Source organism: Pyrinomonadaceae bacterium, assembly GCA_036277115.1.
Classification (GTDB): domain Bacteria; phylum Acidobacteriota; class Blastocatellia; order Pyrinomonadales; family Pyrinomonadaceae; genus UBA11740.
The window spans coordinates 633,597-691,267 of the sequence record DASUNM010000023.1; the positions used below are offsets into that span (position 1 = coordinate 633,597).

The window sequence follows — 57,671 nt, forward strand, 5'->3', positions numbered from 1 at the left end:
GTTGATGATCGCGTCCTTAATCTCCTGGCTCTTTACCGAAACAATGGTCACGCCCCGGTATTCCTCGATGCCGTGAAGCAGGAAATCAATCGTCCGCGAAGCCGCGGCGTACGTCAGGATTGAATACATAGCTGAGTCGAGGCCGAGAAAGAAGGCAGCCGTCAGGAATATGAAGATGTTGAGGATGAGGATGACATCGCCAACATTCAGCAAGTTGCTGGTGCGGCTGACGAGGAGTGCGGCAATCTCAGTTCCATCCAAAACCGCTCCGCCACGGATGGCCATCCCGATGCCCGCGCCGATAAAGAAACCTCCGAAGACCGCCGTCAAAAGTTTGTCCGGCGTCACGTCGGGAAACTTTACGAATGCCAGCACCAGCGACAGCCCGGCGATCGACAGGACGCTCTTGATGGCGAACACGCGCCCGATTTGGCGATAGCCGATAGCGATGAAGGGAAGATTAATGACCAGGATCAGAATCGACAGGGGCAGATGAAAAATGTCCGACAGCAACATCGAAACACCCGTCACCCCACCGTCGATGAAACGGCTCGACAAAAGAAAGCCCTTCAGCCCGAACGCGGCCGAAAAGACGCCCCCGATGATCAGCGCAAAGTTCAGGACGCTCCTGCCAAACTTCTTCATTAGGCTTGAGAATAACGGGGTCAGCGCGAGGGCTCAAGCGTCGAACTGGCGGGCGGCTCTGCCGGCACCGGAACTTCGGTTGGAGAGCGCCACACCCAGACGGGTAACCCGCGGGAAAGGAAGGTTGACGCGCGCGGGAATTTTATTACAATACACGGCACTTGGAGTGAGGCTGAATGCTTTGCTCCCGCGCGATTACGCGCGAGAGAGCGGCGATGAGTGGGAGCATCGCCGCTTTCGTTTTAAATGGTCCTTTAGTTTGCAGGTTCCTTCTCGATCGTCGCATCCACCACCCACGCGGGCTGCCCGGTCCGCTCCCGGAACTGACTCACTTCGCCACCGTTAACGTCGAGTTAACTTCCGCTTCAAACACTTGTAACGCGAAATCAATAACCTGTAAGGTGCAATTCGAAAATCTTGCCTCGCTCGGAAGAAATGGAGTAACAAACCATGTTTAGAATGCGGCCTCTTTCTATCCCCGGCATGCTCGCGCTGCTGGTTCTTTTAGTTGTGCCGGTTTCGCATTACGCGCAAGCGGAAGTCGCGCGCGCCGGCAACGACCCGAATGTCCCGCCCACGGCAAAGCCCGACGCGGATATCGCGCACAAGCTCGAGCTGCTGGAAGAACAATTGCGAGCGCAAAACGGCCGCATCGATCAACTGACTGCTCTGATCGCTGAGCAGCAGCGACTGATTAATCAATTGGTCGCCGCGCGAGTCGCGAACACCACCACCGGCGCCGTCGATTCAGCGCCGGGCACAGTCGCCTCGGCGACGGAACCCACCATCTCGACGACCACCGATACGGCGGCCCAAAATCCGTCGGAAGATCGAATCAAGAAACTCGAAGAGCGCGTGTTGAAGTTTGGTCCGTTCCGATTCAGTGGTGATTTCCGATTGCGCTTTGACGGAACGTTCCGGCCAGCGGAACCGAACCCTCCCGCCGGATTCGCGCCGCTCACACACGTGCAAAACGTGCGCATGAGGTATCGTTTCCGCTTCAACTTCGATACTGACATCAATTCGAAACTCAGTTTTCACGGACAACTCTCGACCGGTGCGATCACCGATCCCCTTTCGGCGGATCAGGATTTCGCGCAGACCACGGTCAAGCATCCGTTCTTTATCAGTGAGGCCTGGATTGACTATCACCCGAACAAGTCGCTCCAGCTTCAGGCGGGACGCGTGCAGGAAATCTTTGCCGACAATTCGAAGTTCATGTTTGACGACGACGTGCGATTTAATGGGTTCAACGAGAAGTACATCTTCTTTTTCAAAAACAACAGCCTGAGAGTTTCAAGTTTGGAATTGCGTGCGGGCCAATACTTCCTGACGAACCCGAACGTGGCCATCGTGACCCCGGGAAGTCCTCTGGCGCAGGCGGGCGCCGTCATCGGTTCAACCGGTCGCGCCGCGCAACTGTTTCACCAGGGTTTATTGCTGAATCAGAAATACAACGATCGTTGGAGCTCGCAGTTCGGCGGCGACGTGCAGGTGTATCGAAATCCGAATCAGATCCAACTCCCATCGACCGCCAATGGCGTGGCCATCATTGTGCAAAACGGTCTGGGCATCGCGCTTTCCGGTCCCATATCGGGCACCGGCAATGCCACTACGAGCCCGGGCGGAGCGATCTACACGGCCCGCAATTTTCATATCGCGCGCCTCACGTACCGTTTGAACTGGGCTGGATTTTCAAAGGGCGGCCACGACTATCCCGTAACTTTCTATCTTCAGGGGTCGCGAAATGTCGGTATTGGCATGCCTGAACGCGATGCGATGCTGGCCGCGCTACAAGTCGGCCCCAGCCGCGCGACCAAGCGCGGCGACATGGCTTTCCTTTACTTGTTTTCAATCAAAGGCGCGAACGCTTTGATCTCCCAATTTACTGACAACGATTTGGGCACTGGAAGCGGAGTGAACATCCGCACGCATCACTTCCGTTTTGACTATGCAATCAATCGTAAAGTGTCCTGGCAAAGTCTGTTCTACATTCAGAACGAGCTGCGCAACAGCGGCCAGTTCCCGAACTTCTTCGTGCCGCTGAACGCTTTCACACCGCGACAATATCGCTGGCAGGAGCAACTAGTGTTTACTTTCTGATGGCGGTTGAAGTTGAACCGCGTCGGTGATATAAGGCGCAACAGCGAACGGCCCGACGCGTTCGCGAGCACGCTTCAGTCTCAAAATTTGAAGCTGTGCCTTGCGCTAAATCTTCGAGGATCAGGCGCGAGACTCGACGGCGGCGCGGAGTTTGTGGGGACTTCGCGCCGCTTTCGACTTTTCAGGCCAATTCTCCCGGCACAAAAGTGCAGAGTCACATGGGCAATCGTAATTGGCGAGCCAGGGTTCTACCGACTCTCATGATGGCGGGCGTACTCTCGCTGCTGCTCAGCCTGCTGCTCGGTGGATTTATCTTTTACCAGTGGGTGCTTGCTGTTGAAGCCAGCGCAGCGTCTTTGATGCTGCTTGTTTTTTACTTCCGAAATTATCACCACAGCACGCGCCGGTCTCAGTGGCCGCCGCTTCTGCCGCTGGCGCTAATCTTCGCGTCAGGCGGCGCGAAGAGCTTCTACGTCGCCACCGGCAAAGAAACGCCCTGGTTAGTCATCGGCATATTGTTGGCGGGGGTGTTCTGGCTCGCTCTCTCCTCGTGGCTAATATTACGCAGGCGACAACGCCTCAATCATCCGACGGACCTGGGCGACGGGCCGAAGCGACAAGGATGAGAACTCCGCGCGATTGAATCCGACGAGTCCTTACGCAGACTGGCGGTTACCAGAGTCGATTCGAATTAGATTATTGAAGTGATAATGGTGCACCCGGCACGACTCGAACGTGCGACCCCCTGATTCGTAGTCAGGTACTCTATCCAGCTGAGCTACGGGTGCGTGAAGGAATGAATGGAGTTTAAAGTCTCAGGTTTGAAGTTTCAAGTTAGTGCGTAAGACCACCCGGTCGCTACCGCTCCCGGTACTGACCAGCACGCCGATTACTTCGCGTAATACCCGGTCTTTGTCTTCGCAATTAGATCAGGTCGCGTGACGTCCACGCGGATCGCGCGCCACAGGCCGTCACGTTTGTCCGGGTTTGGTGCCTGATAAGCAATGCTGTAGAGCGTACGCAAGTGCGCCGCAAGCTCGGCATAGACTCTGGCCATTTGATCGAGACGCCGAATATCGCTGACCTGCCCGCCGGTGCGATCCGCCATCATCTGCAGACGCGTGCGCGCGGCCGAGTACTGCGCGATGATTCGCGGATCCGGAAGCGGCAGCCGTCTCGCATCGCCCGATGGCAGCGCTAAAGGAAAAATTGTGACACCCTGGCGATCGGCATCAGCCAAAACGGAAACCAAAGCCGAAGCGGCCTCTGGTTTGATCACGGTGCTTACTTCCACTTCGGTTGCTTTCGCGACCGCCGCGCGATCAGACTTGCGGACTTCCGTGTCCAGACCGTCTGTCAACGCCACGATCGCCTTGCGGCGCTTTCCCTCAGCGGCCAATTTCCTTAACGCCTCTTTTAATCCATCGAAGAGCAACGTATCGCCGGAGCCGCTGGCCAGCGTAATTGAGTACGCAGTTTTCTGACGATCGGTCGTGAAGCCCGACAACTCGCGCACGCCTTTGCCATTGAACACAATCACCGCGACGCGATCTTCGGGTGCGAGTGCATCCAGAAATCTGATCGCTGCCTGGTGAATCTGTTGGCGAAAGTTCACCGTCGAACCCGACATGTCCAGGAGCATCACCAGACTGAATGGTGACTGCGTCGGTTCGAACGCGACTATTGGCCGCTTAACATCGTCTTCGTAGATCGCAAAATCGCCCTGAGACAGCGAAGTGATCGCGCGGCCCTGCCGATCTACCACGCCGACGTTAAGTTGCACGACCGACGTATCGGTCTTGAGAATGTCATCCTGCGCCGAGACTGCCGTGGAAAAACCGAGGAAAACAGCCGCGCAAAATAAGGCGGTCAGGCCGAACCTGGCGCTGGCTTTGACTAAGTATGATCCCGAAAACACGAACATTTAGTTGAGTTTCACCCGATTTGAGTTCGCTGGGGTTTGCAGTATCCGATCTCGCGAGCGAAGTTTGCAACTGCGGTTGATCGGGCTACTGCCCGTTCAACGTTTTCGTTCCTGCGGAACTCAACCCACTTTTTTCACGAGCAGCTATAAACATTTGACGGCTCTGCGGCTAAGGCTAGCCACTTGTATTACCCCAACGCCCTGCGTCCACTCGCAATATAATCGCGTGCTCACTTCCAGAGGCTCCCACGATGAGCAACTCCAACTTCTGCAGAAACTGTGGTGCGCGGCTCATACGTAAAGGTTGGCGACTGTGGATACGCGGCGCACTCTGCGACGATTGCGCCCGCCGGCCAGGAGTTAACACGCGCAGCCGAGCAATCATCGTCATCGGTCTACTGGCCGCCGCCGCCTTTGCTTTCGGACGCTATCTGCGACCCTCGGCCCCGCCTTTGATCATTCAACGAGCCGCGAACTCGCCGCTGTCGGATGCGCCGCTCGATCTCAACTCACTCACAAAACGAGGCCCAGGCCCTTCAAACTCAAACGGGCCACCAACGTCTGCCGACGACGAGGCGACTTACATCTGCGGGGCGCGAACTAAAAAAGGCGCACCGTGTCGCCGCCGCGTGCATGTCGCCGGCGAGCGGTGCTACCAACATAAAGGCCGCACCGCAATGGTCGCACTGGAGAAACTAGTCATCGGCCCCGACGCCCCAAAAAAGTAGCCCGCGCGAAATGCATCACGCGGGCTATTAAGTGAGCCTTCACTGCTATCGAATCGTCTTGACCGGCGGCGCTTGTCTTGTCGGCAGCTTCACCGGGTTCTTCAGCTTCACCATTACTTCAGCGATGCCGCGTTCGAGTTGTGGATCGCGACCGGCAATCTCTGACGCCGGGTCATTGTCGACTTCGATGTCAGGATCGACGCCATAGCCTTCGATGATGTACTCGCCTTTCGTGTTTGCGAGCGCCGAGCCCGGCACAAAGATGTTGCCGCCGTCGATCAGAACGCCACGGTTTTGAATGCCGACAACACCGCCCCATGAACGCTTGCCGATTAGCGGTCCAAGGCCCGCTTCACGGAACATCCACGGAAAGATGTCGCCGTCCGAAGCCGAGTTCTGATCCAGCAACGCGACCATCGGTCCGATGAAGACTCCGTCAGGATACGTGTTGCCGATATCGTCGGTCCGCGCATAGTTGACGGCGAGCATCTTGCGCCGCAAACGCTCGATCAGCATGCGCGAAACGTTGCCGCCGCCATTGGCGCGCACATCGACGACCAGACCTTCTTTGTCGATCTGCGGGTAATACCACTTGATGAACTCGCGGATGCCCGCAGCGCCCATGTCGGGAATGTGAATGTAGCCAACGCGGCCGTTGCTCGCTTCTTCAACCTGCTTGCGGTTCTTCGTAATCCAATCGAGATAGATCAAATTACTCTCGTCGGTGATCGGACGATACGAAATCGTCCGCGCGCCGTCCATCACCGGGCGGCTGTTCACCGTCAGCGAAACCGGGTTGTCGGCTTTGTTGCGCAGCAGACGATAAATGTCGTCGTTAGCCTTAACTTCTTCCCCGTCGATCGCCAGCACATAATCGCCGACGTTGGCATTTATGCCGACTTCCGTCAGCGGGGAACGGTAAATGTCTTCTTCGTTTTGCCCCTGAAAGATTCTCGAAATGCGATAGCGTCCCGCCGCCTGATCAACGTCGAAGCGCGCTCCGGCCAGACCGACGCGCGGCCGCGGCGGAATCAAGAAGTCGCCGCCTTCGATATACGCGTGCTGCACGGTCAGCTCGGCAATCATTTCGCCGATGACGTAGTTCAGATCCGAGCGGTGGCCGACGTACTGGAGCAGAGGCTTGTACTGCTCGCGCAGCGCGACCCAGTCATAGCCGTGCATGTTCGGCACGTAGAAAAAGTCACGGTAGCGCCGCCAGACTTCGTTAAAAATCTGGTTCCACTCTTCAACCGGAACACGATCCACGACCAGCCCGGCAGTCGAAACCGGTTTACGCGTGCGGTCGCCCACAGGCGTCGCTTCGTAGATAGAAAAGCCCGGGCCTTGACGCGCCAGGACCTTCGAGCCGTCACGCGACATGGTGGCACCCCCGACGTCATCGATCAGGGTCGTCTCTCTGCGGTCTTTCAACGAATAGAGTTTGAGCTGCGCGGGACGATCACCCGGACGGCCGATGTAGCCGGCCGAACCCACGGCGTAAAGCAGAAAACCCGGTTTGGTGCCGAGCCCCCCGTAATTGTCAGCCCCGATCGGCGCCCGCACCACGCGATTCATGATGCCGTCGAAATCGATCGTCATCGCCTTTGGCTGGGGCGGCGCGGCGGGTTTCGGCGCATCGGCTTTCGGAGCTTCGGCTTCGCCTTCTTTCTTCGGCTCCGCCGGCGCGGCGCCTTCTTCTCGCGCCCTGGTCACTGCAACTTCATCGCTCTCCGGTGGAAACGGATGCTTCACGTCTTTACGCAAAGCCATTGCGTAAATATAGCTGGTGCGGTTCGTCGCGAAGTTGAATTCGATCTGCGAAACTTGCGGCGCGAATTCGTGGTCGCTCAGGAAGAAGAGATAGCTGCCGGTGCTGTCCCAAGCCGGACTGCCGGCGTTGAACATCTGGCTGGTCACGCGCGTGACTTTGTTGTCGGCCCCGTTCCAAATGTGCAGCTGCGCGAAGCCATTGCCATTCGTTGCCATGCTGAACGCGAGGTAGTTACCGCTCGGGGACCATGTGTAATCGCGAATCTGTCCACGCGGCGCGTCGATGATCTCGGTGATCTTCTTGTCAGCGAGGGTAACGACATAAAGCTTGCCGTCTTTGTCGCTGAAAGCGAGACGCTTTCCGTCGGCCGACCACTCCGGTTGATAACGCATCGCTTTGCCGCCGGTCGTGATCTGCTGTGGCGGTTTCAAGCCATCCTGCGCGATGACGTAAACCTCTTCTTCGCCGGTCATGTCGGATATGAAAGCTATCTGCGATCCGTCGGGCGACCAGCTGGGCCATTTGTCGTGCGCACCCGATGAATGCGTGAGATTACGCGTCGGGCCTTTCTCAATCGGCACCGTGAAAATGTCGCCGCGCGCAGACATCAGGGCGCGTTCGCCTTTCGGGCTCAATTCATAAGATTCAATGTTGCCTGCGGCTGAGACGCGACTGGGCCGGCGCGCTAAGCCATCATCGGGAACGGTGATCGAGATTGGCGCAGCTTTTCCGCTGCGCGTGTCGAGCACTTGCAGCTCGCCATTCATCTCGTAAACGATGCGATTCTGATCGTCCGCGCTGGGCCAGCGCACGTCCCAGAGCTTGCTGTGGGTAACCTGCGTCGTTTTGCCATTGCCGGTGTTGTAGGCGTACAGGTTGAAATGGCCGTCACGATCCGAATCGTAATAAATCGTGTCGCCAATCCACATCGGATCGCGCGTCGCGCGCGGGCCATCAGCGATCGACTTGGTGGCATGCGTCTTCAAATCGTAGATGTAGAGACGGTTCGCCTGACCGCCGCCGTAACGCTTCTCAGGACGAAAGTCGCGCGATTGCGGCGAGTAAACCATGCGCGTTCCATCCGGCGAGTAATCGCCGGAACCCGCTTGCGGCATCGGCAGAGCTTCCGCGGCGCCACCTTCAACTGAAACCGTGTAGAGCTTTGCAATCGGCAGCGACCATGAATCACGTTGCGACTTGAAAACGATGCGCTTGCCGTCGCGTGTCCAGCCGTAAACCTGATTGTCCCAGCCCCAGCGCGGAGTAAAAGGGCCCTTGGCCGGATAAAAAGTGAGCTGGCGCGGCACGCCGCCCACGGACGGCATGACGTACACCTGCTCGTCGCCATCGTACTGTCCGGTGAAAGCGATCCACTTTCCGTCCGGCGAGAACTTCGCGAACACTTCAATGCCGGGATGCGCCGTCAACCGAATTGCGCTCCCACCATTCGCGGGCGCGGTCCAGAGGTCGCCGGCGTAAGTGAAGGCGACGCGGTCGCCGTGCATGTCCGGGAAACGCAGCAGCTTTGTCTGTGCGGAAGCGGTTGTCGCTCCGATTAGTGCGACGAGAAGGGGAAGGAAGACGCGGATCGATACAAGTCGTTTAAGCAAGGGCTCTCTCTCCTTAACGGTAGTGTTTAGAGTACCAGCCTTAGCTGGGCCTTCGGTAAACCGACAAACTGCCCGACTAGAGTCGGTACTCTGACATCGTGTCGTTGATTTTAGTTTTCAAAAACGCGCAGGATGCTCAGGCTTCTTTACGCCCGGCAGGCAGGTTCGGTTTCAAAATGATTGTTAAATCACCACTTGATCGAGCCTTCTTTCGAAGTGTCGATCTGCGCTAGCTCATTCTCACCGTAGAAGAAGCCTTTCATGTTGTCCATCAGGAAGCCTTGCGCTTCAGGGTTCGTAAGATCCAAACCGTAATGGTTAATGATGCGGGTCTGATTCTGTAACCACTCAGCCCAACATGCCTGGCAAACTTCCTTGGCGACTTTCTGGCCAAGTTCAGTCGGGAGGGGCGCATAGCCGAGCGGACTGCGTTTCTGCCCGCAGCGGGCGCATTTGATTTCGTCTGGCATGAACTATGTACCTCGGCTGGGATTATCAGGTTTCAAGTTTCAGGTTTCAAGTTTCAAGCTCGCGGCTTCAACTTGAGACCTTAAACTTAGAACTTGAAACTAACCCGTTGCTGCGCGAATCGCTTTCAGCACATCGTCATCCTTGGGCCGAAACAATCCCAACGGGCGGACGTCGCGATGACGAATCGCGCCCTTCCCATCGATCACGAAAACCGAGCGGGCGACTTTTCCCGGCACCAGCGAGTTCGCCCCGTACATGTCTGCCACTTTTCGATCAGCATCCGAAAGAAGACGCAGCGGCAGATCGTGATGATCGGCGAACTTCTTGTGGGATTCGACGCTGTCAGTCGAGATGCCGACAACTTCCGCGCCGGTGGCCGCATAGTCGTCCCAACGGTCGCGCACAGAACACATCTGGCGCGTACAGACCGGAGTCTCGTCGCCGGGATAGAAAAGCAGCACGACGACTTTGCCGCGATAATCTGAAAGCCGCCAGGGCTTCCCTTCTCCGTCAGGCAGTGTGAAGTCGGGCGCGTCCGATCCTTCTTTGAGCATAGCTCAGACTTTAAGCGCCAAAGGCGGCTCTGGCAAACACAGGTCGACGTTACCTCGCACTTACTGATATTGACGTCTCGGGCCGTCGGTTATTAAGATGATCGAGCCCCCTGCTCCCCCGCGTGAGAATTCATCAGCAGATTGCGCGCCCCGAATAACTCCACACGCTGAAGTAACTCCCCCGTGAAATTAAGTCGCGGAAGCAAATCGTTTTTATGACAAAACCTCGCGTCGTTTTTCGATTGCCTATTCAATTGACGCTGGTACTTAGCCTGGTCGTTGCGTTTTCCGTGATCGACGCCTATTTGCCGGTGGGGGCGCAAACTAACAAAACGCATTACCGTCAGGACCTGGCGAGGTTTTTCTCAGAGCATGAAGAAGTTCAGCTTGATTCACGGTCTGCCGCCGAAGGTGTCAGACGGTTGGGGCGGTTGTCGCTGAAAACGGGCGCCCGCACTCTCGAAATTATGTTAACGCCGAATGACCTGCGCGCGCGCGGTTATCGCGCGGAAGAATTCTCGGCGGACGGGGTAACGCGGATTCTGCCAACGCCGCCGGTAGTAACGTACAAAGGAACGGTTGCGGGCTTACCGAACAGCGAAGCGCGCCTGACGGTTGAAGATGACAAACTTGAAGGAATGATCCTAACTGGCGATGACGTGTATTACATTGAACCAGGCCGCCGGTACTCTGCCGCCGCTCAGTCGTCTGATTACATCTTCTACCGCGCCGCGGACGTTCGTTCCGACAGTACTGTTTCGTGCCCGGATTCGCTTGGCGCACAGGTTAATCTCAGCGCAAAAGAGCTGATGTCTCAGGCCACTGTATCGTACGAGCACGCTTTTTCGCCGTTCAAGATCATCGAGATTGCCACCGAAGCTGACTTCGAATATACGAACGCATTGGGGGGATCGGCCGCTGCCAACAACAATATTCTGAGCATTCTGAACAGTGTCGAGGCCATTTACGAGCGCGACATCGGCTTAACGTTCACGGTTAGTGTCCAACACACCTGGACGAGCCCCGATCCATACAGCACGGCCGGTGCGCAGGCCCCGGCGGTCAACCTGCTGAACTCGTTTGCAGCCAATCATCCGTTTGGATCGGCGCAACGCGACGTGGCGCATTTATGGACCGGCAAAGACATAGGCGCGCCGAGCGGCATCGCCTTTCAAGGAGTGGTTTGCCGTAGTCCGGGGGCGGCCTACGGATTGTCGAAACTCCGATCAACTGATCCGTTTCCCGTGACAGTCCCTGCTCACGAATTGGGCCACACGCTGGGCGCGTCGCACGTCGATACCGTGGCGGGCTGCGAGAATTCAATAATGCTGGCAACGTTGACACAATCCAGCACCGCGTTCTGCAACTTTTCAATCAACGAGATCACCAGCTACGTCAACGCAAACGGATCCTGCCTAACCGATGCTCCCGCTAACCCGATTGACGATCCGACCTTTTTCGTGCGGCAGCACTATCTGGACTTTTTGAATCGTCCAGCAGATCAAAGCGGCCTCAATTTTTGGGTTAACAACATCACTAGCTGCGGTAACAACGCTGGTTGCATCGAAGTAAAGCGCATCGATACTTCGGCAGCCTTCTTTTTCGCGATCGAGTTTCAAGAGACGGGTTATTTGGTCGAGCGAACATATAAGACCGCCTATGGTGATGCCCCCGGGTCTTCGCAGCTTGGTGGCGTTTTGCACACCATCCCGGTTCCTATCATTAGATTGTCAGAGTTTCTTCAAGACGTTTCGCAGATTGGAAATGGCGTGGTGGTGCTTCAACCGGGGTGGGAGCAGAAACTCGAAAGTAACAAGGTCGCCTACTTCAACAATTTTGTCTCGCCTAACAACGGCGCCTTCACTCAACGATACCCATCAACCATGCCGCCACCTGATTATGTGTCGCGGCTGAATGATAATGCGGGCCGACCGCTGCCGACTACAGAACTCGCGACTTTAACTGCCGAGCATACGGCCGGAGTGAAAAACCGCGCCCAGGTTCTCAGGCAAATTGCAGAGCACCCAAACCTGGCAACCGCAGAACGCAATCGAGCATTCGTGTTGATGCAGTACTTCGGATATCTGCGGCGAAATCCTAATGATGCACCGGACACCGACTACACGGGATACGAATTTTGGCTGAACAAATTGACCCAGTTTGGCGACTACCGCTCGGCCGAAATGGTGAAGGCGTTCCTCAGCTCAACTGAATACCGAAGAAGATTCGGCCCACCATAGTCCTTCAATCGTCAGTAAAAACTATGAGGCCACGGCGGTCTGAGGATAATTTGCTCCCAATTTCGCCGCATCGCCTTCCGCAAGCGTGTTTACCAATTCCTGGTGGAAATAGTCGTGCAGGGCGGCGACTGGAGGGGCGACTCGTTTGTCGTACATCTGCCGCGAGCGATCGATGTCGTCACGAAGGCGGTCGTAAATGTCGCTTTGATTACGCCCCTCGCTGACCTTCTGTTCGTTATAGAGCTTGATCTCGGAGACCAGCAAGCGCGCGAAGCGGCGCGCGTCGTTGTGCAGACGGCGCTCTTCATCGTTGACTTGAACCGGCAAGTCAGCCTCGGGCATGCCGTAGCGACGCGACCGTCCCAGCGGTGTGCTGTATTGCTCGCTGAACACCGGCGTTGCGACTGGTGTCTCGGGCGGCGGAGGCGGCGCAATCGATTCCTCACGTGGAGCAATTTCCGGCTCCGGTGCAGCTTCAACCGCAGGCGGTTCAAGTTCCGCGGTCTCAGCCTCTGATACGGATGGTTCTTCGGTCGATGCTGCAGGCGCCTGAGCTTCGACCTGCGGAGTCGGCTCTGTTTCAACGTGAGCAACGTATTGGGTTTCATCCCGCTCCGGTTCGGCTTGAGCCGTTTCAGCCGGTGCGGCCGGCGCCGGCTCAGGTTGCGCAGCTTCGACTGCGCGGGTGACTGGGGCGGGACGTGTCGCGCGCGGCCCGGCTAACTCAACGGCCATGCCGGCAACCTGCGTTAATACATCGAGCGCGTCCAATTGGATAGCGTCTTGATGAGGCCACGCGGAATCTACGTAAAGGACGCCAACGACTTTTCCGCGGACCGTCAGCGGCAGAGCCGCGAGCTGTTGTGCATCGCCACCAAGTTGTTTGACTAAAAGGCTGTCTTCGGCGCTCGTTGCCGACGCCGTTTCTGCGGAATTGGATCTGAATGTCTGACTAACGACAGTATTGCCGTCGAGCGGCACCGCCACCGACACCGGCTTCAGATTGCCCGAGTCGCTGGCCTCGCTCATGCGCCATCCGATGGCCTGGTCGTTCTTAATGACGAATAGCACGGCTCGATCCGCGAACTGAGCTGCGTTACGCAACAGACTCGACAAGACATTGCTCTGCGTCTGCTGGTCCTTGAGCTCATCGACACCGCGTCTGAGCCCCGAAAGATCCGCGGGCCCGGCTGGTACCGCTGCCGCGGCACTCAGTTTCTGGTCGCGTGCCGTTTGCAGATGCGCGCTTATCGCCGAAGACAATGGCGTGTCCTGGACAGGTGAACTGGCCGCCGCGTCGCGCGCGTGCGTCAATGCCTCGTGGAAATCGGACTGTAGCTTCGCGAGCTGCTCGTCTATCGATCTCAGTCGGTCGTCGAGGTAGGTCTGAATTGATTCGAAGAGGCTGTTTTCCAATTCTTTGCTCACTGCGGTTGATCGTCCTCCGTGGGCCGGCTCTGGTGCCGTGCCGCGAAGATCGATTATGGAGGCCGCCAGGAAGGAACGTCAAGAAGGTTTTTCACCTCCCCCTATCGCCACCGCGCTCGAACTGTAAAACGGGCGAACCAACCGTAAGCCCAAAGGCAATAGAGATTGTTTGCCCGTGGCGGTGTATGGTAGCCTCTACGCGTTCGTAACAATTAGATCCGCCGAAGCCTGTTCGTGGTTTTGCATTAGTCGCTCGCCCTTGAAAGGATCCGTAATGAATCAACTTTGGCTGGCTGTACGTGTAGTGCGCTCGATCGCCCTCGCCGTCGCAATCGTCTGCGTGGGCATGGCATCAACCGTCCTTGCGCAGAACGCAGATTTGAGCGTGAGTAAGAGTGGCCCGAATACAATTGTTGCGGACACTGATGCCGAGTACACGGTCAGCGTGTCGAACTTTTCAGGCGATGTCTCTACGCCGACGAACACGCTGACCGACACGTTTCCGGCTGAATTAACGTTCGTGTCTGCAGTCATTCCAGATGGTTGGACGTGTACTACGCCGCCAGTTACCGGCCCAAATTCAATTACTTGCACCTCAGAGACCGCAATTCCGGATGAGAGTTCGATCATTTTCACTTTCACCTTCCACGTCGGCTCCGATCTTTTGCTTGGCACACAGGTAACTAATTCCGCCAGTATTTCGCATGAAGGTTCGGACGGAAATACCGAGAACAACAACACCATGTTCATGTCAGTTGTTGGTACGCCACCGCCGCCGCCGCTTGAAGCCAGGGAGGTTCTGATTAGCGAGTTTCGTTTAGCAGGCCCGGGCGGATCCGAGGACGATTACATCGAGCTCTACTGTAATCGCGACACTAATTGCGACATCAGCGGTACCGCTTTGCGCAGTTATGATCCGAACCAACAGAGCGATTTCTCGTTGACGTTTCCTGGCCAAACGATCATTCCGGCCCGGCACTATCTCTTAGTCGCCGACAGTCGCGGCTACACCCTGGATAGTTATGGGTTTCCAGACTTTGACGTGGCTCTTATGCAACCGCCCGAGCCGGAGCCGGCCTTTTACTTCTATGACAACGAAGGAATTCAACTCATCGGCGCGGACGAGCCCATCATCATTGATTCCGTGGGATTCATAGGCGGAGGTAACCAGGAAACGTACGTGGAAGGAACTGGCTTGCAGAAGTCAGGTGGCATCATGCCTTTCCGTCCTGCCGATCAGTATGCTTACGTGCGAAAGCGCACCATGGCGACCAACGGTCTGCCTCAGGACACCAACAATAACGCTGACGATTTTGTCCTGGTATCGGTCACGGGGGATCCTCATCCCGGGATCACCAATCCACCCGTGCTCGGCGCACCCGGTCCTCAGGGACTTCTCAGTCCACTCAGCTTTAACAACACGCAGATAACCGCGGGGCTGACGGATCCGACCAAGTCCAAAGAAGAAGATCCGAATCGCGTACGCGTGGGGGAAGGAGACGCGGGGACGTTGTCGCTCCGCCGCAGCTTCACCAACAACTCGCCCTTCGATGATTTCTTCTACCTGTCCTTCCGCGTAATCGAAACCAGCACGCTCAATTCACCGAACAACCTCGGTGAGACTCAAGCCGACCTGCGTTTGATTTCGTCTGAAGAAACATCCGCTGACGTGCCAAGTCGCGGCGGGACGATTCCGATTTGGGGCACGGTGCTGGAATACGACAACAACCTGTGCGGGTGCGAACCACAGCAGCCTAACGGCGGCGGACTAAATAGCACGGTCTACGTTGAGCCGGGTGAAGGAAGCGAAGGGTTTCCCTCAACTTTCGACGTCCAATTCCTGTTCAACGTCAACAAAGCCGGCGCTTACCGGTTCTTTGTGTACGTGGAAGCAATTCCTCTGGAGATATTCGATATACCGGCGACCGAGTTGGCGTCAACGCCCGGTCGAACCCGCGCGCAGCGCGCCCGATCCAAGACGGCAACGCCGCGCAAATTCGCCAGCGCAAAGCGACAGCAATTAACCTCCACGAAACAGACGCTGCGAACACCAGTCTTAAGGCCAATGACAGGGAGCAGCGCGACTCCGGCAACTTCGCCGGCAACTTCGCCCGCGACTTCGCCGGCCATTCCTCCGGTCACGAGGCTCGCGCCGCGGGTCATCATCATCAACCGAGGGATCGCGGAAGGCGAAAAGAAGCCGCGCAAGAAGAAGCGTGTGAGAACAAAGAGCTCCGCGGCTCTGAAAAAGCAAGCTGAAGAAAAATTCGCAACCGCGGCTGAGAAGCCACAGAACTAAACGGGCGGCGAGCTAAGCGGGCAGCCCTTTGCGCGCGATCTCAGCCATCACTCCGCAGAACCGATCGAGTTCGTTCAGCGTGGTGTAAAGGTTCGGCGTGATGCGCAGGCCCTGAAACTCCTCGTGGACAATGGGCGTCGTAAAAATGCGGAGCTTGTTGAATAGATAACTCCCAATCTTCACTGGATCCAATCCTTCAATCTGCACGTTCGCGATCGCGCACATCTGCGCGGGCTCAAATGATGTGTTGAAGCGAACTCCGGGAATTCCTTTGAGTTGATTCATCCAATAGTGGGAAAGATAACGCAGGCGCGCTTCCTTCCGTTTGCCGCCGACGCCGTTGTGAAACAGCATCGCTTCGCCGATAGCCAGACGCGGCGCCGCTGAATGCGTGCCGACTTCTTCAAACTTGCGGATGTCAGTCTTCTGCTTTTCTTCGGCCGGGAACAGCGGCCAGATCTTCGCGATCTTATCGCGCTTCACATAGAGCATGCCGGTGCCTTTCGGCGCGTACAGCCACTTGTGAAGCGAAGTGCCAAAATAATCGCAGTTCAAATCCGCCTGCTTGAAATGAAACTGGGCGAATGAATGCGCGCCGTCAACGATCGTTTCCACTCCGCGCGCGCGCGCCATTTCGCAGACCGCTTTGACCGGTGTAATTTGCCCGGTGAGGTTCACCTGATGCGAGATTTGAATCAGGCGCGTGCGCGGCGTGATGGCGCGCGCGAAAGCCGACGTAATTTCTTCGATGTTCTTCGGCGGGATCGGAATTTTGATCACGCTCAGCTTAATGCCTTCACGTCTTTCGCGCTGACGAATCGTGGTCAGCATCCGCGGATAATCCTGCGTCGTGGTCAGGACTTCATCGCCTGATTTCAAATCAAGCCCAAGCAGCAAGGTCTCGAGCGACTCAGACGCGTTCCGCGTGATCGCGATCTCTTCACGGTCACAGCCGAACAATTCGGCCAACCCGGTGCGGATGGTTTCCGATTGCGGTTCGAGGATCTGCCACATCGTGTAGGCAGTGGCGTCTTCCTGCTGCCAAATGTATCGCACCAGGGCTTCCGTCACGATCCGCGGGCTGGGACTTACCCCGCCGTTGTTGAGATTGATGATGCCGCGGGTAACTGAGAATGCATTTTGAATTGTTGACCAGTAATCTTCATTCATTGCCGCCTGCTGCGGCGTCAGGTGCGCGACCCTCGTGGTCGCCGCGGTGACGCTTTTCAGGAGGCTACCGACCGTGGTGGACGAAAGCGCGGCGAGGCCGACGCCTTTGCCGGCAAGCGAAAGAAATCGGCGGCGGCTGGTTGAGTCAGAAACAAACATGTGAATAAAGAACGAACGGTTAAGGCGCCGCGAGGACGGGCCGGACGATCACTTTTCGTTTTCCTGGGTCCGCCTGTCCGACCCACTTCACCTGAACTCTTCGTTCCAGCCCCGCGGCTTTATCACTGGCAACGTACCCAACTGTGAACTGGGTGTGCAGATCGCGCGCCACTTCGCGCGCTGCTTCGGGCAGGCCCGCAGCCGACGCTGGAAAGAATGCGCGCCCGCCACTCTGTTCGGCCAACCCGTTAAGCAGCGACATCGCCTTCGAACCAGACGATTGCAAGCCCGAAAACTTTGTCAGTCCGAGCACGAAAATCTGCACATCGCTTTGCCGCGCACGCGCCAGAATCGCTTTCGCATCTTTAATTTTGCTGTCACGGTCTTCGCCGTCGGTCACCAGCACCAGCACGCTGCGCCGCGCCTTCGCATCGCCCGAACGATCTTCTTCCAGGTACGACAGCGCCTTGTCGAGTGCGTCGTGCACGGCGGTCTGTCCACCTTCGACGTAGATGTCATCGAGCGCGTCGCCGATAGATCCGAGATCACTAGTCATTGGTTCCTTGATCTGAAACGTCTCAGGCCCGACAAAGCGCGCCACGAAGCCCTCGTCACCCGGCTTCATGCCTTCGGCCGCAAGTTTCGCCGAGTCGATTAGGTAGTTCAGAATGCGCCGGACGGATCCAGAGGCGTCAATCACAAAGCCAACCGTCAGTGGCCGCTCATCCCGGGCGAAATGCGTCAACGTTCGTGCCGCTCCATTTTCGGTAACCTGCAGGTCTTCCTGGCGCACATCATCCGCCGCACGATCCAAAGGGTCCGTCACGATGACGTTGAACTTAACCAACGTATCGGAGGATGGCGCTGCGGGTGCGGCTTGCGCGAAGACACGGGAAAGGGAAATTAAAAGGATGACGAGTAGCGAAATTGGCTTGATGACTCCGTAGAATTGAGAAGTTGTCATTCTCATTTTGCGCCCGACTCGTGATGGATGGCAGCTGCGCTATTGCCCCTCCCCGCGCGCGGGGAGGGGTTGGGGGTGGGGTTAGCGTCGGCACCCACCTCTCCGCCTAACCCCTCTCCGCTTGCGGAGAGGGGGAAGCGGCTGCCGCGGTTCCAGGCATTTCGACTTCGTAGCCGGCTTTGATCCATGCGTTGGTTCCGCCCGTCACGTTCAGCAGGTTTGTAAAACCGAGCGACTGCATGATGCTGGTCGCCGCGCTCGAACGATAACCGCCCGCGCAAATGACCGCGGTTTTTCGGGAAGGATTCAGATTCAGCTTCGGCAGCGTCTCGCGAAGATTTGCCAGCGGTGCAGTCGCGGCTCGTGGGGCATGGCCTGACTCATATTCACCGCCCCGCCGCACGTCGATCACCTGAAGATAGTTATCGTTCTCGATCAGCTCTTTCAGTTCCGCGACCGTAATTTGCGGGACGGTCGCGACCTCGAATCCAGCTTCGCGCCACGCCTGAACTCCTCCGGCAAGATAACCCTTCACGTTTTCCAGACCGACGCGCGCCAGGCGACATTGCGCTTCGTTGGCCTTTTCTTCTGACTCAGCAACGATCACCACGGGCGCATCAAACGAGATCAAAGTTCCGGCCCACGAAGCGTATTGTCCGCCGAGCCCAATGTTCAATGAGCCGGGCAGGTGACCAGATCCAAAATCAGCAGCCGATCGAACATCAAGGACCACACCAGCCTGCTTCGCATGTTGCAAAACATCCGCCGCCGATAACGGCGACAGCGGCGGAAGCTCAGTCAACGACGACGCGCCAGTGCGATTGATCTCGGCATCTTTCGGAAAATAAGCCGGGGCTTCAGGCAAGTCCGCCGTCATCATGCGCACGAATTCATCTTTTGTCATCGGCTGGAGCGCGTAGTTGAACTTACGCTGTTGACCAATGGTCGAGGACTTTTCGCTCGACAAATTTTTTCCGCACATCGAACCCGCGCCGTGCGCCGGATAAACTTCAATCGCGTCATCCAATTTTAGAATCTTGTTGTGAAGCGTGTCGTACATCATCGCCGCCATCTGCTGCGGCGTGAAACCCAGGCCGCCGGCGAGATCGGGACGACCCACGTCGCCGACAAACAACGTGTCACCGGTCAGAAGCCTCTGCGGCTCTCGGGCGCCGTCGCCCGCATCCGCTTCCGTCACCAGCAAGCAAATACTCTCCGGCGTGTGCCCGGGAGTTTCAATCACGCGCAACTTCACGCTGCCGATACTTACCTCGTCGCCGTCTTCCACGGCCCGATGGGGGAATGTGGCGCCGGCTTTTTTGCCGAAAACGATTTCCGCCCCGGTGCGTTCGGCTAGTTCGCGATGACCGCTCACAAAGTCAGCATGCAGGTGTGTTTCGATGACGTACTTAATCTTTAAACCCTGGGCCGCCGCTTCAGCGACGTACTGCTCAACATCGCGTTGCGGATCAACGACGGCGGCTTCACCGTCCGAGCCAATCAGGTAAGACGCGTGCGCCAGACAGCCGAGATAGAATTGCTTGAAATACATGGAAATTCCGAGCGGGCTTTAAGATCGCCACAACCTTTGAACGCGTTTACAAATACCGCGACGCGTAGCTGCTGTCAAAGTCGACACGTGTCAGTACCCGGAGCGGTAGCGATGGGATCAGGACACAAGTTGCCTCTCGATCCGGTCGCTACCGCTCCCGGTACTGACACGCTGCTGGACGCTTCCCGACCTCATTTTTCGCCCGGCCGGTACCTCGAGACAGCTTGCGCATCGACGTCCGCCTTCGTAAAGGCCACCTTCTTCAGTTGACCTTTCGCGAACATCTCGGCCTGATCCGCAAACCAGCGTGACTCTCGGCGCGGGCTCTGCCCGTATGCCAATACGGACAAAGCGCGCGGGACTTCTCCGAACTCCACGGCAAGCACCCAGCCGTCGCCGCCAGTCACCGCGAGTTTTCCGTCCGTATCCCTGGCAAACGCCAACGCCCGGAAACAACCTAACGAACCGGCGCAACCTCCCACCGGAACGTCAACGTTACCGCGTCTGACGCGATGGACGTCGCCCCAGGCCACGTCAAAACTTCCATACCGGCGCGCGGCTTCTGCCACCGCCCAGTTGAAAGACTCAACGGCACGAACCGGGTCCGCCAACCCGCGCGGCGTATTAAATGGATCGGTCGCAGTCCAAACTTTCGCGAAACGTCTTTCATCAGGCAAAGGCGTGCGGTTCGGTGGGCGCAAACCTGAATACTCAGCCCACCACAGTTCGAAGAGCGTGGCGCCTTTGCTCTCAGGCGCCGCCGTATTGTCCCAGCGTTCGAGCAAAACGATTGCTGCCGCCACGTCGCCCGTCGGCTCTTTCGACTTAACCGCCGCAATCAAATCCGCTTTCACGCGATCGGCCAGCAACATCCGATAACTATGCTTCAGCCGCACCACGTCCTCGAGACTTAACTTCTCGTCGCCGCCGATTAGCTGAATGGCCAGTTGGCCCCGCAAAGACAGATCCGGCTTTTCAAAATTCGGAAAAGCGTTGCTGGTATCAACCGGACCTTTGACGTTCGTGAAGTGCGGCGAATCGTTTTCGTTGTGGATGTACCCGCCGCGGGGATTGAGAACTTGCGGCAACGACTCAAACGGAACATAACGAGTCCAGATATCGCGCATGGTGCGCGCCGGGGTCGCCAACGCATCGCCGCCCGTCGGATGCGGTAAGTGGGGCAAGGCCGCATTCCAAATGAAGTAGATGTTTCCGGCGCGATCGGCGTATGTAAAGTTTGAAGTCACGCGCGCGCGCATTTTCATCGCTTCCTTCCATGCGTCCAGGGAAGACGCGCGCATCATTCGCAGAAACTGTTCGCCCGCGCGAAACTCTCCATCTCCGCCGGTCTTAACGATGTAGATCTTTCCATTAGCGCGATAGATCACGGGCCCGAGCGGCGTTGACCAGAACTCGCGTGTCTCAGTCGAAAGACCTTCGCCATTTCGAAATGTCACCGTCCTCAGCTCGCGGGTCAGCGGCAGCGAAGCGCCGTCGAACAGGTAAGAATCCGCGGTTTGCGGATCAACATCGAGCGCGTAGACCTCGGCCAGATCTTGTGTGTTGTTGGTGGTCGACCAGCCGAGATGGCGATTGAAGCCGCCTACGACAATGAATGGACCGCCAATCCGAAAGTCGCCATAGAAATCGACGACCCCGGGAACGGTGAAATGCGCTTCATAGTAGCCCGCCGTCCACATCAAGTGAGGATTCCGCAATAGGATCGCTTTGCCGGATTTCGTCCGGCTGGGAGCGAGTGCCCACGTGTTTGATCCTTCGTCCGGGTTTTTCTCGGGACTTTCGTTTGGGCGATTGCGCGGGGCTTCAGGCGTAGGCGTGGGCGTGGGCGTCGCCGGCGGATTGATCTTCGCGAGAAATGCTCTCGCTTTTCTGAGCGACGGGCCAGCGGCGTCGATTGCGGCCACGTCATAACCACTGAAGTCTTTAGGCATCCGCGCTGGAAACTCACTCGGATGCAACTCGATATACCGATTCAATCCAGCCGCGAAGCCTTCGTAGACATCGCGGGTCTCCTGATCGAGCAGGTGATAAGTTTGAATCACTCGATTCCGCAACGGCAGGGCCATAAAATCAGATTCGATGCCGGCGTAGCCGTTGACCAGCGCCAACTGGCCACGCGCTTCCAAAGCATTGAAAGCGGTCCGAGACCCGTAATCTTCAGATTGGAGCCACGCGAGCGCGTAACCAGCCGCGCGCAAATTCTCAGCGCGGATGTGCGGAACCCCATGCGACGTGCGAATGATTTCAACCTGCCGCCAGAGTTGGGTTGCCGTCGACTGATCGATCTGAGGTTGAGCACTGCTCGGAGTCGCCTGACCTCGGGTAGTTCGAGTGAAGAACCCAACGGCGACCAGGCTCAAGATCAGGCAAACTGACAGAAGCTTTTTCATAAGGAGCGCGAGAATGCTCTTGGTTTTAAAGGTAGTTGTCGTTACCGATCATGGGCTGGCTGATCCCGGAGAGGGCGTGGGCACAAAGTGCACCTGTCGCAGCCGATTGTTCTTCCATTCGTAGTAATAGACGCCGGGCGGTCCCCATTCCTCGTATGCGCCAAGGCGCGGCGACCCATAGATCTTCAGCAGCCGGCTGTTGGTGCGAAAGGTCCGCACGTCTTCACCTTCATCGGGATAGCCGCCGGGCCCGACAGACCAGCCGTCGAAGACCTGTGGAAAGTACGCGCGGCCATTTCGCGCGTCCACGATCGCCGTGGTCGAGCAACCCGTCCCGCAACCCATCACCGCAATCGTGTAGTGGCCTGCGAAGTTGATGCCTTCTTCGTGCAGCTGCTCGCGGATGCGCGTGCGAAACATGCGCGCCATCCGATGACTGCGAAGATTCAGCGGCGCGGGCTTGCCTGCATAGACATCCGCCGGGAAGCTTTCAAAGCGCGGCGGCGCCTGCTTCTGCGCCACGACCGAGGCCGTGAAGCAAACAATGAAAACAATAGTGGCAATGAAGCGTCTCAATGTTATGGGCATCGCTGTTGAGTACTGGCAGACGTCGGCGACTCCTTCGGCGTCTGATTCTACGCGTGACGGATTGCACGTCGAAACGGTGCTCGGCTAGTCGTTCGAGTTATATCCCATTGGCTCGTCCGGTTCCAGAGGAATTTCCATCGTATGTTGCGCGATGAGCAAAAATACTCGGATGCGCACGTCGAGCCGGTTCAGGCCGTCGGCCGCGGTCTTCGCGCGATCAAAATCGAACATCGCCAAGGTCGCCAGGGTGTCAGAAAACTGGTGCGCCATCTGCGCGACGGGATTGTCGTTCGAGCTTACCAATTCGCCGTCGCGATAGTAGTCGCGATCGAAACCGCTCATGGTCACGGCCGCGGCGCTCACCTCGTTGAATTGACCCAGCAACGGCTCGACGATTTCGAACGCCTGGTTAACATCGTACCGGGCAAAGATTCGGGCGAGCGCTAACAAGTTGTGCATCTTTTCCTGATTCGCGGCTCGCGGCGTGGAAGAGATCATGTCTTTGCCCTGCGCAAGGTATTGCAGCGCCATTTGCTTCTTGACGCCCGGGTTTAGCTGCTCGAGGATCTGCGTCACCAGGGCATCGCGTTCCACGCCCGAACGAAATTTGCCTAAGAGTCTCAACGCCTCGTCGTATCGCCCTTTGTTTGCTGCTGAATTCACTTCCTGTTGCTGAAGATTGTACAGAGCCGTCTGCCGCTGCGTTGGATTACTCACGTGTTCTGAAAGAATCTGCCGGGCCCGCGCCATGTCCCCGGAGGTTGCGACCCTGCTCGCGACTTGCTGGTAGAGGTAATCGCGCATTTGCACCGGCGCCTCAGTGACCGACTCCAGAGCAGTTTCTATCGGCGCTGAATTAATGGTCGTTTGATATCGCTGCCAATCTGCCACTGGCTGTTCGGTATGACCCATAAGCTCATTGACCTTTTTTTCCACTGCGGCTGCGCGATCCGCGGCGTAGGTTTTCAACTCAGTGGGCATTTGCCTGATCACCCCAGCCAAACTGCGCGCCGCGTCATATTCCTGCGTATAGTTTGTGGGCGTCGGTGGTTTATACGACATGACCTCGGCAACGAGCTTGAGAAAGAGATCTCGATAGTCCTCATCTGACAGCAGTCGGCCGCTCGCCGCGCCGTTGCCGTTATTGTTCGTTACGGTTTGTCTTAACCGGACTAGGTTCACGAGACTCCCGGCCAGGTAGGCAGCCTCGCGCGACTTCACCAGATCCTCACGCTGCAGCTTCGCGGCCATGTCGTGCGCGAGCCGTCCCGCTAATTCGCGATCTTTCGATGCCAACTGCGTCAGCGTTTCAATCAACATCGCCGAAGAGCTCCGCTTCAGTAGATCTTGCGCCAAATCAAACGCTCGCTTTGGATCGGCCGCCGCAACTTGATTGACCAGTTGGAATTCAAGCGGAAGTTCCGGATCCCCCTGACCCTGCGCAACCGCCAGTTCAGCAGGGATGCGGGTGGACTGCAGAAACTTGAGTGCGGCTTCCGGATCGTGTGGCGCTAAAGCGCGTAGCAGTCGTTGCCGGAGCTGCATGGCCAGTTGATAACTTTCGTAAGCGGGCTCTTCACGCGTGCTCATCCGCGCGATCAGTTCCCTGACGTCATCTGCAGCTTGCTCGAACAGTTTTGCTGCGCGCTTCTGATCCGACTTCCACATCAACTGCGCGGCTTTGATCCTCATCTCGACGCGCGTCTCGGGTAAGCGCAGCTGATCAACGAACGGCATCGTCTCGGCTAGCAGCGCGATGCCCTTTTCCTTCCGCGTCCGCTCGTTCTTCATCCTTTGCAGTTCCTGCTCAGTCGCTTTGCGCAGCTCCTCGATCTTAATTTCGTACTGCCCCGTGGCCCCTCGGCCATCGATTTGCAGGACGTCAACTCGATAGTTACCGGATGCGTCGCTAACGAACTCAACAAACTCAACGCCCTCGGTCCCGGTGGGACTGTCAAACTCGCGCAGCAGCGTTCCGTCCGGCAGAAAAACTCGCACGACGACGTCAATCTGGAGTTGCTCAACGGTAAGCTGAACAAACTGGTCCTTCGCAACGGTGACTGTGTAGCTGTGCGTCTGTGTGACCGACAGAGTTTTCTTGACCGCCACGTCCGGCTCGAGTGAGCGGATGGCCGTCTGACCGGCAATCGTTAACGCAATTGACAGCAACGCCGGTAGGGAAAGAACAAGGCTGCGTCGGCGCATAGTTAGCTCCTTTGTGATGTATGACACCTGATCGGGGCCACTGGTTCCTTAAGGTAGTGTTTAGGAGCGAGGCTGCGAATGTGGGTTGCCTCGTTAGCCCCGGTGGGGAGAGACGGGGCTACGTTGGGGTTTTTCGGTTCGGCAATTTGTAGAACTCCCTTGCGGGTTTCAAAGGCCGCAGCATCCAGTAAGGCCGGCGCTGTCTTAGTATTCGGTTTCGAAGTTCGGATGGACCCAAAGAAACTCCTGCCGCTTGTTCTGGACGCGCACCAGTCCGCCGAAAGACGGGTCCTTCTCTTTCAACCAAGCGTGCAGTTGTCGGAGTATCGCGCCGTCGGCGCGAATCGCTGCTCCGTGGCTGAGGTCGAGGTCGTCATCCTTGGCCAGCCACTCACCCATTTTCTCTCCACCCTTCAGCAGCGCTTCCGCGCTCGCCTTTCCAAGCGCCAATTGCGCCTCAATTCCCTTGTAGTCAATTTCGGGAAGCGCCACCTTCGCGCCGGCAGCGACGACCGTTTTCGTAATCGTTTCAGGGCCTGGATCGAGCGTGCGTTTCGCACAGCCAGCGATATGAATTATCACTCATGTGCACGCGCTCCAGAGAACCCCATCGACGCGCCCTATAGTTATTGGGAGCGGTCTCTTCAAGAAAGCGAGCAAGTGCGGTGCGCATCAATCGGGTTTTCAGATGGCGTTCAGACAAATTGGCGGAGTCTCGCTGGAACACTTCCACCGCGCCTGCGGTCCGATCGGTATCGGCTTTCAACTCCATGTGCTTGGTAAGTTCATTCATTAATTTCACATGGTCCTTTATCGCGTCGAATGTCTGCGGTTCCAGTGCGAGTGGCATTCCGGCAAATGCTAACTGCAAGCCCGCCGCCAAAACCTTAGTTCCGCGCGCGATCCAAGGCGCGGTTTTCTCCCACCATTCACGGTCCTTCATAAACTCAACCTGCCCGTCTTCACACGGATGAATGTTATCTAGGGATTCGCAAAACGGCGTCAACAGATATGTCTTCTTAAAGTAAGATGCCGGGTTCCATCTGCTTTGATCCCTTGTGCTAATCGAAATGATTCCCGGCGCCGAAGTGAAGTTCCGGTCGTCGAGCATATCACTCACAAACCCGAGATAATCGTGTAATTTGAGCTCGACCTGTTGCTTGATTTCTGGGATCAGGTTAGCCTGATCGCGAACTAACTGGTCTAATTTGTCGCTGCTGTCATCCACCCAGACCAACAACTTCCCCAAGTCCTGCGTCAGCGTTTCGGCCCACACCGGCTTCTTGTCCAGCTCTCTTCTCAAGAGCGCGGCGAGCGCCGGACTATCAGGCACAAATTCGCCGAAACTGCTGAATCCGAAGATCAGCTTCCGCGGATCCACTTTGTGGAATCCGTGCTCGCAATTCAATGTTGGGCTTTGGTTCAAAATCTCTGAGAATATCCGCTTCTCCGTATGAAGGCCCACGCAGTCAATTTCTTCGGGAGTATCGTCTTCAAATTTAATGCAACCATACGAGCGCTCAGGTTCGAGCCCTCCAAAAAATGAAAAGACGGCTCTGACGTAACCATGAATCTGTTCGAGTAGGTTTTGCGGGAACGCCGCGCGGACTTCAATCCGCAGTTTGCGCTGGTCGCTGTCGAATTCGCACAGGGCTTCACTCGTTAATTTACCCTCGCCGGTACGCAGGAACACGCCGTTGTGCCAATAGATACCTTTCGGATGCTCCGCCGTCTTGACGATCATGTGATGGGTCTTGACGATGAAGCGGCTCATAATGCCGGTGGGCGGCCGAATGTTCAGCTTGTATTCGACCCGTCGCTCCTTGACCCCGTTATTAATGGTCCATGGAATGGGCGGCTTTTCGTAGCCAAAGCGTAGCGGCACTAGGCAACTTCGATCGCGATCCTCAAGGTCGTAGCAAAGTTCGAACTCTTTCATGCAGTTGTGAAATGTCGCGAACAAGCCGCCATATCCTTTGCCATCCCAAACAGTCTCCATCCGTTGCAGCAAGATCTCGCCTTTGTCAATCGTCAGTTGCTTGTCTTCCATGATTTCGCTGATGGCTTTGGTGAGCCACTGCGGTTGCAGCACCACAAAGTCGGTCAAGTCGGGGCAGTCAGGAAACTGGGTAATTGCTCCGAGTATGGACATGGAACGTGCCAGATCTTTGAAGACGCTCTGGTCAATCTCGCACTCTTCAAAGATGCCGTTTAGTTCAGTGCGTGTGATGTGCGCTTCGGCGCCGGCCCTCTCCTTGATCCCCCCTTCGGCGCGGCTGTAACTCTGCGGCCAATCAGAACCCATGAAATCGAGGTCAGCCGCCCACCGCTTCAAACAGCTCTGCAGTTCCGCGACGCCCGAATTGTCTCCGCAACCTACCGGAAACAGCCACTGGCCTTCGACAAACAATTCCCCGTACTGCGACTGAAGCTTGTCTTGCGGGACATAAGGTGTCCGCTCTTCGCATTGGGTGATCACAATTGCGACTTTCGCGCTTGGCGCGCGCGCTTTGATCGTGTCCAACCAATATTCAGCCCGATCCATCAGGAACTGATCGCGGCATTTGAACACGATTAGGTAAAGGGCCTGCGTAGTCAGGAAGAACTGATGTGTCTGGTGATTGATTTCCTGACCTTCGAAGTCCCAGATGTTCAAGGTGATCACTTTGCTGGCATCGTCAGGCTCATCCGGGTGGCCAAATTTCCACTGTTCGACGTCAACTCCACGTGTTGTCACTTGATGCTGAAACGGCAAGCCGCGGAGCGCGCGCGACACGCAGGACTTGCCTTCATTGCCGTCACCCAGAATCAGGAGCTTGGCTTCGTACCGTTTTTTTGTGCCCTTGGCCAGTTCACGCAGGTAGCGTTTGACAGCGTCGAGGCCTTCGTTGTAAGCGGCGGCGAGTTCGGGGTTGAGGGGATTACCGTCGACTTTTAGAACTACGAGCAGTTCGAGTCGTGCAAGCCAATCTGGCAGTGTGGCCAGTTGGTTGTTGGACAGATAGAGATGATCCAATTTCGTGAGCTGGCCTAGCGTTTCGGGCAGCGCGGTTAGCTGGTTGTTGTCGAGATCCAGCCACTCCAATTGGGTGATCTCGCCCAGCCACTCGGGCAGCGTGGTCATTTGGATGCTGTCGAGAGACAGCGACTGCAGCTGGGTGAGTTGAACCAACGACCCGGTCAGAGCCGTCACAGGGTTGTAGGAGATAGACAAGGTTTGCAATTGGGTGAGTTGGCCCAGCCACTCGGGCAACCCTGACAGTTGGTTTTTGGATAGATCCAGTAGTTCTAACCCGGTGAGTTGGCTCATTGACTCCGGCAATGCCGTCAGTCGGTTGTTGGCGAGATACAGCGTCTCCAACTGAGTGAGTTCGCCCAGCCACTCGGGCAGTGCCGTCAGTTGATTATTGTCGAGATCAAGCCACGCCAACTGGGTGAGATGCCGCAGTGATTCGGGCAGCACCCTAAGTTGGTTGTCATCGAGAGAGAGCGTATGCAACTGAGTAAGTTGACCCAGCGACTCGGGCAACGCCGACAGTCGGTTACGGCCGAGAAGAAGCTGATGCAACTCAGTGAGGCTGCTGAGCATTCTGGGCAGCTCCGTCAGTTGGTTTTCGGTTAGATCCAGCGCATGCAACTGGGTGAGTTGGCCCAGTGATTCAGGCAGCGAAGTCAGTTCGTTGTGGCTGAGATACAGCGACTGTAACTGAGTGAGTTGACCTAGCGACTCGGGCAGCGTCGTCAGTTGGTTTCGGAAGAGTTTTAGGGAATGCAACTGCGCAAGCTGACCGATTGATTCTGGCAGTTGCGTGAGCTTCTCCTCCGCCTTCCACTCCGCACTGAGATCGAGTTCCTTTGCGCCCGACCGCCGCGCCGCTTCGATCTTCTTCTCCGCTTTTCGATAAGCTTTGTTTTTCGCCATGACTTCGCTCGGCTAAGTGGCTTGAGATGGCAACTTATAGAACTCACGCGCCGGTTTCAAAGGTCGCAGCATCCAATAAGGCCGGCGCTCGCCATTGGGAGAATACTTTTCCGCAGGTCGCGTCTGGGCCAGCCATTTCTTGTAAACCTCACGCGACTTCGCGGTATCAACATGAATGTCTCCGTAGCTGTCCGCCGGTTCGGCTTTGCGCACGCGCACGGCCTGATGCCAGCAGTGCATGCCGGAGATCGGATCGGGGTGAACCGGAAAAGTCAGGTTCTGATGCACCCCGACATCGTTCCACCAGATACGCAGGCTGTCAGCGTCGCTGGATTCAAACGGCTCGGCGCCCCGCTCGCGCTTCATTCCCCATTTAGTTCCATCACGATCGAGTGTCACTGTCGCCGTCAACTGGCGTTGGCCACTCTCATGCGTCTTCCAACGGCCCATGTGATGGCTGCATGCGACGATGCCCGGCTTAATGCCTTCAGTCACCCACGCCCGCACGACGAAATATCCAATCTCAGTTTCCACGCGCACCAGGTCTCCAGTGCGCACGCCTAACTTCGCCGCGTGAGCCGTGTGCAACCAGAGCGGATTCGTGTGCGCAATTTCATTCAGCCACTTCGCGTTCGCGCTGCGCGTGTGAATCTGAATGGGAAGCCGGAACGTTGAGATGAGAATGGTTTGATCGGCTTCGAGATTCTCAGGATGAACATGACTGGCGATGTAGTTTGGAATCGCGCATTCAGGCCAGCCCCAATCAGCGATCGTCCGGGAGAAAAATTCGAGCTTGCCGCTCTGGGTCGGAAAGCCGCGTCTGATTTCACCATCGAGACGCACGCCCACCAGGCGGCGGCCATCGGCATCGCCATCGGGACTGGGAACCGGCACGACGTTAGGCGAAGCCGGCTTCGGCGCGCGCGTGAATACGCGGCCGCGTTCGTCTTCCCGGACATCGTCGAGTTCTTCCGGCGGTATGGCTTGCTCGTAAAGCGGGCCAACTTTCTTTGAGATTTCAAACGAACCGTAACGCCGCATGAATTCCAGCGGCGACAAATTCTCGGCGGCGGCCTTTTCAGGCAATCCCGGAACTGAGTTTTCAAACATCCAGCCGTAGTACTCGTCTACGCCCAGACGCGTGCCCGGCTTCTTTTTCGATTCCACGTACTGGCGAATGCCAAGCGAGCCATCGCGGTCGATGCGCCAGGTCAACTCCATCCAAAATTCGTTCTCTTCCCAGACTTCACCCGGATTCACTTCTCGCGTATCCGTGACGTCGTCCCCATTTCGTTGCCGCGCCGCGCGCATCACCGGCTGGCGAAAGCCAAGCCACTGCGCATCGTGCGTTTCGTATGAATGAACGTCATGCCGCTCAGGCCCGAGTCCCATCGGCAAAATGTAGTCCGCGAAATAACTGGTTTCGTTCCACACCGGCGTCAGCGCAACGTGACAGCCAATTAGACTCTCGTCGGTCAGTGCTTCAATCCACGCGAAGCCATCGGGATTCGTCCACACCGGGTTGTAGACGCGCGTGAAATACGTATCGAGTTTGCCGCGGCCGTCCTGTAAAAGATGCGGAAGCAGGAACGACATCTCGTGCATCGAAAGCGGAAATTCCTGCGGCCAATTGATCTCGCCCCACATCTTCGGATGCGGCGGCGTGTGAATCGGTTTTGGCACAAACTTGTTCCACGCGTTGGGAAACACGCCGCCTTCAGTGGCGATGGCGCCGAGCAAAGCGTTCAGCATGAACAGGCAGCGCGCGACGGACCAGCCGTGACTGACTCCCGAAGTCGCACTGCGCCAGTTGTGACTTGAGAAGCGCGTACCGGCCGTTGCGACCAGCTTCGCGATCTCTTCCAGCGTCTTCGCGCCAACGCCTGATTCCTGTTCGGCGAAATCGAAGGTGTATTCACGGTAGAGCAGTTTTAGCTCCTGCTCGAAGGCTTGGAATGATGCTGCCGGGTTTTCGCGCCGTAGGCGCGACATGTTTATAGACTCGTCCGTTCCATCTGAACCCGGCTCGCTCCGGGAATCTGGGGAGGTGGCATCGCCGTCTATAAACATTTCGCCGCTCTGCGGCGATGATAGCTCTGCTGACCTGTGATCTCTGACCTCTGACCTCTGTTCGAGGTATTCCTGCCAGTTCCACCATCTCCGCACAAACTCGCGATTGTAGAGATTGTTCTGAATCAGGTAGTTCGCAATCGCTAACAGAATCGCCGCTTCCGAGCCGGGATAAGGCGCGATGTAGTGATCCGCATGCGTCGCGGTGTTCGACAGCCGCGTGTCCATCACGATCAGCTTGGCGCCATTCGCCTTGCCGTCGATGACGCGTTGCGCGTGCGGATTGAAGTAATGGCCGGACTCGAGATGCGCGCTGATCAGCAGAATAACCTTCGCGTTTGCGTGATCGGGACTCGGCCGATCGAGCCCCATCCAAAGTTGGTAACCTTCACGCGCCCCTGAAGAGCAGATGTTTGTGTGCGAGTTGTGACCGTCAACGCCCCAGGCCGCCAGAATGCGTTCCGTGAATCCATCTTCGCCGGGCCGTCCGACGTGATACATGATTTCCTGACGCCGGTCCTCGACAATCGCCTTCCGAATTCGCGAAGCAAGATCGTCGAGCACTGCATCCCAACCGACGCGTTCCCATTTACCTTCACCGCGTTTACCGCTCCGCTTCAGCGGATAAAGAATTCGATCCGGATCGTTAACTTGATTGAGCGTCGCCGGACCCTTGGCGCAGTTTCGTCCGCGGCTGCCCGGATTCTCGGGATTGCCTTCAAACTTTTGAATCTGGTTTGTGTCTTTGTCGATGTAAGCGAGCAGCCCACACGCCGACTCGCAGTTGAAACAAGTCGTGGGCACGAGTTGATAGTGCCGCTCTTTCCGTCGCGGCCAGGCCTGCGAATCAAGCTCAGTCCAATCATCCCAACGTTCCTTGGGCGGGAACGCGGAGAGATGAATGCGCGAAGGGCCCGGATAACGATTGCTCATGTAATTAAGCGAACTTTCGCTTCAATTCAGAAATGCGCGCCAAGTGGTGGTCGTCATGTTCGGCGATGAAAAATGCTAAATCGATCACGCGAATCTGAATCTTCAGGCGCGGATGCAATGCGGTGCGCGAAACGAACTCTTCATCATACGAATCGAGACGCGCAACGAATGCCATTCGTTCTCGGCGAAATGCACTGAGAATGTTTTCGATCGAATTCGCGTTGTGATCCGCTTCGTGCGTCAATTGATTGGTCATATCAGCGGCGGAGAGCGTGTCACGTCCGGCTTCGAACTCGTCCAGCCGTCTCATCTCAAGTTCTCCGATATCGAGCAGATGCCCGGCCTGCTCCTGAATCGACCACTTGTCACCGTCACGCCGCGTCAAGATCTCTCGCGACAACCCACGCGTCAGATCTTCGAGGCGCGCCGGCGTGCCGCGCACACGCTCGACGACATTCCCGTACATGCCGAGCCGCAGCTCGAACTTAAATTGACGTTTAATCCATTCGGTACGATCAACCATAACGCTCCAATCTTTGAAGTGCGGTGACGTATGCTCCCTCTCCCATTGGGAGAGGGAACAAAGCGCCGTCAAGCCGGCGCACTCCAAAAGGCGCATTCAACTATGCAAGCGGCACTGACTGTCCTGCCTGCACGTACGCGTGCTCGTAAAGCATCATCCCGATCATGGCCAACGGTGCGCCGGCAATACCCATTGAGGCTTCCACGTAGCCCAAAATCGCCAGCAACGGCAACGCTCCCCCGGCGACCGACAGCGCCACTCCCGCCCAGAACACGTTCTTGTATCGACCGCTCTTCATTTCCCAAATTGCGAGACGTGCATGTGAAGTCGAATGAGTGAGCGTCACTTCGCCCCAGATCATTAAAAGGTGGAGCAAGCTTGAAATGACGACAATCCACTGCCATCCGATTAGGTCTGGCGCTATCGCGGCGAATCCCCGATCGCTGAGATATGTCCATCGCATCAATGCTGCGAACAGCAACATCACTGAAGAACCCAGCAACAAAGCCTGCAAGAACAAATGTGGCGGCAGCAAAGGATTCTGCCAAAGGTCGCGTGCCTTGGCCTGGGCAAAAAGATAGGCGGTGTAGATCGCGGTTAAAGTCGCCAGCGCAATTCCGGGAATCATCAACCAAAACTGCACGCGCTCAGTCCAGGGTGGGAAACAGAACATGCAGAGCCCAATCTGAGGGGGTCTCAGGATGCTAAGCACGAAATGTGTGGCGAGAACAATGGAATATCCGGCGATAATGAACGCCCCTTTCACCAGCCAACTTCGCCACTGCGCTTTGGTAAAGATCATGTAGAACCGCGCGGGATGCTCCAGGTCCCAAATCAACAACAGTCCGGTGATGCCCAGGAACGCGCCTGAAACAATCGGTGCTACCCAAAGCCACAAAGGGTCTTCAGGGGGCATGAATCCGAATAGCACTAACAACGCGGCCACCAAATAAACGCCACTCGCAATTCCCTTCGTCCACGTGTAAAGGCTCACGCGCCAGTCCCAGGGAATTGAATGCGCCACGTCGTAACTCAACAACGCCGCCGCCGAAGTGTTGTTGTAAGTTGGATTGCCGGAAACTACTTGCTCACGTGACTGCTGCTGTTCACTCCACATGAAGAGGCCGGCTTCGGGACGCCGTGCTGCGAGAGGATCCAGCGTCGCCTGGTGCGCCCCTTTGTAGAAAAGTTTCGGCAACGTCTCCTTCTCAGGCCGGCGCACATTCACCGCTTCGCGATTCACAATCTGCGCGACGTATGAAGACTGATCGTTCATGTCTCCGATCAGAATCGCTTGCGTCGGACAGACGACTACGCAGGCCGGCTCGAGCCCCACATCGATGCGGTGCGCGCAGAAGTTACATTTCTCGGCTGAGTGATCTTCCGGATTGATGAAGATCGCGTCGTAGGGACAGGCAGCCATGCAGGCTTTGCAGCCGATGCAGATCGATTTATCGAAATCGACGATGCCGTCCGCGCGTTTGAACATCGCCGCGGTCGGGCAAGCGGTCACACAAGGCGCGTGCGCGCACTGATTGCAGCGCGTCACCTGGTGCGCGCGGCGCACTTGCGGCCAGACGCCGACGTCAACGTGCTTCACGTAAGTGCGGGTGACGCCGATCGGAACGATGTTCTCGGACTTACAGGCTGTCGTGCACGCGTGGCAGCCAATGCAGCGAGTGTGGTCGATTACCTTCGCCCACTGCACGCGATCAGGGTGAGCTGTTTCTGGCTCAATCATGTTTGCGAGGCGGCGAATATAACACGGAACTGGGGTCCGAAGTCTGGAGTCTGAGGTCTGCAGTCATAAAGTAATTTCAAGCCAGATCCCTCAAACTCTGAGCACTTCAAGCTCCAGACTCCATACTGAAGACTCTGGACTAAAATTTCATTGACCGCTTTCGAACCAACCCGCTAAGATAATCGAGGTCCCGCTCCAAGGCGCTTTCGCCTGACCAATTCAGTCCAGTTCTTGCCCATTACCTCTCCGATAGTTAACCGAAACCCTCGGCAAGGATTAATACAGCTCTATGTCTGTCAAAATCGACGATCTGCTCGTCACGGCTACCGCGCACTTTGCTTCTGACCTGCACTTGAAAGCAGGCTCGTTCCCCATCATGCGGATCGGCGGTGAACTCTATCCCGTCGCCGACGCGCCGAAGCTTTGCCCCGAAGACACGCTCGACATGGCGTTCTCGATGATGTCGAATCGCCAGAAGCAGAAGCTGAAGGAAGTTTCCGAAGTCGATATCGCTTACAGCGTCAAAGGCCTGGGGCGTTTTCGCGCGAACATTTTTCAGCAGCGCGGCACGGTGAGTATCGTCTTGCGCGTGATTCCCGATCAGAGCAAGTCCTCAGCGGCGCTCGGACTTCCAGGGGTGATTGATCGAATAGCCGAAGAGCGACGCGGCTTGATTCTCGTCACCGGCGCGACCGGTTCAGGCAAGTCGACAACGCTCGCGGCGATGATCGATCGCATCAACACCACGCGGTCCGGTCATATCGTAACGATTGAAGATCCGATTGAGTTTCTGCATCGCGACAAAGTCGCCTTTGTCACTCAGCGTGAAGTGGATGTTGATACGCGTTCGTTCGCCGAAGCACTGCGGGGCGCGCTCCGCCAGGACCCGGATGTGATTCTGGTCGGTGAGATGCGCGACCTGGAAACGATCAGCACCGCGCTGACCGCGGCTGAGACCGGCCATCTGGTGTTATCGACGCTGCACACCCTCGACGCCACCGAAACGATTATGCGTATCGTTTCATCGTTTCCTTCACATCAACAGAAGTCAGTGCGCATTCAGTTGGCCGGAATTCTGAAAGCGGTGATTTCGATGCGGCTGGTGCGCTCCGCCAAAGGTTCAGGACGCGTGCCGGCAGTCGAGGTGATGGTTTCGACGGCTCTGATTCGCGATCACATCGTCAATGAGGACAAGACTTCGCTGATTCGCGAAGCGATCGCAAATGGCGCGTCGCAATACAACATGCAGACATTCGATCAGTCTCTGTTCCATCTGCTTCAGTCGCGCCAGATCACTTACGAAGAAGCGATTCACAACGCGACCAACGCGGACGAGTTCAAGATGCGCGTCTCGGGAATCTTCTCGACCGATCAAACTACGATGGAGAATTCGAGCGCGATGAATTTCTTCGAGCCTCCACCGGAAGAGTTCGAGCGAATTGTGAGCCGCTGACGATCACGGCCAGAATCACCCTGTTCTTCATTTAAGACCTTTTGCAGGATTCGAGTGTTGTCGTAACCGCCTCGCTCTGTGTCTCTGTGAAATGCTCTGTGTCTCTGTGGGAGTTTTGCTTGGATATTTTCACCACAGAGGCACACAGGACACACAGAGACACTGAGAAAACCAAAACCTTTTGCACCAAATTGCGCGCTTCACCCCTCATTACTCACCATTGGCCACACACCTGCGAGTTTCGAATAGGATTTGTTTTTGCGCGCAAACGGATCGGCGCTAAGCTTGGTGCGCCATGGATCGCAAGCGCGCACTCAACTCAACCTTATCGAAGTGGATACTGATAGGTCTGGGGTGGACGGCGTTCGCTCTTTTCTTCGCGAGCGAGATCGTCGTCAGACGCGCTTACGCCGGAGTTCCAGCGAACATTCTACGCGCGGTGGTCATCTGGCTGATTTGCGCGGGTCTCTGGTTCGCGGCCACGCCGCTGATTCTCCGCTTAGCTCACCGTTTTCCGATTGACCGGCAAAGATGGGTAGGGAGCATCCTTATACATCTCGCCGTCAGCGGCGTGATCTCATTTGTTCTGCTGGGAATTTATACCGCGATCACAGCTGCACTCGTTTTTACTGATGGAAGGCAGACGTTGTGGCAGGCATTCCGCGCGCAGCTCGTGGGAAGTTTTCATGCCGAGGTGCTCACCTATTGGATGGTGATCGGCCTCAGCCATGTGATCGATTACTACCGCAAGTATCGTGAACGCGAGTTGCGCGCATCGCAACTGGAAGCCAGGCTGACCCAGGCGCGGCTCGACGCGCTACGAATGCAGCTTCATCCGCATTTCCTCTTCAACACCCTGAACTCAATATCAGTTCTCATGAGCGAGGATGTGACGGCCGCACGTCGCATGCTGACCAGACTCAGCGATTTGCTGCGCGCGAGTCTGGATAATGCCGCGACCCATGAAGTCTCGTTGAAAGAAGAACTCGAGTTTCTGAATAACTATCTGCAAATCGAGCAGACGCGCTTTCACGATCGGTTGACGGTCAGAATGGACATCGACCCGGCAGTCCTGACCGCGACTGTACCGAATCTGATCTTGCAGCCGCTGGTAGAAAACGCGATTCGACACGGCATCGCGCCGCGGGCGCAGCCGGGGGTGATTGATATCTCGGCGGCGCGCGAGAACGGCATGGTGCGACTGAAAGTCCGTGACAACGGAGCCGGTCTTGGTTCCGCCGGCGCGGCAGGATTAACCAAGGGAATCGGCCTGGCGAACACCCAAGCGCGACTCGACCAGCTTTATGGCGCCAATCACAGTTTCGAGATGCACAGTCCTCACGGTGGCGGCTTGGAGGTAACGATCCTCATTCCATTCCGCAACGGCTCAAGCGAGGCAGACGCGGCTTAAGAGCATGCCCAGGATTCGCACGATCATTGCCGACGACGAGCCGCTCGCTCGACGTGGGATTCGTGCGCAGCTCAAGGACGAGAAAGACTTCGAAGTCATTTCTGAATGCCGTAATGGCCACGAAGCCGTGAAGACGATTGAGACAGAGTCGCCGGATCTGGTTTTTCTTGATGTGCAAATGCCCGAGCTGGATGGCTTTGGGGTGGTGAATGCGGTGGGGCCCGCGCGGATGCCGGCCGTGATCTTTGTCACCGCGTACGATCGTTATGCTTTGCGCGCTTTTGAAGTCCACGCCCTGGACTATTTGCTTAAACCTTTTGACGACGACCGCTTTGCAAGCGCACTGCAACGCGCGCGGCAGCACATTGAGCGCAAGGACATCGACGACCTGGGCCGACGATTGCAGGGGCTGCTGGACGATCTCCAGCCGCGGAACAAGTATGTGGATCGGTTGGTTATCAAGTCCGCCGGCCGAATCTTTTTCCTGAGCGTAGCCGAAGTTGATTGGATCGAAGCGGCCGACAATTACGTCCGGCTGCACGCCGGCAGTGAATCGCATCTGCTGCGGGAAACGATGAATAACCTCGAAAAGAAATTGGATCCGGACCAATTTCTGCGCATCCACCGCTCGCGAATCGTAAACATTCAAAGAGTCAAAGAATTGCGGCCCCTGTTTCGCGGAGAGTACGACATCATGCTCAAGGACGGGACTCGACTGGAAACCGGCCGTGGCTATCGAGATCGAGTGCAGCGACTGCTCAACGATTCTCCCCGTTAGAAACTCAGGAACGTGAGACTCTCTTAACCCCACGAGTATGCCGCCTCGCCGTCTGCTTTCCCCCACTCACCACAAAACCGTTTCCCACAGGCACATTCGAACGTACGCTCGGGCCATCGCGAAGAATGGTCATTACTGTCGTCGCACGAGTCGCAGTTATCAGCATGCTTGGTTTGTAAAATTTGCCAGCGGCTCAAGTTGGCTGGAATTCCAACGTGAGGCAGAAATGCTGGAAAGGTATTGCAGGCAGGTGGGATGAAGATAAGTCGGCGTGATCTACTATTCGTAGGTGGACTTTCCTTGCTCGCAGGCTCGTCGACGTTGGGGCAAGGGACGGGCACCACACCTTCCGGCGGCTCGACGCAGATTGATAGCCGGGTATCGCGCCTTCTCGAAGCACTTCAAAGAAACCGGCTTCCCTTAACCATGAGCGGCGGTCCGGCCGGGCCCGGCTGGGATTGGCTGGTGCGGGAAGCGCGGAATGCACGTTTCACATTGCTCGGTGAGGAGCACGGAGTTGCGGAAACCGCCGAACTCTCAGCGGCACTGTTCCATGCACTTCGCGGATCCGGTTACAGCCGAATAGCCCTTGAGCTTTCGCCGGCTATCGCGACGGATGTTGAAGCGGCCGCGAGGCGCAACGGCGTCAAAGGGATCGAAGATCTGTTGAAGACTCCCGGGTTGTTTACGTTTTACAACTTGCGTGAGGAGGCTAAGTTCCTCGCCGATGTCATCCAGACCGCGCCCGGAAATGAGCGCGTTCTTTGGGGACTGGACCGTGAGATCTTTAGCGATCGCTATCTGATCTCGAGGCTCGAAGCCAGAGTCCCGCAACGCGCACGAGAGGCCTTCACTCGTCTGAAGCAGGCGTCCGCCAACGCCTGGGCTCGGTTTGAGCAAACTCGAAACCCGGATGACATGTTCATCCTGGCGGAAGACCCGGCCCTGGTGTCGGCTGTGCGGGCGGCGTGGCCTGACCCCGACCATGAGAGTGACGCGATCATGCGCACGCTTGAGGAATCACTTGCCATCGAAACCGCCGAGCGCAGCGGAGGCATGTGGCCTTACATGCAGCGCCGAACTAAATGGACCCGCGATAACTTCGCGGCGATGCTAAAGGAAACGCCAGTGCGCAAGACGCCGCCTAAGGTCATGATGAAATTTGGCTTGAACCACATGATCCGCGGCGCCAATTACGTCAATCTCTTCGATATCGGCGCGATGGCGGACGAGGTCGCGGCGCTTACGGGAGAGCGAGCTTTTCATATTCTCGTCCTCCCTGGTCCCGGTTCTCGTCAGGCGGTGCCCGGGCAGGGCCGGAGCTTCCGCTCGATTTCGACGGACGACTATGACGACCTCGGATCCGGCGACCGGCGCCTCACGCGCGTGCTGCCAAACGCCAATGCCACGGGTCATGAAGTGATCGATCTCCGCGCCCTGCGGCCACTGTCTATGCGGGGCCTCGAGGGTTGGAATCCCGATGTCATCAAAACGATCCACGGCTTTGACGCAGCCGTGATCTGGAAGGCGGCAAAGGCCTCTTCAGGCCTGGAGTGAGCCAATGTGGTCAAGCAGTAAATCGAGAAGTACAAGTCGAGGTATAAGCAAGTGAAACGTTACCCATTCAATGTTTTTGGAGGACGAATATGAAAAGAATCATCACCACCACACTGTTAGTTCTGACGGTTTGCTGCGCGGGAGCCTATGCCCAGGAGGCTGACAAGGAGCGAGAGGCAATTAAGCAAACCGCGCTCGACTATGTTGAGGGCTGGTACGAAGCGAATGCCGAACGGATGGAACGGTCGCTACATCCCGATTTGGCCAAGCGTATTGTGCGCAACAGTCCGGAAGGACGCAGCCGCCTCGATCAAATGAGCGCGATGGGCCTTGTGCAAGGCGTGAAGCGTGGCGGCGGCAAGGACACTCCGAAAGACAATCAACAAAAGGACGTGATCATCCTGGACGTCTTTGAGAATACCGCCAGCGTGAAAGCAGTCATGTCGGGCTGGATCGACTACATGCACATGGCGAAGTTCAACGGGCGTTGGGTAATCGTGAACGTGCTTTGGGAATTGAAGCCGCAGAAGAAATAACCGATCAGGAGGAAGGAACATGTACAAGATTCGTGGCGTTGTGCTGGGCGCCGGCATTATTGGTCTCGCGTTGCTGTCGTTAGCTGTCCAACCAACAAAAACTCAGATGGGGCCGGTGGTAAGTGCGGAACCGCAACAAGCTCTATCGCTCGCGCCCTTCACCTCAATCGAGTTGGATGGCGGCGTCAAAGCGATGCTTCAATATGGATCGCCACAGCGAGTGACGCTGCTCAAAGGCAATGGAGATACTTCCCTGATCGCGGTCACGCAAGAGCGGCTGCTCATCGAAAAATGTCGTGACAAATGCCCCCGTGGATACGAACTTCAGGTTGAGATTGTGACTCCACGCATCAATGCGATTTCCGCTACCAACGGCGGTCTGATCGAAAGCCGGGGGAATTTCCCGCTTCAGCCAGCAATGAGTCTCGCTGTCAGGCATGGTGGCACGGTTGACGCCCGCGCAATCCTGGCGAACAACATCACTTCTGCGGTGAACCAGGGCGGCAGAATTCTCGCTAAACCACAGATAACAATGGTCGCTAGTGTTTCCAACGGTGGAGTGATTACTTATTGGGGTGACGCGCGAGTCACGTCATCGACCGAACACGGAGGAATAGTCTCCAAAGGCGCGGCCGGCGACCTGGACAAACCGCTGTCTGATGTTGAAGAGCCATCATGTACGCCCGACACTCCCGCGCGTCCCGCGGGTGCAAAGCGCTCAAGGACAATTGTTATTTAGCCCTCGTCGGTAACCGGCGCGTACCTTGTCTGGGCAGAACAGGGGTTGAGGAATGAAGAGATCAAAATCGCTATTGCTCGCCACTCTGACCATAGTTCTCTGCTTATTCGTTTGCGGTCGAGTGCGAGCCCAGGGTGACGTCGTAAAAAACGATGGAATAACCGCTCCGATCCATCAAGCGAACGTCGGCCGGATCGTCTTTACAGCTAAACCTGTTCCGATCGAGAACCTCAAGCCTGCCGACTTCATAACCACCGCTGAATTACGAGCACCGGCTGATTTGAGCTTGCGAGCTTTCATGGGGAACTCGCTCACGAATTACCTGCACAAACTTCAGCCGCATTTAACCGTCGAGGAGCTTAATAGGCAGGGCAGTTACCAGTTTTCCTTTTTCGTCGATGGCGTCCTGGTCCACGAGGAAAACTTGAATCCATATTGGGTACGAGAAGAAACCAAGATCAAGCTGACAACTCTTGGGTTCGCTCTTCTAAATTCGGCGGAACCGGATAGCGCCGGTGCCGGTGCCAGAATTTGGCAACTGTTTCTGATGAACGGCGGGCAACAGGCTCTGACTGCAGGGACGCATCGACTAATGATCGAGCTGCGCCCGTACCTTAAAACCTCGGAAACAAAAGTCGGAGATTTGATTGCGGCCGGCGAGATACAAGTCGTCGTGCCGGCCAAGAGGAAATCTGATGAAACACTAGCTGCGATTCAGCCGATCCGGCCGAACAGCGGCTGGCAAATTTCGAAGGCGCCATACGACCGCACCAGGATTGAAGAGCTCAACCGCATGATCGCGGCAAATGTGTACAAGGAGATCACGAGCGTAGTTGTCATCAGGGATGGCGGGCTATTGATTGAGGAATATTTTAATGGCGCGACCAGAGACACGCTGCACAACACGCGCTCAGTCGGGAAGTCTTTTGCGTCGACGATGATGGGAATGGCAATCCAGGACGGTTACATCAAAAGCGAGAATCAAACGCTCAAAGACTTTTACGTTCTCAAAAGGTTTGCGAACTACTCTCCGCAGAAAGAAAGCGTCACGCTTAAGAATCTGCTGACGATGAGCTCTGCCTTTGACGGCAACGATGATGACGAGAACTCGCCCGGCAATGAAGAAAAAATGTATCCCACTGGTGACTGGATAAAGTTCGCGCTCGACCTGCCGATGGATCAAAAGAGAAAGGCGGGCGAAAAGTGGGCTTATTTCACGACCGGCGTCGTGCTGCTAGGCGACATCATTAACAAATCCGTTCCTGAGGGATTGGAAAAGTACGCTGATCGGAAATTGTTTAAACCGCTCGGAATTACTAAGTACCAATGGCAATACACGCCGCAAAAAGTTCCAAGCACGGCGGGTGGTCTCCAGCTAAGCGCGCTTGATTTCGCAAAGTTTGGGCAGCTTTACCAGAACGGGGGCAGCTGGAACGGCAAACAATTGCTGGCTCGCGATTGGGTGCAGAAAACTTTTACGAAACAGATAGTTCTCTCGCCTGGAGGCAGTGACTTTTACGGCTACCTCTTCTGGAACACGACCTTCACGATTGGCGGCAAACGTCATGAGGCTTTTTTCGCCACCGGTAATGGCGGCAGCAAGATCTTCGTCTTCAAAGATCAACCGCTGGTCATAGTCGTCACTGGCACCGCCTACGGGAAATGGTACATGCACGCCCAGGTTTTCAGCATGATGAGCAGGTACATCTTGCCGGCCGTGATCAATTGAACGTTCGGCGAAAAAACTTCTCCCATCCACATTGACGTAAAGCCAGCACGAATATGTCTAATGCCACCGAAATCACACGACGATCTTTTCTAGCCACCGCGGCGGCAGCGTCAGTTGGTATGACGACTGCGGCAAAGATGGCGGGCCGGCGTTCGGTGTCAAAGGCTTACGAGTTCGTCAATGGCCGATGGTTCGACGGGCAAGGGTTTAAGAACTCGCGATTCTATTCGGTCGACGGAGTTTTGAGATCCGAAAAACCAACTCGAATTGATTCCGTCATAGACCTGGCCGGCAAATATGTGGTTCCGCCATTCGGAGAGGCACACAATCATAATATCGAGTACTCCGGGCGCATTGATGAGGTCATCCAAAAGTACCTTCAGGCGGGTATCTTCTATGTCAAAAACCCGAATAGCCTTCCTACGGCAAAAACGTCTCTGTCCGGGAAGATAAATATTCCGACGAGCGTTGATGTGACCTTTGCCAACGGCGGATTGACCGGCTCGGGAGGGCACCCTTTCGGCATCGTGAAGCGCAACCTGGAACGCGGCGAGAATCCCGAAATCTGGGCTGAAGGCAGTTTCTATTTCAGCATTGATAACACCGCAGATCTTGACCGCAAATGGGGAAGGGTTCTCGCGGGAAAACCGGATTTCATCAAGACCTACCTTCAGTACTCAGAGGAATACGAGAAGCGCAAAGGCGACGATGCTTATCTTGATTGGCGAGGACTTAATCCCACCCTACTACCCGAAATCGTCCGCCGCGCGCACGCGGCAGGCCTTAAGGTCGCAACTCATGTCGAGACGGCAACCGATTTTCATTACGCCGTAGTCGCCGGTGCTGATGAGCTGAATCACACGCCCGGATTAAGACCGGAAAGGGGCGATTGGACAAAGTATGACGCGGCACGCTTCAGAATCTCCGAGAGCGACGCGCGACTTGCCGGACGAAACCGAATAACGGTTGTGACGACATTAATATCCGCCATAGACCACGCGCTTAAGAAAAACGCGGGCGAGCCGTTCGATGAAATACGCGGACTGCTCGTTCACAATCTTCAGTTGTTGAAGAAGCACGAGGTTCATCTTGCAATCGGCAGCGACAGTTACCGGCAAACATCTCTGGATGAGGCGCTGAATCTGCAGAAGCTGGCGGTATTTGATAATCGCACTTTGCTGAAAATGTGGTGTGAGACAACGGCGGCAACGATTTTCCCTAAGCGCAAAATCGGCTATCTGAGAAATGGATATGAAGCGAGCTTTTTAGTGTTAGAGGGCAATCCGCTTCAAGACTTCGCAAACGTTATGAAGATTGACAAACGATTTAAGCAAGGAGAGTTTTTGTCAGCATAAGTGCAGAACTCTTCAACGCCGTAAGCAAAATGACAAACGGTCTCTGCAAACACCGGGAAATAGCCAACGCCACCAGAGGTCTGGTTCTTCTTCTGCTGCTGCTCTGGTCAGGAACGGCGGCAACTTCTCATGTCGCACAGCCTCTGGCCGGCAGCGTTTGGACGGGCGGGTTCTGGTTGGATGGCAGATGGGTGGCAGTGAATGTTCGCTTCAGCGCCCAGGACCAAAACTCGGGTGGCACCGCCGATGTGATTTCGCCTTACTACGGAGGCAGCGAAAACGCCATCAATGTGCCGCTAGAGAATCTGAAGCACACCGGGGATATTTTGCATTTGGAAGTTCCCGTGCAGACGCGAAAAGTGATTTTCGACGGGCGTCGAAACGGCAACACCATCTCAGGAAATTTTGTTTACGGTGAATCAAAAGGAACGTTCGGACTCACGCCGTGGGCAAACGTGACGCTTGCCACGCTGGAAAAATATTACGGCGCGTACCGAGTTGCGCCCGACCACGTCATTTCCCTCTTCCGAGGGTGGAACTACGCAAGAACGCTGAATTACGTTGACTATAAGACCGGACAAGTCGGCACGCTCTGGCCCTCGGAAAATGAGTTCTTTTCCGGTGATGGTCTGGCGGTCAGTTTCCCCGCAACCACCAGAGTTATTTTTGAGATGGACTCAAACAGCAAGCCTATAGGCCTGACGTGGCGAACCAACAATGGCGTCCAGCTCAAGGCTCGCAGAATCGAATTGAAAGAGGAGCGAATCACATTCCAAAACGGCGAGGTCAGTCTCGGCGGCACCCTGATTCTGCCTGCGACCGGCCCACGCCATTCCGTTGTGATTGTAACGCCCGGAGATTACGGCACGGTCCGAGACCTATTACGAATGTGGGCGCACAACTTCGCGAGTCGCGGCATCGCCGCCTTTATCTTTGACGCTCGTGGAGGCGGCGAATCGAGCGGTACTGCTAACTCAAGTTCGTTTTCGGATCTAGCCAACGATGTTTTGGCCGCGGTTCAGTCTCTTAAGACTCGGACAGACGTCAATCCAAAACAGATCGGTTTGTTCGGCTTTAGCAATAGCTCTTTCATAGTTTCTCTCGCCGCTTCACGCTCTCAAGACGTTTCGTTTTTGATCATGCAGTCATTTGTCGGCGTGCCGGGCTGGAAACAGGAAAGCTTTCGCGCAGAGACGCAGCTTCGAGTCGATAAATTCCCGGAGTCCACCGTCAAACAAGGTGCAGATTTCATGCGGCTGAAATTTGAGGTGGCGCGAACGGGCAACGGATGGAGCGAGCTTCAGGCCCTCATGGAAAAAGCGCGCGGTGAACGATGGCTTGCGTACACGAATCCTCCGAACAGGTTGGAGCGTCTAACACAGCGTCAATCAATCATGACCTACGACCCGGTGCCTGCGTTGGAAAGTCTGAAAATCCCCGTCTTCGCGTTTTGGGGTGATAAAGACACTTTCCTGCCGGTTCAGGAAAGCGTCGCAAATTTTCGACGCGCGATGGTAAAGGCCGGGAACAAAAGATACCTCATCAAGGTTTATACGAATGCCAGTCATAGTCTGCTCGAGACCAAGTCGGGAAGTCCGAGCACCGGCGGCGCAGAGCAGAAATTTGTCGCAGGCTTGTGGAAGCTGAAGGCCGACTGGGTGCACCGTCACACTACTCTCTCGAAATGAGTGTTTCGTAACTACCAATGCGAAGACTTCTTCTAACAACCATGGTCTCGGCGCTTGTGATTTCAGCGATGATGTCGGCGCGGAGCGTCACACCTCAATCGAACTCGGCGAAAGAACTCGCCGGACTGTGGGAAGCAAAGAAGCGCTTCGGTCCTGAAGTGCGCGGGACTTTGTTTGTTCGGCAAACAGGCGACCGTTGGCAAGCAGAAATCGCGGGCCGTTTCGCCACCGTGAAGATTGAAGGCGATTCAGTTTGGTTTGAATTGCCGGATCGGCAGGGGAAGTTTCGCGGCAGGCTCGACGCGCGCCGCACGAAAATAGTCGGCCATTGGACGCAACCCCAAGGCGTTGAAATCTCTCCTCTCGCATCTCCCGTCACGCTCACCAAACACGGGCGCGAGTGGCGTGGGGAGGTCGCGCCGCTGGATGACGCGCTGACCTTCTACTTGATGATTAAGCAGCGCGACGACGGCTCGATGGGCGCTTTCCTGCGCAATCCCGAACGCCATCTCGGCTGGCAGGTCCGATATCGCGTTGACTCGGTCGAGCGCGAGGGAAAATCAATAAAACTCTTTGCCGCGAAACAAGGCAGCGAGAAAGGAAGGCTCATAGCTGAGGGCAGCTTCAATGCTGATGCCGGACTGCTGGCGATCTATCTGGAGCGAGGAGGGACTTACGAATTCAGACGCGTGACGTCTGATGCGACAAGCAACTTCTATCCGCGCGGCCGTCCCACCGAGAAATACCGATACGCGTCGCCTCCGGTGCTTGAAGACGGCTGGCAGACCGGTACACTCGAAGAAGTGGGAATCTCACGCGCCGCGATAGAGAAATTTATCCAAATGGTGAGTGACACGCCGATGGACGCACCCAACGCTCGGGAAGACCACGGCATACTGATCGCGCGGCATGGCAAGCTTGTCCTGGAAGAATACTTTCACGGAGAGCACCGCGAGAAGCCGCACGACACGCGCTCGGCCTCAAAAAGCATCGGTTCAGACATGACCGGCGCCGCGATGTATTCCGGCATTCCGATCCGGACAAACGATTTTGTTTATCAAGTTATGAACGGCGGAGAATTTCCGCCCGGCTTAGAGGCGCGAAAGCGCGCCCTCACACTCGAGCATCTGCTCACCATGTCGTCCGGATTTGAATGCGACGACTGGGACACGCCGGAGAGATCGCCGGGCTATGAAGATAATTTCTGGGACCAGGACAAGGAGCCGGATTATTACAAATGGACGATGGCGTTGAAGATCGTTCACGAGCCAGGCACGAAAGCATTTTATTGCAGTGCGGGCTCGAACCTCGTCGGTGGAGTTTTGGCTCGCGCGTCGCGCCAAACCGCGCAGGAACTCTTTCATAAACTCTTAGCGGAACCACTCGGGATCAAACGCTATTACGTGATGGTATCGCCGTCCGGCGATTTCAGCCTGACAGGCGGCGCCAGATTTCCACCGCGCGATTTCATGAAACTTGGGCAATTGCATCTGAATGGCGGGACATGGAACAGGCGAAAGATATTTACGCCTGAATGGTCACGACGCGCCACGGCGACGTCAGTGACGGAGATTGGCGGTCGCAAAAGACAATACGGTTACCTTTGGTGGATCAATGAATATCCTTACCAAGGCCGCACTGTGCGCGCGTATTATGCGGGGGGAAACGGCGGTCAGATCGTGATGGCGATCCCTGATCTCGATTTAGTGATTGCCTTTTACGGCGGCAACTACAATGACCCGTCGATGTTTATTTCCCAGAACGTCTACGTGCCCGAACATATTCTGCCGGCGGTAAATTGAGGGGCAGTAGCCCGACCGTAAGGGAGGGCGTGAATCGTTTAGGAAACGCCCTCCCTTACGGTCGGGCTACTGCCTCGCTTTGCTTCCTGCCAGAGTTCTTCCAAATCCCGAAGCGAAACATCTTCGAACTTCCGGTTCTGCTCGCGCAGTCGTTTCTCGATATGCGCAAAGCGCTGCCGGAACTTACGATTGGCAAGCTTCAATGCCGCTTCGGGCTCAACGCTCAGGTGGCGTGCGATGTTGGTAACCACGAAGAGCATGTCGCCGATTTCTTCTCGGATGTGAATGTGATCGGCTTCATCGGCTGATTTTTTGTGCGCTTCAATTGCGACGCGCAGCTCTTCAACTTCTTCCTGAAGCTTTTCAAAAATCTCGTCAACGCTGGTCCAGTCAAAGCCGACCCGTGCGACCTTTGTGGAGATCTGATGCGCTTCCATTAGCGCCGGCGCTTTCGTAGACACGCCGTCCAGAATTGAACCATCGGCTTCGCCTGACGCTTTGCCGGCAGCGCGTTTCTCTTCGGCCTTGATCGCTTCCCAGTTGCGCAGGACTTCGGCTGAATCTCCGGCCTCGACTTCGCCGAAGACATGGGGATGCCGCCGCACCATCTTCGTGTGAACTTCTTCGATCACGTCATCGATGGTGAACTCGCCCCGCTCTTTCGCGACCCGCGCAAAAAAGGTGATCTGGAAAAGCAGATCGCCAAGCTCTTCGCGTAGCGGATCAGGCCGCCCCTGTCGCGCTTCTTCCAAAGCGTCGAAGGCTTCGTAAGCTTCTTCCAGCAGCATCGGCGCCAGAGTCGCGTAAGTCTGCTCGCGATCCCACGGACAGCCGTCCGGAGAGCGGAGTCGATCCATCAACTGGACGAGATCGGCGAAGGTTTTCGGCATGCGAGCTAGTTTCAGGTTTCGAGTTTGAAGTTTCAAGTTCGCAATTTCATTCACACCCGATTCAGCGAGGTGGTGGCAAAATGCCCGGGATATCCGCAGTCGTTTTTTACGGCTTATGCTGGAAACCGTTGAAACGGTTTCTGTGTTAGTGCTCGATCTTAAGGTCACCTCGCTGAAGCGAGGTGTGAATGAGATGCCGAGCTTTGCGATCATTCAAAAGCGAGTGCTAACATCAGCGCGTCTTAATCCCAAAAATGATCGTATGCGCGGCGGTTTGCAGCTACCGTAAGCGCATCCCTGTTTAGAAAGTCATGGCAGAAGAACAACCCACATTCAAAGTAGTCGACCGCCGGCCTTTCAATCCCGACGGCACGCCGCGCGAGCTTTCCGCGGAAGAGAAAGAGGCGCAGGAAGTGGCCCAAGCGAAAGCCGCGGCCGAACCACCACCACAAGCTTCACCGGCACCGGAGCCGGCCGCTCCGACGCCGCCGCCGCCTGAGTCAAAGACGCCGCGGGTAGCTTCTGAATCGCACGCCGCGCATGAACAAGAGGGGCCGGCCGGTCGCGATCCGCTCGACGATCCGGCGAGTTTCATCAGCCTGATCATGTCTTTGGCCTCGAACGCCGCCGCGTCACTGGGAATGATGCCGCATCCGGTGACGGGGGAAACGGGCGTCGATTTGAAAACCGCAAAGCATTGGATCGACGTGCTCGGTATGCTCGAGAAGAAAACCACCGGCAACCTGGATCCTCAGGAAGACCAAATGCTGGAAGGCCTGCTCGCGGACCTGCGGATGCAATACGTTTCATTTTCCGGGGCGCCTACGCCGCCGCCTGCGAAGTTCAGCGCCAGCGATATCACGGGCGGACGATAGTCAGTTGTCAGTGGTCCGTCGTCAGTTGTTCCTTGTACTTAGTGCTTAGTGCTTAGTGCTTTTTCCTTGATGTGGTTTCGCAGCAGCTCATGAATTTTAACCCGAGCTTCCTTGGAGAGACGTCAAAGTTCAAAGCTCCAAGCACAAAGTACAAGAGCGAACAACTGACGACTGACTACTGACCGCGACTGACATGAAACTAACCTTCCTCGGAACCGGCACCTCCACTGGCGTTCCTTCCATTGCCTGTAACTGCGAAACGTGCACGTCCGACGATCCGCGCGATAAGCGTCTGCGCGTTTCGGTCTTGATCGAACATGCCGGACAAACAGTCATCATCGACACTTCCTCTGACTTTCGGCAGCAGGCCCTACGCGCGGGCATCAAGCATCTCGATGCGGTGCTGGTCACGCATTGTCATGCCGATCACATTTTTGGGCTCGATGATATTCGGCCGTTGAACTTTCGTCATGGCGCGTTGGGGCTGTATGCAAACGAGCGGGCCTGGAAAGACATTCGGCGAATTTTTCAGTACGTGTTTGAACCCACACATTTCGGCGGCGGGTTGCCGCAGATTGTTCCGCACACGGTCGTGAACGGGGCGCCGTTCTGCTTCGGAGCTGATTTACAAATCACCCCACTCGAAGTGATCCACGGCAGGCTGCCGGTGATTGCCTATCGGCTTAATGACTTTGCTTATGCGACTGATTTGAGCGAGATTCCGCCGGACACACTCGAAGGGTTGCGAGGATTAGAGGTATTAGCTTTGGATTGTCTGCGCATTCGCCCGCATCAAACACACCTTTGGTTGGAGCGGGCGCTGGAATACGTTGAGGAGCTGAAACCAGGACGCACTTTCTTCACTCACATCACACATGACATCAAACACGCTCGTGATTCCAAGTTACTGCCGGACAATGTTGAGTGGGCTTATGACGGGCTGGTGGTAACCGACTAGTCAGTTGTCAGTGGTCCGTTGTCAGTAGCACGCTACCCAAACTGACAACTGACAGCTGACAACTGACGACTGACTAATGAGACTTTTTCACGGAACCGAAAACGCCGACATCTCGCGCCCGACGGTTTTGACGCTCGGTGTGTTTGATGGGCTGCATCTTGGCCATCAGCTGATCATGAAAACGGTGGTCGAACGCGCGCGGGCGGTGCGCGCGGTGCCAACGGTCATCACGTTTGAGCCGCATCCGCGCGCGGTTCTGCATCCCGCGTCCGCGCCGCCGCTGCTGCAAACTCTGGATCAAAAGATTGAAGCGCTGGGCGTGTTGGGTATCGAGCAAGCCATCGTCATTCATTTCGATCAGGCGTTCGCGCAAATCAGGGCTGAAGATTTCCTGCGCAATGTTGTGCGCGAGCGTTTACAGGCGAAAGAGGTTTATCTCGGCCGCGGGTTCTTCTTTGGCCATAATCGTGAAGGCAACATTGATCTGCTGCGCAGCGCCAGCCAGCGTCTCGGTTTTTTTGCCGATGAAGTGCCTGAAGTGAGATTGCGCGGAACACGCATCGGGTCCACACGCATTCGCGAACTGCTGCAACAGGGGCGCGTGAATTTGTCGCGGAGACTGTTGGGCCGGCCCTACGGTGTTGAAGGTCCGGTTGTGCGCGGCGCCGCGCGCGGAGCGGGCCTGGGCTTCCCGACCGCAAACCTGCGGCCACACAATCGGGTGATTCCGCGGACCGGCGTCTACGTCACCGCGACCTTAATCGAAGGCCAATGGCGTCGCAGCGTCACCAACATCGGTGTGCGTCCGACCTTCGGCGATGCGACTGAACCGTCGGTAGAAACCTTCGTGATGAATTGGTCAGGCGATTTGTACGGGGACGTCTTGCGTGTGAGATTTCTGCACCGGCTGCGCGAGGAAAAGAAGTTTGGATCAGTTGACGAGTTAAAATCGCAAATCGATCGAGATGTGTTGCGCGCTCAACGTTACTTTGAACGCGGGTGTGTAAAGCGATCGCTGGCGATTGTGTGAAGTAATTTGGAGTGCGGTGGCAAGCGCAGCGCGACACCGCTTTGGATCCCTCGAACGCGATTCCAAATTCTGGTTTTCAGCAAAATCCAAAGCGCCGTCGCCGCTTCGCTCTGCCGGCGCACTCCAAATTTATCGTTGCGCGATCGCGTTAAATAGCAGCGGGTAGGTCGCCAGCGATTGGCCTCGATACTGCGGCCGGAAGCCAAAGAGGATGATGCGCCCTTTGCCTAAACCCACTTCGACCAACGCCGCTTTCCCCTTGAGCCGATGACCGCCAAGCAGCCAGCCGGAAATCAAAGGGTCGCGATCGTGCGGATACCATGCGACTACCTTTCCCCACGGGACTGAGAAAAAGTTCTCCGTAATCTCAAACACCGGCGAGTTCTCGACCCAGGCGATCGATTCCTTCGGCATTTCTTTCGCCATCGGATGGTTCGGGTTGAGTTCAATCCGCAGGATCGATCCGGGGACGTAAAAATCCGTACGCGGCAGTCCGGCAACCACATCACGCACCGGGAGCTTGAATTGCTCGATCGCAAAGTTCGACGCGCGATTGAGACAGATAAGCGTTCCACCCTGTTCGACAAACTCGCGCAGAGCTTTCACACCCTTTTCGCCGAGACCGCCGGTGTACTCTTCCGGCATCGCGCCCTTGCGATGGCCGTTGAGGATGGCAGCCTGAGGTTGATCGGGGATGATTATAGTGTCGTATTTACGTCGCAAGCCATCCTTTCTAATTTCGTTATCCAGAAGCGTTCCGTACGGAACCTCCCAATCTTCAAAAACCCATCGCGTCCACCCTTCGTCCATCGACGGCACGTAAGATTTGTAAAGACCGGTGCGCGAATCCGATCTAGGGCGGTTTGGAGAAGTTTTCTGAACTTCGCTGCCTCCAACAAGATCAGCCTTGACAGTTCCTGTGGTGCGAATTGGTTCATAGACCGGTTCTGCTGGTAATCCAAACAGCAACGGCAGTGTGTGCGCAGTCACATCGTAGGGAGGAATGGGGCTGCCCGACTCGCTCCGCAAGTTTGGGTAAACCTGGTTTTCCAGCAACGCCTTGGCGTGAGCTCCATAGGGTTGCGCCATGGGGACGAAGACCTCGCCTCCCGGTACTTCAGCCGGGACGCGTCTATTTCCGCTTATGATCACGCTTTTGACCGGAATCGGCTGAACCTCGACGCCACCACGGACCAGGACATCTGCTAGCCTTCCCGCGCTAATCTTGAATCCAATCAGTTCCCCTTCCTTCCTTGGCCGCACCGCCTCTTTCCCAATCTCATAAAACCGCTGCAACCATCGCTCGCGATTTTGCGCAGCGTGCTTGAGCAAGGTGAACGCGCCGGTGGTCATGTAGTTGGTGATGTCGCCGAGCTTCCATTCGCCGCCGCGCCAGACCGGGCCAAAGTTGGCCGACTCTGTTTTGGGGTCATAGCCTGCTGAATTTGAACCTTCGGTCGACTCTCGCGACCGCAACTCATCAAACGTCACCGTTCGAGGTGAGGCAATTCGCGCCGATGCAGTCTCAGACAAAATCCTCACGCCGCCGTGGTAATGCGAATACGCGCGCGCGGGCGTCCATGCGTCATAAGTCGAATTGGTGGTGATGCCCCGAAAGCCGGCCTTGCGCATCTCGGCGGCCATCCAGTTGCCAAGCTCGGTATAGCCCTCGACGATTCTCTTCGGCACGTTGGGTTCGACCGGCTGCATGTATGGCGGCAGAAACAGGCGCGAGCCGAACGCGCCCTGCTGATGAATGTCGTGGACAATCTGCGGATGCCAAGCGTTGTGCAGCTTGTCGACGGTCAGCTGCGTCTCGACCTGGGTGAACGCGTACCAGTCGCGATTGTTATCGTGGCCAACATACTTGTGATAAAGCTCGGGCGGTTCGGTGCCTTCGTAAGGAGTGCCAAGGGTCTTGTCGTACCAGTTCTTCACGATGTCGACACCGTCGGGATTCAATGAAGGCACGAGCACAACGATCGTATTGCGAAGCATCTCCTGAATCTCGGGTTCGTTCGAAGATGCGAGCCGGTGCGCGATCAATGTGCTGGAAAGTGTCGAGCCGACTTCGGTTGAGTGAATGCCGCAGGTAATCAGAACGATGGTCTTGCCGCGAGCAATTAGCAAGCGTGCTTTACGATCGGCAAGCGCAGGATTCGTTTGTGAGCCGAGCAGACGAGGATCGGCAAGTTGCCGCTGAATCTCTTTGAATTCATCGAGCCTGCCTAGATTCTCAGGCGCGCTGATCGTCGCGTAAACAAACGGCACGCCCATCGTTGACTTGCCGATCTCTTCAAACTTCACCCGTTCGCTGGCCGCGTCGAGTTTTTGAAAGTACTCGACGATCTTCGCCCAACTAGCGAGTTTCCGATCGTCGCCCGGCGTGAACCCGAGGACGTCGTGCGGCGTGGGGATGGTTTTGGATTGCGATGCGGCGGAACCAATGATCGCATCAGATTGGATCGAAAAAGCGACGAAGAGAAGGACGCTTAGGGTTAGAGACCGTTTACGCATTCCCAAAGTTCTCCATGGCTATGAAGTCAGCACCGCCCGCGGTAATGGGTGGGTCGCCCTTTCCATCTTGGATCTACCAATCTGCTAACGCGGATGGTACTGACCTCACCGGGCCCGAATCGATCAGATCCCATGAATCCGCACGCGGAACTCATCATTGAACGCGGCGAGGTCGGGCAGACGCCCTGAGAACATTCGCGATTCCTTCAACAACATTGGCAAGCCGCCGTGCGCCGGCGTCAAGCCGTACGCCGAATTGGAAAAGATCGAAGCGATTTGCGGATTTAACCTTTGCGCCACGCCAAACTTTGACGCGCGCAAACCAGCCGGGACGAACCCGGCGCTGCGACGCGAGTTAACGATCTCAATCGCACGATCGAATATGTGAATGCGCGTGGAAATGTCGCGCAAAGCCAGGTCGCGATGAACCAACGCATTTGCCAGCGCTTCGGAAATCGATGCGCGCTGGTAGTTCGCGCGCGCGGGCAAGCCGGAATGATCTTCGGCGGTCGTTTTCGGCAGGTTAGGCCGCGCGTCCCAAAGGTCGGCATACCGGCTGACGAACTTCAACATCGATTCATAAATCGTGGCGAGGTTGCCCTTCAGCTCGACTCGCTCAACGATCGGCGCCTGAGCGCTGTCCCCGCTGAAACGCGTCGCCGTGACCGAAGACTGTGGCAGCAAACGCGCGACGCTTTCATCGCTCCCGAACAAAAGGAGTCCGGCGAACGTCGGCACGAGTCCGCGCGCACTATTCATCGCCAACAACAAGTACCGCTCGAGTATTTCTGCCGTCGGGTAGCCTTTGACTGTTGTTTCATCGAAGGCGCCACCGGAAAACCCGCGCATGAAGCTCCAAAGATGAGCTTCGTCGATGTCCTCAATTTTCGCGCCAATTGCCGCCAGGCTTTCGTAACTATAGGGCTTTGTATCATTAAGCAGCGCCGACAGCTCGTCATCAGTCGCTTCGCGCTTGTCGGCGCCAATGCGCACAAAAAACTTTCCGTCGCGCGTGCGATACGGCCGCTGCTTCCCTTGCACTTCCAGCGCGACGATGCGCCGGCCGTTGTCGAACGCCAGCCGATCGATGAACGGAATCAGTGGCGGCGCGATCTCTTCATAACAGATGCGCACCAACTCGTCCTGAACTTCTTCCGGATGGTCGACGCCCTCGACGCGCAGTTGATCGTTGACGCCGAAGACGATCACGCCGCCGCCGGTATTCGCGAGGGCGACGATCCCCTGCGCGATTCGTTCAGAGTTCGAGAGTTTTACTTTGAGTTCGAGGTAGGTGTCTTCGCCGCCGCGCACCATGCGCATCAGTTCGGTGCGCGAAGTCTGCGGCGCGCCGCTGGAATAAAGATATTCCTGAAAAGAGCGCTCGGTGACCGGCTCGTGCCGCTGGTTGCTGCGAAATCTTCTGCGAGCCATTTTGTAATGACGGGGCCGCGGTGCCCGCCCGGATGCTGCAACAGCATCGCTGGAATCAGAGTCAGTGCTTCACGGGGTAACGATGCCAGTGTAGCATAGCGCGACTGGGGGCCGGGTGAGGCGACCATCGTGCTGGAGTCAGTACCGCCTGCGGTAGCGGGCGGGTCTCTTTTGAGCGCTTGGACCCACCCGCTACCGCAGGTGGTACTGACCTCATGTTCTCGCACCGCAATCACGCAAAAGCTTACGTCGGATTGGGGTCGAATCTCGGCGATCGCGCCGGCAACCTGTTGCTGGCGGTGCGCGGAATGATGGAAGCGTCCTTGTGCGTCACCCGCGTGTCTTCGATCTATGAAACTGAGGCTGTCAGCGAGGTTCAACAGCCACCCTTTCTCAACATGGTGGTTGAGGTAGGAAATACTCTGCCAACGCCTGAGCAAGTAATGGCGCGTTTGCTGCGCATTGAATTCGCGCTGGGTCGGACTCGCGAACTGAAAGACGGCCCGCGTACGATCGATCTCGATCTGTTGCTTTACGGTGAGGTCCTGAAAGACTCGGAGTTCCTGCGGCTGCCGCATCCGTGCTTGCATGAACGCCGCTTCGTACTGGAGCCGCTGGTTGAGATCGCGCCGCACGTCATTCATCCGAGGTTGAAAACGAGCGCCGCCGAATTATTGGATAGCGTTGCAGACGAGTCGGCGGTGCGGCGCTGGACGCCGTGAATCGGAGCGCACGCATCTTGCGTGCGGTTCGCGGGCATCCATGCCCGCATTCCTTTGTTCACCATTCGCAGGCAAGATGCCTGCGTACCGCCCGCAAGATGGGGGCGCTCCCTCAATCCAAATTTGCTGTCTCCAGGAACTTCGGCGCACGCCGCGCCTTCGTCGCTTGTTCGTACGCGTAGGCGAACTTAATTAACGTAGCTTCGCTCCACGCGCGGCCGAAAAATGAAATGCCCACCGGCAATCCAAACACGTAACCAGCAGGCACTGTGATATGCGGATAGCCGGCCACCGCGGACGCACTCGAATATCCGCCCGTGAAGTGATCCCCGTTAACCAAGTCCGTCGGCCAGGGTGGGCCGCCAGTCGGCGCAATGATCGCGTCCAGACGGTGCTTGTTCATCACCGCGTCAATTCCGAGCGTCCGCGTAAGCCGGTGGTTCTTGGCGAGCGCCATCCGGTACTTTCGCTCGGTCAAAGGCCCTTTTGCCTGCGCCTTGATCATGATGTCCTGGCCGAAGTAGCGCAGCTCGCGATCCCGATTCTTCTCGTTAAAGTCGATTACGTCTTTCAAGCTTTTCACCGGCGCGCTTGGGCCAAGCGAAGAGAGATACTTGTTTAGGTCGGCTTTGAATTCGTAGAGCAGCACTTCAAATTCTGAGTCGTCGAACTTGCCTTGCGTCGGAATGTCGGCCGGATCGATCACGATCGCGCCCAGTCGCTTCAGCACGTCGATGCTGTCGTGCATTAGCTTATCGACCGCGTCGTTGAAGCCGTGCGATTTCCGCTGCACACCGATGCGCGCACCGCGCAAGCCATTCGGATCTAAAGACGTCGTGTAATATCGTTCGCGGCTTTGTCCCGCGCCGGACTTCGTCACGGGGTCGCGCGAATCAAAGCCCGCTATCCCGGCCAGCAAGAGCGCCGCATCCATGACAGTCCGGCACATCGGCCCCGCGGTGTCCTGACTATGCGCAATGGGAATGATTCCCGCGCGACTGATCAGTCCCAGCGTCGGCTTAATTCCTACAAGCGAACACGCATTCGAAGGACAAACAACCGATCCGTCAGTCTCAGTGCCGACGCCAACGGCCGCGAGATTCGCGGCGATGGCTGCGCCGGTGCCGGAACTCGAACCGCACGGATTTCGATCCAGCACGTAAGGATTCTTTGTTTGTCCGCCGCGGGCGCTCCAGCCGCTCGATGAATGACTTGAACGGAAATTTGCCCACTCACTCAGGTTCGTTTTCCCAATGATCACCGCGCCGGCTTCGCGCAGCTTCCTGGCAACCGTTGAATCCTGTGACGGAATCGATCCGGTCAAGGCGAGCGACCCCGCCGTCGTCATCATCCGATCATGCGTATCGATGTTGTCTTTGATTAGAACCGGAATTCCGTGGAGCGGGCCGCGCAGGCGACCAGCCTTGCGCTCGCGATCCATCTCAGCGGCGATCGATTCGGCGTCAGGATTCACTTCGATCACCGATTTCAATGCGGGTCCCCGCTTGTCGATGTCGTTGATGCGGTCGAGATATTTTTCGGTAAGCGACCGTGCGCTGTACTTGCCGGAAGACATGCCGGCTTGCAGATCGGCAACCGTCAACTCATCTAATTCGAAAGCGGCTGGATTCGCGTGGGGCGCGACTTCGCGTGATTCCGATCGGGCACGGACAGAAACCGTCGCGGCGGCAGCGCCGGCCGCACCGGCGAGGCTGCGACGCACAAAACTTCTGCGATTCATGGCGGACTCCTGAAAAGAAGTGTTGGAACGCAGGACTTCTATGCGGTGATGAACGGAAAGTCAAATGCAGTTTTTGGGTACGCACGCCTCTGGCGTGCTCGATGGTCTCGCCTGCACGCCGCGGGCGTGCGTACCGGAACTATCAGGTAAGAATTTCTTCCGCGAAGAACTCGCGCAGAAATGGCATGGTAGGACGATTGGCAAACCTGAGATTGAAGCTGACCGGCGTGCCGTTGCGCACACTCTCGGCAAGTCGCTTCGCTTCCGGCAGCACGCTGATGGCGCGCAAAGCCTGCGGATCACTTTCGAGCAAAACCCTCTGACCTTCGTCCGCGCCGAACGCTGCCGTGATTACCTCGTCGCGCAGGCGCAGCCTCACAAAATCCACATCCGCATCGATCTGCGCGTCACTCAAGCGTCGCGACGTGTCCTTCCGCACGAAACTCTT

General features: G+C 56.5%; 42 protein-coding genes and 1 tRNA gene (2 of these 43 cut by a window edge). 20 read left to right on the forward strand and 23 right to left on the reverse strand.

Features of this window, described 5'->3' with window-relative positions:
- Window positions 1-645 carry the 5' portion of a YitT family protein gene (locus tag VFX97_09705; GenBank protein ID HEX5703460.1) on the reverse strand. It extends 219 nt beyond the left edge of the window, so the window shows 645 of its 864 coding nt (coding positions 1-645); the start codon lies at window positions 643-645; the stop codon falls past the left edge of the window.
- Between the two features lie 459 nt (window positions 646-1,104).
- Here VFX97_09705 and VFX97_09710 point away from each other — a divergent pair, with 459 nt between their 5' ends.
- Complete coding sequence (locus VFX97_09710) at window positions 1,105-2,748, forward strand: putative porin (protein HEX5703461.1); 1,644 nt, start codon at window positions 1,105-1,107, stop codon at window positions 2,746-2,748.
- A gap of 260 nt (window positions 2,749-3,008) precedes the next feature.
- A complete protein-coding gene (locus tag VFX97_09715; GenBank protein HEX5703462.1) occupies window positions 3,009-3,374 on the forward strand; it encodes a hypothetical protein in 366 nt (121 codons plus the stop codon).
- A gap of 85 nt (window positions 3,375-3,459) precedes the next feature.
- On the opposite strand, the gene VFX97_09720 is transcribed toward VFX97_09715, so the two are convergent.
- Both VFX97_09720 and VFX97_09725 read right to left on the reverse strand, forming a co-directional pair.
- Window positions 3,460-3,536, reverse strand: a tRNA-Arg gene (locus VFX97_09720).
- Between the two features lie 101 nt (window positions 3,537-3,637).
- Window positions 3,638-4,672, reverse strand: coding sequence for a VWA domain-containing protein (locus VFX97_09725; GenBank protein HEX5703463.1), 1,035 nt, complete (start codon window positions 4,670-4,672; stop codon window positions 3,638-3,640).
- Window positions 4,673-4,923: 251 nt separating this feature from the next.
- Here VFX97_09725 and VFX97_09730 point away from each other — a divergent pair, with 251 nt between their 5' ends.
- Window positions 4,924-5,400, forward strand: coding sequence for a hypothetical protein (locus VFX97_09730; GenBank protein HEX5703464.1), 477 nt, complete (start codon window positions 4,924-4,926; stop codon window positions 5,398-5,400).
- Between the two features lie 45 nt (window positions 5,401-5,445).
- Here the strand turns inward: VFX97_09730 and VFX97_09735 are convergent, their stop codons facing one another.
- The 3 genes from VFX97_09735 to VFX97_09745 all read right to left on the reverse strand — a co-directional run bounded on the left by VFX97_09735 (window position 5,446) and on the right by VFX97_09745 (window position 9,806).
- Complete coding sequence (locus VFX97_09735) at window positions 5,446-8,781, reverse strand: S41 family peptidase (protein ID HEX5703465.1); 3,336 nt, start codon at window positions 8,779-8,781, stop codon at window positions 5,446-5,448.
- A 188-nt stretch (window positions 8,782-8,969) separates the two neighbouring features.
- Window positions 8,970-9,251, reverse strand: a complete 282-nt coding sequence (locus VFX97_09740; protein ID HEX5703466.1) for an oxidative damage protection protein — start codon at window positions 9,249-9,251, stop codon at window positions 8,970-8,972.
- Window positions 9,252-9,350: 99 nt separating this feature from the next.
- Window positions 9,351-9,806, reverse strand: a complete 456-nt coding sequence (locus VFX97_09745) for a peroxiredoxin (protein HEX5703467.1) — start codon at window positions 9,804-9,806, stop codon at window positions 9,351-9,353.
- A gap of 215 nt (window positions 9,807-10,021) precedes the next feature.
- On the opposite strand from VFX97_09745, the gene VFX97_09750 reads away from it, so the two are divergent.
- Window positions 10,022-12,046, forward strand: coding sequence for a M12 family metallo-peptidase (locus VFX97_09750; GenBank protein ID HEX5703468.1), 2,025 nt, complete (start codon window positions 10,022-10,024; stop codon window positions 12,044-12,046).
- Window positions 12,047-12,067: 21 nt separating this feature from the next.
- Here the strand turns inward: VFX97_09750 and VFX97_09755 are convergent, their stop codons facing one another.
- Window positions 12,068-13,474: a hypothetical protein gene (locus tag VFX97_09755; protein ID HEX5703469.1), complete on the reverse strand. Its 1,407-nt coding sequence runs from the start codon at window positions 13,472-13,474 to the stop codon at window positions 12,068-12,070.
- A gap of 274 nt (window positions 13,475-13,748) precedes the next feature.
- Here VFX97_09755 and VFX97_09760 point away from each other — a divergent pair, with 274 nt between their 5' ends.
- Window positions 13,749-15,773 carry a hypothetical protein gene (locus tag VFX97_09760; GenBank protein ID HEX5703470.1) on the forward strand — a complete coding sequence of 675 codons (2,025 nt, stop codon included), beginning with the start codon at window positions 13,749-13,751 and terminating at the stop codon, window positions 15,771-15,773.
- A 12-nt stretch (window positions 15,774-15,785) separates the two neighbouring features.
- On the opposite strand, the gene VFX97_09765 is transcribed toward VFX97_09760, so the two are convergent.
- From VFX97_09765 to nrfD, 11 genes are all read right to left on the reverse strand, one after another.
- Complete coding sequence (locus VFX97_09765) at window positions 15,786-17,102, reverse strand: aminotransferase class V-fold PLP-dependent enzyme (GenBank protein ID HEX5703471.1); 1,317 nt, start codon at window positions 17,100-17,102, stop codon at window positions 15,786-15,788.
- A gap of 19 nt (window positions 17,103-17,121) precedes the next feature.
- Window positions 17,122-18,066 (reverse strand): VWA domain-containing protein, encoded by a 945-nt coding sequence (locus VFX97_09770; GenBank protein ID HEX5703472.1) that lies wholly within the window; start codon window positions 18,064-18,066, stop codon window positions 17,122-17,124.
- 106 nt (window positions 18,067-18,172) lie between these two features.
- A complete protein-coding gene (locus VFX97_09775) occupies window positions 18,173-19,618 on the reverse strand; it encodes an MBL fold metallo-hydrolase (protein HEX5703473.1) in 1,446 nt (481 codons plus the stop codon).
- Between the two features lie 191 nt (window positions 19,619-19,809).
- A complete protein-coding gene (locus VFX97_09780) occupies window positions 19,810-22,029 on the reverse strand; it encodes a penicillin acylase family protein (GenBank protein HEX5703474.1) in 2,220 nt (739 codons plus the stop codon).
- A gap of 48 nt (window positions 22,030-22,077) precedes the next feature.
- Window positions 22,078-22,617 (reverse strand): hypothetical protein, encoded by a 540-nt coding sequence (locus VFX97_09785; protein ID HEX5703475.1) that lies wholly within the window; start codon window positions 22,615-22,617, stop codon window positions 22,078-22,080.
- An 84-nt stretch (window positions 22,618-22,701) separates the two neighbouring features.
- Window positions 22,702-24,822: a PPC domain-containing protein gene (locus tag VFX97_09790; GenBank protein ID HEX5703476.1), complete on the reverse strand. Its 2,121-nt coding sequence runs from the start codon at window positions 24,820-24,822 to the stop codon at window positions 22,702-22,704.
- Window positions 24,823-25,026: 204 nt separating this feature from the next.
- The gene (locus VFX97_09795) at window positions 25,027-25,404 is read right to left on the reverse strand and encodes a hypothetical protein (protein HEX5703477.1); all 378 of its coding nucleotides are present in this window, start codon (window positions 25,402-25,404) and stop codon (window positions 25,027-25,029) included.
- Entirely contained in the window at window positions 25,352-28,744 is a 3,393-nt protein-coding gene (locus tag VFX97_09800) for a leucine-rich repeat domain-containing protein (GenBank protein ID HEX5703478.1), read from the reverse strand. The genes VFX97_09795 and VFX97_09800 overlap by 53 nt, the downstream gene beginning before the upstream one ends.
- Window positions 28,745-28,756: 12 nt before the next feature.
- Window positions 28,757-31,747 carry a molybdopterin dinucleotide binding domain-containing protein gene (locus VFX97_09805; GenBank protein HEX5703479.1) on the reverse strand — a complete coding sequence of 997 codons (2,991 nt, stop codon included), beginning with the start codon at window positions 31,745-31,747 and terminating at the stop codon, window positions 28,757-28,759.
- A 4-nt stretch (window positions 31,748-31,751) separates the two neighbouring features.
- Window positions 31,752-32,270 (reverse strand): DinB family protein, encoded by a 519-nt coding sequence (locus VFX97_09810; GenBank protein ID HEX5703480.1) that lies wholly within the window; start codon window positions 32,268-32,270, stop codon window positions 31,752-31,754.
- A 100-nt stretch (window positions 32,271-32,370) separates the two neighbouring features.
- On the reverse strand, window positions 32,371-34,011 hold the full coding sequence (gene nrfD / locus VFX97_09815) for an NrfD/PsrC family molybdoenzyme membrane anchor subunit (GenBank protein ID HEX5703481.1): 1,641 nt from the start codon (window positions 34,009-34,011) through the stop codon (window positions 32,371-32,373).
- A gap of 289 nt (window positions 34,012-34,300) precedes the next feature.
- Between nrfD and VFX97_09820 the strand changes: the two genes are divergently transcribed.
- From VFX97_09820 to VFX97_09865, 10 genes are all read left to right on the forward strand, one after another.
- Window positions 34,301-35,464, forward strand: a complete 1,164-nt coding sequence (locus VFX97_09820; GenBank protein ID HEX5703482.1) for a type IV pilus twitching motility protein PilT — start codon at window positions 34,301-34,303, stop codon at window positions 35,462-35,464.
- A gap of 295 nt (window positions 35,465-35,759) precedes the next feature.
- Window positions 35,760-36,875 carry a histidine kinase gene (locus VFX97_09825; GenBank protein HEX5703483.1) on the forward strand — a complete coding sequence of 372 codons (1,116 nt, stop codon included), beginning with the start codon at window positions 35,760-35,762 and terminating at the stop codon, window positions 36,873-36,875.
- Window positions 36,876-36,879: 4 nt separating this feature from the next.
- Window positions 36,880-37,653, forward strand: coding sequence for a LytTR family DNA-binding domain-containing protein (locus tag VFX97_09830; protein ID HEX5703484.1), 774 nt, complete (start codon window positions 36,880-36,882; stop codon window positions 37,651-37,653).
- 255 nt (window positions 37,654-37,908) lie between these two features.
- Window positions 37,909-39,210 carry a hypothetical protein gene (locus VFX97_09835; GenBank protein ID HEX5703485.1) on the forward strand — a complete coding sequence of 434 codons (1,302 nt, stop codon included), beginning with the start codon at window positions 37,909-37,911 and terminating at the stop codon, window positions 39,208-39,210.
- Window positions 39,211-39,299: 89 nt separating this feature from the next.
- Complete coding sequence (locus VFX97_09840; protein HEX5703486.1) at window positions 39,300-39,746, forward strand: nuclear transport factor 2 family protein; 447 nt, start codon at window positions 39,300-39,302, stop codon at window positions 39,744-39,746.
- 19 nt (window positions 39,747-39,765) lie between these two features.
- On the forward strand, window positions 39,766-40,485 hold the full coding sequence (locus tag VFX97_09845; GenBank protein HEX5703487.1) for a hypothetical protein: 720 nt from the start codon (window positions 39,766-39,768) through the stop codon (window positions 40,483-40,485).
- A 52-nt stretch (window positions 40,486-40,537) separates the two neighbouring features.
- Window positions 40,538-42,214, forward strand: a complete 1,677-nt coding sequence (locus VFX97_09850; GenBank protein HEX5703488.1) for a serine hydrolase — start codon at window positions 40,538-40,540, stop codon at window positions 42,212-42,214.
- A 53-nt stretch (window positions 42,215-42,267) separates the two neighbouring features.
- The gene (locus VFX97_09855) at window positions 42,268-43,569 is read left to right on the forward strand and encodes an amidohydrolase family protein (protein HEX5703489.1); all 1,302 of its coding nucleotides are present in this window, start codon (window positions 42,268-42,270) and stop codon (window positions 43,567-43,569) included.
- A 29-nt stretch (window positions 43,570-43,598) separates the two neighbouring features.
- A complete protein-coding gene (locus VFX97_09860; protein ID HEX5703490.1) occupies window positions 43,599-45,257 on the forward strand; it encodes an alpha/beta fold hydrolase in 1,659 nt (552 codons plus the stop codon).
- 17 nt (window positions 45,258-45,274) lie between these two features.
- On the forward strand, window positions 45,275-47,059 hold the full coding sequence (locus VFX97_09865) for a serine hydrolase (GenBank protein HEX5703491.1): 1,785 nt from the start codon (window positions 45,275-45,277) through the stop codon (window positions 47,057-47,059).
- Between the two features lie 38 nt (window positions 47,060-47,097).
- On the opposite strand, the gene mazG is transcribed toward VFX97_09865, so the two are convergent.
- Window positions 47,098-47,949 (reverse strand): nucleoside triphosphate pyrophosphohydrolase, encoded by an 852-nt coding sequence (mazG, locus tag VFX97_09870; GenBank protein HEX5703492.1) that lies wholly within the window; start codon window positions 47,947-47,949, stop codon window positions 47,098-47,100.
- 115 nt (window positions 47,950-48,064) lie between these two features.
- Here mazG and VFX97_09875 point away from each other — a divergent pair, with 115 nt between their 5' ends.
- From VFX97_09875 to VFX97_09890, 4 genes are all read left to right on the forward strand, one after another.
- Complete coding sequence (locus VFX97_09875) at window positions 48,065-48,238, forward strand: hypothetical protein (GenBank protein HEX5703493.1); 174 nt, start codon at window positions 48,065-48,067, stop codon at window positions 48,236-48,238.
- A 22-nt stretch (window positions 48,239-48,260) separates the two neighbouring features.
- Window positions 48,261-48,824 (forward strand): DUF1844 domain-containing protein, encoded by a 564-nt coding sequence (locus VFX97_09880; GenBank protein ID HEX5703494.1) that lies wholly within the window; start codon window positions 48,261-48,263, stop codon window positions 48,822-48,824.
- A 193-nt stretch (window positions 48,825-49,017) separates the two neighbouring features.
- Window positions 49,018-49,782 (forward strand): MBL fold metallo-hydrolase, encoded by a 765-nt coding sequence (locus VFX97_09885; protein ID HEX5703495.1) that lies wholly within the window; start codon window positions 49,018-49,020, stop codon window positions 49,780-49,782.
- A 76-nt stretch (window positions 49,783-49,858) separates the two neighbouring features.
- Window positions 49,859-50,812 (forward strand): bifunctional riboflavin kinase/FAD synthetase, encoded by a 954-nt coding sequence (locus VFX97_09890; GenBank protein HEX5703496.1) that lies wholly within the window; start codon window positions 49,859-49,861, stop codon window positions 50,810-50,812.
- A gap of 129 nt (window positions 50,813-50,941) precedes the next feature.
- On the opposite strand, the gene VFX97_09895 is transcribed toward VFX97_09890, so the two are convergent.
- Together VFX97_09895 and VFX97_09900 are read right to left on the reverse strand one after the other, a co-directional pair.
- Window positions 50,942-53,329, reverse strand: a complete 2,388-nt coding sequence (locus tag VFX97_09895) for a M14 family zinc carboxypeptidase (protein ID HEX5703497.1) — start codon at window positions 53,327-53,329, stop codon at window positions 50,942-50,944.
- Window positions 53,330-53,452: 123 nt separating this feature from the next.
- Entirely contained in the window at window positions 53,453-54,760 is a 1,308-nt protein-coding gene (locus tag VFX97_09900; GenBank protein ID HEX5703498.1) for an RNA-binding domain-containing protein, read from the reverse strand.
- 215 nt (window positions 54,761-54,975) lie between these two features.
- Between VFX97_09900 and folK the strand changes: the two genes are divergently transcribed.
- Window positions 54,976-55,482, forward strand: coding sequence for a 2-amino-4-hydroxy-6-hydroxymethyldihydropteridine diphosphokinase (gene folK / locus VFX97_09905; protein HEX5703499.1), 507 nt, complete (start codon window positions 54,976-54,978; stop codon window positions 55,480-55,482).
- A gap of 112 nt (window positions 55,483-55,594) precedes the next feature.
- On the opposite strand, the gene VFX97_09910 is transcribed toward folK, so the two are convergent.
- Both VFX97_09910 and VFX97_09915 read right to left on the reverse strand, forming a co-directional pair.
- Window positions 55,595-57,223, reverse strand: coding sequence for an amidase (locus VFX97_09910; GenBank protein ID HEX5703500.1), 1,629 nt, complete (start codon window positions 57,221-57,223; stop codon window positions 55,595-55,597).
- Window positions 57,224-57,365: 142 nt separating this feature from the next.
- On the reverse strand, window positions 57,366-57,671 hold the final stretch of the coding sequence (locus VFX97_09915) for a S41 family peptidase (protein ID HEX5703501.1). 1,473 nt of this gene lie beyond the right edge of the window; only the last 306 of its 1,779 coding nucleotides appear in the window; its start codon lies off the right edge, out of view; its stop codon occupies window positions 57,366-57,368.

Coding starts and splice junctions, on each gene's coding strand:
- VFX97_09710 (HEX5703461.1), top strand. CDS start 1,105: ATGCGGCCTCTTTCTATCCCCGGCATGCTCGCGCTGCTGGTTCTTTTA.
- VFX97_09715 (HEX5703462.1), top strand. CDS start 3,009: ATGATGGCGGGCGTACTCTCGCTGCTGCTCAGCCTGCTGCTCGGTGGA.
- VFX97_09725 (HEX5703463.1), bottom strand. CDS start 4,672: ATGTTCGTGTTTTCGGGATCATACTTAGTCAAAGCCAGCGCCAGGTTC.
- VFX97_09730 (HEX5703464.1), top strand. CDS start 4,924: ATGAGCAACTCCAACTTCTGCAGAAACTGTGGTGCGCGGCTCATACGT.
- VFX97_09740 (HEX5703466.1), bottom strand. CDS start 9,251: ATGCCAGACGAAATCAAATGCGCCCGCTGCGGGCAGAAACGCAGTCCG.
- VFX97_09745 (HEX5703467.1), bottom strand. CDS start 9,806: ATGCTCAAAGAAGGATCGGACGCGCCCGACTTCACACTGCCTGACGGA.
- VFX97_09750 (HEX5703468.1), top strand. CDS start 10,022: ATGACAAAACCTCGCGTCGTTTTTCGATTGCCTATTCAATTGACGCTG.
- VFX97_09760 (HEX5703470.1), top strand. CDS start 13,749: ATGAATCAACTTTGGCTGGCTGTACGTGTAGTGCGCTCGATCGCCCTC.
- VFX97_09765 (HEX5703471.1), bottom strand. CDS start 17,102: ATGTTTGTTTCTGACTCAACCAGCCGCCGCCGATTTCTTTCGCTTGCC.
- VFX97_09770 (HEX5703472.1), bottom strand. CDS start 18,066: ATGACAACTTCTCAATTCTACGGAGTCATCAAGCCAATTTCGCTACTC.
- VFX97_09775 (HEX5703473.1), bottom strand. CDS start 19,618: ATGTATTTCAAGCAATTCTATCTCGGCTGTCTGGCGCACGCGTCTTAC.
- VFX97_09780 (HEX5703474.1), bottom strand. CDS start 22,029: ATGAAAAAGCTTCTGTCAGTTTGCCTGATCTTGAGCCTGGTCGCCGTT.
- VFX97_09785 (HEX5703475.1), bottom strand. CDS start 22,617: ATGCCCATAACATTGAGACGCTTCATTGCCACTATTGTTTTCATTGTT.
- VFX97_09790 (HEX5703476.1), bottom strand. CDS start 24,822: ATGCGCCGACGCAGCCTTGTTCTTTCCCTACCGGCGTTGCTGTCAATT.
- VFX97_09800 (HEX5703478.1), bottom strand. CDS start 28,744: ATGGCGAAAAACAAAGCTTATCGAAAAGCGGAGAAGAAGATCGAAGCG.
- VFX97_09805 (HEX5703479.1), bottom strand. CDS start 31,747: ATGAGCAATCGTTATCCGGGCCCTTCGCGCATTCATCTCTCCGCGTTC.
- VFX97_09810 (HEX5703480.1), bottom strand. CDS start 32,270: ATGGTTGATCGTACCGAATGGATTAAACGTCAATTTAAGTTCGAGCTG.
- nrfD (HEX5703481.1), bottom strand. CDS start 34,011: ATGATTGAGCCAGAAACAGCTCACCCTGATCGCGTGCAGTGGGCGAAG.
- VFX97_09820 (HEX5703482.1), top strand. CDS start 34,301: ATGTCTGTCAAAATCGACGATCTGCTCGTCACGGCTACCGCGCACTTT.
- VFX97_09825 (HEX5703483.1), top strand. CDS start 35,760: ATGGATCGCAAGCGCGCACTCAACTCAACCTTATCGAAGTGGATACTG.
- VFX97_09830 (HEX5703484.1), top strand. CDS start 36,880: ATGCCCAGGATTCGCACGATCATTGCCGACGACGAGCCGCTCGCTCGA.
- VFX97_09835 (HEX5703485.1), top strand. CDS start 37,909: ATGAAGATAAGTCGGCGTGATCTACTATTCGTAGGTGGACTTTCCTTG.
- VFX97_09840 (HEX5703486.1), top strand. CDS start 39,300: ATGAAAAGAATCATCACCACCACACTGTTAGTTCTGACGGTTTGCTGC.
- VFX97_09845 (HEX5703487.1), top strand. CDS start 39,766: ATGTACAAGATTCGTGGCGTTGTGCTGGGCGCCGGCATTATTGGTCTC.
- VFX97_09850 (HEX5703488.1), top strand. CDS start 40,538: ATGAAGAGATCAAAATCGCTATTGCTCGCCACTCTGACCATAGTTCTC.
- VFX97_09855 (HEX5703489.1), top strand. CDS start 42,268: ATGTCTAATGCCACCGAAATCACACGACGATCTTTTCTAGCCACCGCG.
- VFX97_09860 (HEX5703490.1), top strand. CDS start 43,599: ATGACAAACGGTCTCTGCAAACACCGGGAAATAGCCAACGCCACCAGA.
- VFX97_09865 (HEX5703491.1), top strand. CDS start 45,275: ATGCGAAGACTTCTTCTAACAACCATGGTCTCGGCGCTTGTGATTTCA.
- mazG (HEX5703492.1), bottom strand. CDS start 47,949: ATGCCGAAAACCTTCGCCGATCTCGTCCAGTTGATGGATCGACTCCGC.
- VFX97_09875 (HEX5703493.1), top strand. CDS start 48,065: ATGCTGGAAACCGTTGAAACGGTTTCTGTGTTAGTGCTCGATCTTAAG.
- VFX97_09880 (HEX5703494.1), top strand. CDS start 48,261: ATGGCAGAAGAACAACCCACATTCAAAGTAGTCGACCGCCGGCCTTTC.
- VFX97_09885 (HEX5703495.1), top strand. CDS start 49,018: ATGAAACTAACCTTCCTCGGAACCGGCACCTCCACTGGCGTTCCTTCC.
- VFX97_09890 (HEX5703496.1), top strand. CDS start 49,859: ATGAGACTTTTTCACGGAACCGAAAACGCCGACATCTCGCGCCCGACG.
- VFX97_09895 (HEX5703497.1), bottom strand. CDS start 53,329: ATGCGTAAACGGTCTCTAACCCTAAGCGTCCTTCTCTTCGTCGCTTTT.
- VFX97_09900 (HEX5703498.1), bottom strand. CDS start 54,760: ATGGCTCGCAGAAGATTTCGCAGCAACCAGCGGCACGAGCCGGTCACC.
- folK (HEX5703499.1), top strand. CDS start 54,976: ATGTTCTCGCACCGCAATCACGCAAAAGCTTACGTCGGATTGGGGTCG.
- VFX97_09910 (HEX5703500.1), bottom strand. CDS start 57,223: ATGAATCGCAGAAGTTTTGTGCGTCGCAGCCTCGCCGGTGCGGCCGGC.